At 71.4% G+C, this 55,915-nt stretch carries 51 protein-coding genes and 3 pseudogenes (1 of these 54 only partly in view); 29 read left to right on the top strand and 25 right to left on the bottom strand.

The annotated features are described in order from the left end of the window. On the top strand, nucleotides 1–2,296 hold the 3' portion of the coding sequence (locus tag ACFVGO_RS07865) for a collagenase (protein WP_380631088.1). The gene continues 236 nt to the left of window position 1, outside the view; 2,296 of the gene's 2,532 nt are visible here — the last part of the coding sequence; its start codon lies off the left edge, out of view; its stop codon occupies nucleotides 2,294–2,296. On the opposite strand, the gene ACFVGO_RS07860 is transcribed toward ACFVGO_RS07865, so the two are convergent. Beyond that, nucleotides 2,248–2,736: a hypothetical protein gene (locus tag ACFVGO_RS07860; protein ID WP_380631087.1), complete on the bottom strand. Its 489-nt coding sequence runs from the start codon at nucleotides 2,734–2,736 to the stop codon at nucleotides 2,248–2,250. The genes ACFVGO_RS07865 and ACFVGO_RS07860 overlap by 49 nt on opposite strands. An 85-nt stretch (nucleotides 2,737–2,821) precedes the next feature. Then, nucleotides 2,822–4,558 (bottom strand): amidase, encoded by a 1,737-nt coding sequence (locus tag ACFVGO_RS07855; protein WP_380631086.1) that lies wholly within the window; start codon nucleotides 4,556–4,558, stop codon nucleotides 2,822–2,824. On the opposite strand from ACFVGO_RS07855, the pseudogene ACFVGO_RS07850 reads away from it, so the two are divergent. The 4 genes and pseudogenes from ACFVGO_RS07850 to ACFVGO_RS07835 form a co-directional block, all read left to right on the top strand. Continuing rightward, a pseudogene (locus ACFVGO_RS07850) lies at nucleotides 4,547–4,732 on the top strand (hypothetical protein); the annotation flags it as partial. The gene ACFVGO_RS07855 and the pseudogene ACFVGO_RS07850 overlap by 12 nt on opposite strands. Then, nucleotides 4,705–5,334, top strand: coding sequence for a TetR/AcrR family transcriptional regulator C-terminal domain-containing protein (locus tag ACFVGO_RS07845; protein WP_359897893.1), 630 nt, complete (start codon nucleotides 4,705–4,707; stop codon nucleotides 5,332–5,334). The pseudogene ACFVGO_RS07850 and the gene ACFVGO_RS07845, both read left to right, overlap by 28 nt. A gap of 392 nt (nucleotides 5,335–5,726) precedes the next feature. Continuing rightward, entirely contained in the window at nucleotides 5,727–6,605 is an 879-nt protein-coding gene (locus tag ACFVGO_RS07840) for a DUF6924 domain-containing protein (RefSeq protein WP_380631085.1), read from the top strand. Continuing rightward, nucleotides 6,602–7,180: a DUF5994 family protein gene (locus ACFVGO_RS07835; protein ID WP_380631084.1), complete on the top strand. Its 579-nt coding sequence runs from the start codon at nucleotides 6,602–6,604 to the stop codon at nucleotides 7,178–7,180. Before ACFVGO_RS07840 ends, ACFVGO_RS07835 begins: the two co-directional genes overlap by 4 nt. Nucleotides 7,181–7,225: 45 nt before the next feature. On the opposite strand, the gene ACFVGO_RS07830 is transcribed toward ACFVGO_RS07835, so the two are convergent. Next, entirely contained in the window at nucleotides 7,226–7,477 is a 252-nt protein-coding gene (locus tag ACFVGO_RS07830; protein WP_359897889.1) for a hypothetical protein, read from the bottom strand. A gap of 120 nt (nucleotides 7,478–7,597) precedes the next feature. Further along, a pseudogene (locus ACFVGO_RS07825) lies at nucleotides 7,598–7,780 on the bottom strand (ribonuclease BN); the annotation flags it as partial. On the opposite strand from ACFVGO_RS07825, the gene ACFVGO_RS07820 reads away from it, so the two are divergent. After that, complete coding sequence (locus tag ACFVGO_RS07820; RefSeq protein WP_380631119.1) at nucleotides 7,740–8,069, top strand: hypothetical protein; 330 nt, start codon at nucleotides 7,740–7,742, stop codon at nucleotides 8,067–8,069. The pseudogene ACFVGO_RS07825 and the gene ACFVGO_RS07820 sit on opposite strands and share 41 nt — an antisense overlap. 547 nt (nucleotides 8,070–8,616) lie before the next feature. Here ACFVGO_RS07820 and ACFVGO_RS07815 read toward each other — a convergent pair. Beyond that, nucleotides 8,617–8,853: a hypothetical protein gene (locus tag ACFVGO_RS07815; RefSeq protein ID WP_380631083.1), complete on the bottom strand. Its 237-nt coding sequence runs from the start codon at nucleotides 8,851–8,853 to the stop codon at nucleotides 8,617–8,619. A 40-nt stretch (nucleotides 8,854–8,893) separates the two neighbouring features. Then, nucleotides 8,894–12,142 carry a CHAT domain-containing protein gene (locus ACFVGO_RS07810; protein WP_380631082.1) on the bottom strand — a complete coding sequence of 1,083 codons (3,249 nt, stop codon included), beginning with the start codon at nucleotides 12,140–12,142 and terminating at the stop codon, nucleotides 8,894–8,896. Nucleotides 12,143–12,479: 337 nt separating this feature from the next. Here ACFVGO_RS07810 and ACFVGO_RS07805 point away from each other — a divergent pair, with 337 nt between their 5' ends. After that, entirely contained in the window at nucleotides 12,480–12,890 is a 411-nt protein-coding gene (locus ACFVGO_RS07805) for a hypothetical protein (RefSeq protein ID WP_380631118.1), read from the top strand. Beyond that, nucleotides 12,890–15,097, top strand: a complete 2,208-nt coding sequence (locus ACFVGO_RS07800) for a caspase domain-containing protein (protein WP_380631081.1) — start codon at nucleotides 12,890–12,892, stop codon at nucleotides 15,095–15,097. The genes ACFVGO_RS07805 and ACFVGO_RS07800 overlap by 1 nt, the downstream gene beginning before the upstream one ends. Before the next feature lie 346 nt (nucleotides 15,098–15,443). Here the strand turns inward: ACFVGO_RS07800 and ACFVGO_RS07795 are convergent, their stop codons facing one another. From ACFVGO_RS07795 to ACFVGO_RS07775, 5 genes and pseudogenes are all read right to left on the bottom strand, one after another. Beyond that, nucleotides 15,444–17,408, bottom strand: a complete 1,965-nt coding sequence (locus ACFVGO_RS07795; protein WP_380631080.1) for a DUF3732 domain-containing protein — start codon at nucleotides 17,406–17,408, stop codon at nucleotides 15,444–15,446. Beyond that, entirely contained in the window at nucleotides 17,405–17,881 is a 477-nt protein-coding gene (locus ACFVGO_RS07790) for a three component ABC system middle component (RefSeq protein WP_224273519.1), read from the bottom strand. The genes ACFVGO_RS07795 and ACFVGO_RS07790 overlap by 4 nt, the downstream gene beginning before the upstream one ends. Then, the gene (locus ACFVGO_RS07785) at nucleotides 17,878–19,095 is read right to left on the bottom strand and encodes an ABC-three component system protein (protein ID WP_380631117.1); all 1,218 of its coding nucleotides are present in this window, start codon (nucleotides 19,093–19,095) and stop codon (nucleotides 17,878–17,880) included. Before ACFVGO_RS07785 ends, ACFVGO_RS07790 begins: the two co-directional genes overlap by 4 nt. A 338-nt stretch (nucleotides 19,096–19,433) precedes the next feature. Beyond that, nucleotides 19,434–19,793, bottom strand: a pseudogene (locus tag ACFVGO_RS07780) (NAD(P)-dependent oxidoreductase); the annotation flags it as partial. 22 nt (nucleotides 19,794–19,815) lie between these two features. Next, entirely contained in the window at nucleotides 19,816–20,469 is a 654-nt protein-coding gene (locus tag ACFVGO_RS07775; protein WP_359897887.1) for a TetR/AcrR family transcriptional regulator, read from the bottom strand. A 173-nt stretch (nucleotides 20,470–20,642) separates the two neighbouring features. On the opposite strand from ACFVGO_RS07775, the gene ACFVGO_RS07770 reads away from it, so the two are divergent. Then, complete coding sequence (locus ACFVGO_RS07770) at nucleotides 20,643–21,608, top strand: alpha/beta hydrolase (RefSeq protein ID WP_380631079.1); 966 nt, start codon at nucleotides 20,643–20,645, stop codon at nucleotides 21,606–21,608. A gap of 39 nt (nucleotides 21,609–21,647) precedes the next feature. On the opposite strand, the gene ACFVGO_RS07765 is transcribed toward ACFVGO_RS07770, so the two are convergent. Continuing rightward, complete coding sequence (locus tag ACFVGO_RS07765) at nucleotides 21,648–22,175, bottom strand: hypothetical protein (RefSeq protein ID WP_380631078.1); 528 nt, start codon at nucleotides 22,173–22,175, stop codon at nucleotides 21,648–21,650. Between the two features lie 555 nt (nucleotides 22,176–22,730). Beyond that, the gene (locus ACFVGO_RS07760) at nucleotides 22,731–23,471 is read right to left on the bottom strand and encodes an alpha/beta hydrolase (RefSeq protein ID WP_380354095.1); all 741 of its coding nucleotides are present in this window, start codon (nucleotides 23,469–23,471) and stop codon (nucleotides 22,731–22,733) included. Between the two features lie 244 nt (nucleotides 23,472–23,715). Here ACFVGO_RS07760 and ACFVGO_RS07755 point away from each other — a divergent pair, with 244 nt between their 5' ends. Next, the gene (locus ACFVGO_RS07755; RefSeq protein WP_380631077.1) at nucleotides 23,716–24,405 is read left to right on the top strand and encodes an adenylate kinase family protein; all 690 of its coding nucleotides are present in this window, start codon (nucleotides 23,716–23,718) and stop codon (nucleotides 24,403–24,405) included. Between the two features lie 221 nt (nucleotides 24,406–24,626). Here ACFVGO_RS07755 and ACFVGO_RS07750 read toward each other — a convergent pair whose 3' ends face one another. Continuing rightward, nucleotides 24,627–25,814 (bottom strand): hypothetical protein, encoded by a 1,188-nt coding sequence (locus tag ACFVGO_RS07750; RefSeq protein WP_380631076.1) that lies wholly within the window; start codon nucleotides 25,812–25,814, stop codon nucleotides 24,627–24,629. A gap of 170 nt (nucleotides 25,815–25,984) precedes the next feature. Here ACFVGO_RS07750 and ACFVGO_RS07745 point away from each other — a divergent pair, with 170 nt between their 5' ends. The 3 genes from ACFVGO_RS07745 to ACFVGO_RS07735 all read left to right on the top strand — a co-directional run bounded on the left by ACFVGO_RS07745 (nucleotide 25,985) and on the right by ACFVGO_RS07735 (nucleotide 29,699). After that, nucleotides 25,985–26,425, top strand: coding sequence for an MFS transporter (locus ACFVGO_RS07745; RefSeq protein ID WP_380631075.1), 441 nt, complete (start codon nucleotides 25,985–25,987; stop codon nucleotides 26,423–26,425). An 89-nt stretch (nucleotides 26,426–26,514) separates the two neighbouring features. Further along, nucleotides 26,515–27,351: an amidohydrolase family protein gene (locus ACFVGO_RS07740; RefSeq protein ID WP_359897879.1), complete on the top strand. Its 837-nt coding sequence runs from the start codon at nucleotides 26,515–26,517 to the stop codon at nucleotides 27,349–27,351. Between the two features lie 371 nt (nucleotides 27,352–27,722). After that, the gene (locus ACFVGO_RS07735; protein ID WP_380631074.1) at nucleotides 27,723–29,699 is read left to right on the top strand and encodes a hypothetical protein; all 1,977 of its coding nucleotides are present in this window, start codon (nucleotides 27,723–27,725) and stop codon (nucleotides 29,697–29,699) included. A 124-nt stretch (nucleotides 29,700–29,823) separates the two neighbouring features. Here ACFVGO_RS07735 and ACFVGO_RS07730 read toward each other — a convergent pair whose 3' ends face one another. Further along, nucleotides 29,824–31,197, bottom strand: coding sequence for a deoxyribodipyrimidine photo-lyase (locus tag ACFVGO_RS07730; RefSeq protein WP_359897877.1), 1,374 nt, complete (start codon nucleotides 31,195–31,197; stop codon nucleotides 29,824–29,826). Nucleotides 31,198–31,479: 282 nt separating this feature from the next. Here ACFVGO_RS07730 and ACFVGO_RS07725 point away from each other — a divergent pair, with 282 nt between their 5' ends. Continuing rightward, on the top strand, nucleotides 31,480–32,463 hold the full coding sequence (locus ACFVGO_RS07725) for an aldo/keto reductase (protein ID WP_359897876.1): 984 nt from the start codon (nucleotides 31,480–31,482) through the stop codon (nucleotides 32,461–32,463). Between the two features lie 30 nt (nucleotides 32,464–32,493). Here ACFVGO_RS07725 and ACFVGO_RS07720 read toward each other — a convergent pair whose 3' ends face one another. The 7 genes from ACFVGO_RS07720 to ACFVGO_RS07690 form a co-directional block, all read right to left on the bottom strand. Then, entirely contained in the window at nucleotides 32,494–32,814 is a 321-nt protein-coding gene (locus ACFVGO_RS07720; protein ID WP_380631073.1) for a hypothetical protein, read from the bottom strand. 145 nt (nucleotides 32,815–32,959) lie between these two features. Continuing rightward, nucleotides 32,960–33,361, bottom strand: a complete 402-nt coding sequence (locus ACFVGO_RS07715) for an SsgA family sporulation/cell division regulator (protein WP_380631072.1) — start codon at nucleotides 33,359–33,361, stop codon at nucleotides 32,960–32,962. Between the two features lie 292 nt (nucleotides 33,362–33,653). After that, nucleotides 33,654–33,905: a hypothetical protein gene (locus ACFVGO_RS07710; protein WP_380358950.1), complete on the bottom strand. Its 252-nt coding sequence runs from the start codon at nucleotides 33,903–33,905 to the stop codon at nucleotides 33,654–33,656. 309 nt (nucleotides 33,906–34,214) lie between these two features. Next, nucleotides 34,215–34,859, bottom strand: a complete 645-nt coding sequence (locus tag ACFVGO_RS07705) for a DedA family protein (protein ID WP_380631071.1) — start codon at nucleotides 34,857–34,859, stop codon at nucleotides 34,215–34,217. A 109-nt stretch (nucleotides 34,860–34,968) separates the two neighbouring features. Beyond that, nucleotides 34,969–35,841, bottom strand: a complete 873-nt coding sequence (locus ACFVGO_RS07700; RefSeq protein ID WP_359897870.1) for a hypothetical protein — start codon at nucleotides 35,839–35,841, stop codon at nucleotides 34,969–34,971. Between the two features lie 88 nt (nucleotides 35,842–35,929). Further along, nucleotides 35,930–36,928 carry a MerR family transcriptional regulator gene (locus tag ACFVGO_RS07695; RefSeq protein WP_380631116.1) on the bottom strand — a complete coding sequence of 333 codons (999 nt, stop codon included), beginning with the start codon at nucleotides 36,926–36,928 and terminating at the stop codon, nucleotides 35,930–35,932. A 130-nt stretch (nucleotides 36,929–37,058) separates the two neighbouring features. Further along, a complete protein-coding gene (locus tag ACFVGO_RS07690) occupies nucleotides 37,059–37,601 on the bottom strand; it encodes a sigma-70 family RNA polymerase sigma factor (protein ID WP_380631115.1) in 543 nt (180 codons plus the stop codon). A 307-nt stretch (nucleotides 37,602–37,908) separates the two neighbouring features. Here ACFVGO_RS07690 and ACFVGO_RS07685 point away from each other — a divergent pair, with 307 nt between their 5' ends. Further along, nucleotides 37,909–39,129 (top strand): GNAT family N-acetyltransferase, encoded by a 1,221-nt coding sequence (locus ACFVGO_RS07685; RefSeq protein ID WP_359897868.1) that lies wholly within the window; start codon nucleotides 37,909–37,911, stop codon nucleotides 39,127–39,129. A 299-nt stretch (nucleotides 39,130–39,428) separates the two neighbouring features. On the opposite strand, the gene ACFVGO_RS07680 is transcribed toward ACFVGO_RS07685, so the two are convergent. Further along, nucleotides 39,429–40,835 carry a hydrolytic protein gene (locus ACFVGO_RS07680; RefSeq protein WP_359897866.1) on the bottom strand — a complete coding sequence of 469 codons (1,407 nt, stop codon included), beginning with the start codon at nucleotides 40,833–40,835 and terminating at the stop codon, nucleotides 39,429–39,431. A 215-nt stretch (nucleotides 40,836–41,050) separates the two neighbouring features. On the opposite strand from ACFVGO_RS07680, the gene ACFVGO_RS07675 reads away from it, so the two are divergent. Both ACFVGO_RS07675 and ACFVGO_RS07670 read left to right on the top strand, forming a co-directional pair. Then, on the top strand, nucleotides 41,051–41,788 hold the full coding sequence (locus ACFVGO_RS07675) for a response regulator transcription factor (RefSeq protein WP_380631070.1): 738 nt from the start codon (nucleotides 41,051–41,053) through the stop codon (nucleotides 41,786–41,788). A gap of 135 nt (nucleotides 41,789–41,923) precedes the next feature. Further along, nucleotides 41,924–42,166 (top strand): hypothetical protein, encoded by a 243-nt coding sequence (locus tag ACFVGO_RS07670; RefSeq protein ID WP_380631069.1) that lies wholly within the window; start codon nucleotides 41,924–41,926, stop codon nucleotides 42,164–42,166. Between the two features lie 76 nt (nucleotides 42,167–42,242). On the opposite strand, the gene ACFVGO_RS07665 is transcribed toward ACFVGO_RS07670, so the two are convergent. Next, nucleotides 42,243–42,464: a DUF397 domain-containing protein gene (locus tag ACFVGO_RS07665; RefSeq protein ID WP_359897862.1), complete on the bottom strand. Its 222-nt coding sequence runs from the start codon at nucleotides 42,462–42,464 to the stop codon at nucleotides 42,243–42,245. Further along, on the bottom strand, nucleotides 42,461–43,309 hold the full coding sequence (locus tag ACFVGO_RS07660) for a helix-turn-helix transcriptional regulator (RefSeq protein ID WP_359897861.1): 849 nt from the start codon (nucleotides 43,307–43,309) through the stop codon (nucleotides 42,461–42,463). The genes ACFVGO_RS07665 and ACFVGO_RS07660 overlap by 4 nt, the downstream gene beginning before the upstream one ends. A gap of 288 nt (nucleotides 43,310–43,597) precedes the next feature. Here ACFVGO_RS07660 and ACFVGO_RS07655 point away from each other — a divergent pair, with 288 nt between their 5' ends. The 12 genes from ACFVGO_RS07655 to ACFVGO_RS07600 all read left to right on the top strand — a co-directional run bounded on the left by ACFVGO_RS07655 (nucleotide 43,598) and on the right by ACFVGO_RS07600 (nucleotide 55,848). Further along, nucleotides 43,598–43,966 carry an ATP-binding protein gene (locus ACFVGO_RS07655; protein WP_359897860.1) on the top strand — a complete coding sequence of 123 codons (369 nt, stop codon included), beginning with the start codon at nucleotides 43,598–43,600 and terminating at the stop codon, nucleotides 43,964–43,966. Further along, the gene (locus ACFVGO_RS07650) at nucleotides 43,963–44,223 is read left to right on the top strand and encodes a hypothetical protein (RefSeq protein WP_380357261.1); all 261 of its coding nucleotides are present in this window, start codon (nucleotides 43,963–43,965) and stop codon (nucleotides 44,221–44,223) included. The genes ACFVGO_RS07655 and ACFVGO_RS07650 overlap by 4 nt, the downstream gene beginning before the upstream one ends. Beyond that, complete coding sequence (locus ACFVGO_RS07645) at nucleotides 44,211–44,393, top strand: hypothetical protein (protein WP_359897858.1); 183 nt, start codon at nucleotides 44,211–44,213, stop codon at nucleotides 44,391–44,393. The genes ACFVGO_RS07650 and ACFVGO_RS07645 overlap by 13 nt, the downstream gene beginning before the upstream one ends. A gap of 708 nt (nucleotides 44,394–45,101) precedes the next feature. After that, nucleotides 45,102–45,863 carry a hypothetical protein gene (locus tag ACFVGO_RS07640; protein ID WP_359897857.1) on the top strand — a complete coding sequence of 254 codons (762 nt, stop codon included), beginning with the start codon at nucleotides 45,102–45,104 and terminating at the stop codon, nucleotides 45,861–45,863. A 54-nt stretch (nucleotides 45,864–45,917) separates the two neighbouring features. Beyond that, entirely contained in the window at nucleotides 45,918–46,550 is a 633-nt protein-coding gene (locus ACFVGO_RS07635) for an AAA family ATPase (protein ID WP_359897856.1), read from the top strand. Between the two features lie 169 nt (nucleotides 46,551–46,719). Beyond that, on the top strand, nucleotides 46,720–49,992 hold the full coding sequence (locus ACFVGO_RS07630; RefSeq protein WP_380631068.1) for a hypothetical protein: 3,273 nt from the start codon (nucleotides 46,720–46,722) through the stop codon (nucleotides 49,990–49,992). Beyond that, a complete protein-coding gene (locus ACFVGO_RS07625) occupies nucleotides 49,989–50,756 on the top strand; it encodes a DUF4255 domain-containing protein (protein ID WP_380631067.1) in 768 nt (255 codons plus the stop codon). The genes ACFVGO_RS07630 and ACFVGO_RS07625 overlap by 4 nt, the downstream gene beginning before the upstream one ends. Further along, nucleotides 50,753–52,957, top strand: coding sequence for an ATP-binding protein (locus ACFVGO_RS07620; protein ID WP_380631066.1), 2,205 nt, complete (start codon nucleotides 50,753–50,755; stop codon nucleotides 52,955–52,957). The genes ACFVGO_RS07625 and ACFVGO_RS07620 overlap by 4 nt, the downstream gene beginning before the upstream one ends. Nucleotides 52,958–53,168: 211 nt before the next feature. Next, nucleotides 53,169–54,701 carry a phage tail sheath family protein gene (locus ACFVGO_RS07615; protein WP_359897851.1) on the top strand — a complete coding sequence of 511 codons (1,533 nt, stop codon included), beginning with the start codon at nucleotides 53,169–53,171 and terminating at the stop codon, nucleotides 54,699–54,701. Between the two features lie 72 nt (nucleotides 54,702–54,773). Then, nucleotides 54,774–55,214, top strand: a complete 441-nt coding sequence (locus ACFVGO_RS07610; RefSeq protein WP_030290301.1) for a phage tail protein — start codon at nucleotides 54,774–54,776, stop codon at nucleotides 55,212–55,214. Continuing rightward, entirely contained in the window at nucleotides 55,211–55,693 is a 483-nt protein-coding gene (locus tag ACFVGO_RS07605; protein WP_359897850.1) for a hypothetical protein, read from the top strand. The genes ACFVGO_RS07610 and ACFVGO_RS07605 overlap by 4 nt, the downstream gene beginning before the upstream one ends. Next, complete coding sequence (locus tag ACFVGO_RS07600) at nucleotides 55,690–55,848, top strand: DUF6760 family protein (protein ID WP_359897849.1); 159 nt, start codon at nucleotides 55,690–55,692, stop codon at nucleotides 55,846–55,848. The genes ACFVGO_RS07605 and ACFVGO_RS07600 overlap by 4 nt, the downstream gene beginning before the upstream one ends. The last annotated feature ends 67 nt before the right edge of the window (nucleotides 55,849–55,915 follow it).

Raw genomic sequence — 55,915 nt, 5'->3', positions numbered from 1 at the left:
GTCCGCTTCCTCCGCAACCGCCTCGGCGAAGGCCTCACCGCAGGCGCTGTCCGCGGCCCCGCCGGTCGCCCAGTCGTGCACCCCGGCCGACTTCAGCGCCCGCTCCGGTGCCGCGCTCGTCTCCTTCGTCAAGGCTTCGGCGCCCAAGTGCATCGGCTCCCTGTTCTACACCTCCGGCTCGGAGGCCTCGGCGGTGTTCCGCCAGAGCCAGATGGCGACGATCGCCGACGCCTTCCGGGACGCCGCCGCCACCTACCCCGGGGACAACTCGACGAGCGCGTGGCAGCTCGTCCTGTTCCTGCGCGCCGGCTACTACGTGCAGTCCAACGACCCCCAGCGCATCCCGGGCTTCGACAAGTCGCTCACCGACGCGGTGGCCCGCGGCATCGACGCGTTCGTCGCCGGCCCGCACTTCACCGACGTCACCGACGCGAACGGCGAGGTCGCGAACGACGTCGTCATCCTCACCGACAGCGCCAAGCTGCAGGCCCGCTACCTCAGCACCTACAGGCAGGTGCTGAACGGCTACAACAGCTCGTACGACGGCTCCAGGAGCATGGTCACCCTCGTCAACAGCGTCTTCACCCCGCTGGACCGAGGCCACGACAACAACCCGGACTTCCTCGCCGCCGTCTCCGCGGACCCGAGCATCATCGACACCCTGAACGATTTCACCCTCAAGCACCGGGCCCTGCTCGGCACCGACAACGCGGTCCTGGACGCCAACGCCGCCCGCGTGCTCACCCGCTTCGTCAAGTACCCGGCCTTCCAGGGCAAGGTGCGGCCGCTGGTCAAGGCACTCCTCGACGGATCGTCGATCACCGGCCCGACCGCCCCGCTGTGGGTCTCCACCGCGAGCATGGCCGACTACCTCGACCCGGACCAGTGCTCCACCTACGGCATCTGCGACCTGAACAAGCGGCTGATCGCGGCGTCGCTGCCGGTCCGCCACACCTGTGATGCCACCCGGACCATCCTGGCCCAGGACCTCACCCCGGCAGACCTCGCCGCCGTCTGCGCCGACCTCAAGGGCGAGGACGCCTTCTTCCACAACCTCGTCCGCGACAACGGCCCCATACCCGGCCAGTACGAGTCGTCCGTGCAGATCGCCGTGTTCGCCGACAAGGCGAACTACCAGACCTACGCCGGAGCGATCTACGGCGCCAACACCAACAACGGCGGCATCACCCTCACCGGGACACCGACCGACCCGGCCAACCAGCCCGTCACCATCATGTACCGGCACCCCACCGACAACGGCTTCACCGCCCGGATCTGGAACCTCAACCACGAGTACGCCCACGTCCTGGACGCCCGTTACAACCTCAAGGGCGGCTTCACCCAGCAGACCAGCGTCCCCGACCTGTGGTGGATCGAGGGCGTCGCCGAGTACGTCTCCTACACCTACCGCGGCGTCACCGACACCAACGCGGTGATCCAGGCCCCCAAGCACACCTACCCGCTCAGCACCCTGCTCCAGAGCACCTACCTCAACAGCGACTCCACCCGCGTCTACCACTGGGGCTACCTCGCCGCCCGCCACATGATCGAGCGGTACCCGAGCGTCGTCCAGGGCATGCTCCACTACTTCCGCACCGGCGACTACGCCCAGGGCTACGCGTACTACAACGCCATCGGCACCCGCTACGACGCCGGCTTCAACACCTGGCTCGACACCTGCGCCACCGACACGTGCCTGAGCGCGGGCACGCCGACCGCCGCCTTCGACAGCACCGTCACCGGCCTGACCGCGCAGCTGACCGACCGCTCCACGGTGACCGGCGGCAAGGGCACCATCACCTCCCGCACCTGGAACTTCGGCGACGGCACCACCTCCACGGAAACCGCTCCGTGGAAGACGTACGCCACGCCCGGCACTTACACCGTCACCGTGACCGTCACCGACAGCAACGGGAAGACCGCCACCGCGGCCAAGTCCGTCACGGTCGCGGCCCCCGCCGCTCCCACCGCCTGCACCGGGGCCGACTCGCGGGCCATGGACCGCAACTGCTTCCGGACCGACCGGTCCGCCGCCGCGGGCGAGCAGGACAAGCTGTACATCTACATGCCCGCCGGCACCGTGACCCTCAACGTCACCACCACCGGCGGCACCGGCACGGCCTACCTGTACTACAGCGCCGACACCTGGGCCTCGAACACCGCCTACACCGCCTCCTCCACCAAGAGCACCGGCGCTCAGAGCATCACCGTCACCAACACCACCGCCGGCTACCGCTACATCACCCTCTACGGCAAGACCGCGTTCAACGGCGTCACCGTCACCACCCAGTACTGACCCCCGGCACACCGGCGCGAACATCCCCGCCGCAACACCGGACGGGGGCGTTCGCGGCCGCGTTCGGCCAGGTCGACGGGGTGCGGTGTCAGGTCTTCGATCTCGCCGCGGGCCAGGGTGAGCGGGGCCGCGCTGATCCGCCGGGCTGTCGCCGTGCCCTGGCCGAGGCGCTGCAGTGACCGTCGGCCGATCCGCCAGGCGAGCAGCGCGGCGACGACGGTGAAGGCGGCGAGCAGCAGCGAGCGCGTGAGCAGGTCGCCGAGGACGGTGTGCTGGAAGTCCTCGAGGCGCCGGGCGGGGCTGGTGACCGCGGCGGGGGTCTCGAAGCGGGTCCGTCGGTGCGGAGGTGGGCGCCGACGGCGCCACCACCACCTGCGGCTCGGCTCAAGGTTCCGAACCGACCCGCCGATGGAGCGAAGAGCCGGAGAGGCCGCCTCCACCTGCTGGTGGAAACGGCCTCTTCGGTCTGTGAAATCGCGGTCGGGTGGGCGTGAACCCGCGAACCCTCGGCTCCCGGGCGGTCCGTCAGCCGGCCGGAAGGCGCGGGGTGCGCGGCGGTTCCGTGCGGCGGCGCCCGGTCGTCTCGAAGGCGGCGGCGAGCTGGAGCAGCAGGTTGTCGTCGTAGGCGCGGCCCGCGAAGGTCAGCCCCACCGGCATGCCGATGTCGGTCATGGTGCCCATCGGCACGGTCACGGTCGGGATGCCGAGGTGGCGCGGGACGAGATTGCCGTTCGCGACCCACACGCCGTTGCGCCAGCCGAGGTCGGCGGAGGCCTCGTTCACGTCCATGTCGGCCGGGCCGACGTCGGCGACGGCGGGGAAGACCACGGCGTCCAGGCCGAGCCCGTCCATCCACTGCTCCAGGTCGATCCTGCGGGTCTCCTCCAGGCCGCGCAGGCCCTCTTCGAGGTGCGGCATGTCGGTGAAGGACGCGTACGGGCGCTCGCGAACGAAGCGCGGGTAGTCGCCGATCGTGTCGTCGAAGCCGGCGTAGCGGTCGGGGAGTTCGCCCTGGTGCTTGGGGAAGATGCGGTCGCCGTCGACCTCGGTCAGGGTGGCGAGCCGCGGGTCGCCGTTGGCGCGCAGGAAGTCGTCCCATGCCCAGGCGGACAGGTCCTCGATCTCGACGGCGAGGAAGTCGCGGCCGACCAGGCCGCGGGTGGGCAGCGAGGGCGCGCCGGGGCGGTCGGACTCGTAGTTGGTCACCACGGGGAAGTCGACCTCGACGACCTCGGCGCCCGCGGCCTCCAGGTCGCGGCGGGCGGCCTGCCACAGGGCGATGACCGAGGCGCGGGTGTCGATCCGCTGCCCGGTCTGGCCGCCGATGCCGCCGTCGGGGTTGGTCCCGGCGTCGGGGTCGGCGTTGATGTACATCCCGGGCACGCCGACGCGCTTGCCGGCGAGCGTCGCGCGCGCCGCCGCCGCGTCCGCCGGGGCCAGCGCCGGGTAGGAGGCCGGACGGACCCGGGACGGTGCGGGGAGTCGCACCCAGGGCTGGGACCGCCACAGGTCGCCGCGGGTGTCCGGGTCGTCGGCGACGACGACGTCGAGCAGTTCGAGGAGGTCGGCCATGGTGCGGGTGTGCGGGACCACGACGTCCATCGTCGGCACGAGTGGCCAGTTGCCGCGCACCGAGATCACGCCGCGGCTGGGGGTGTAGGCGCACAGGGCGTTGTACGAGGCGGGCGCCCGGCCCGAGGACCAGGTCTCCTCGCCGAGGCCGAACGCGCCGAACGAGGCCGCCGTGGCGGTGCCCGAGCCGTTCGACGAGCCGGAGCCGTACGCGCTGGTCAGCCAGTCGGCGCTGTAGGGGCTCTCGGCGCGGCCGTAGACGCCGCGCTGCATGCCGCCGTTCGCCATCGGGGGCATGTTGGTCAGGCCGATGAGCACGGCACCGGCGGCGCGCAGCCGCTCGATGGCGAAGGCGTCGCGCTGGGCGACGAGGTGCTCGAACGCGGGTGAGCCGGCGGCGGCGGTCAGGCCCTTGGCGAGGTAGCTGTCCTTCGCGGTGTAGGGGATGCCGTCGAGGGGGCCGAGCGTCTCGCCGCGGGCGCGGCGGGCGTCGGAGGCCTCGGCGTCGGCGCGGGCGTCCGGATTCATCACGACGAGTGAGTTGAGCGCCGTGGTGGTGCCGGGCCGGTCGTAGGCCTCGATCCGGGCGAGGTAGGCGTCGAGCAGGGCGACCGCGGTGGTCTCGCCCTTCTCCAACGCTGCGCGCAGGTCGGCGATACCTGTCTCGACGACGTCGAATGCGCGGGTCATGCGGGTGCCTCCGTGGTCATGGTCGGCGCCGGCCGGGGTGTTCTCGGCCACGGGCTGCGCCCTCCTGATAAAACTAACTTTGTTAGCAACTGCTGTCGGTCTGGCACGATAGCTCCCGGACGCGGAGAGCGGAAGAGGGGATTTCGGTGGGCCGACCGAGCAGGGCAGTGCTGACCCGCGAGCGGATCGCGCGCGCCGCGCTCCAGGTCGTGGACGAGGACGGCGCCGACGGCCTGACCATGCGAGCACTGGCGGAGCGGCTCGGGGTCAAGGCGGCGTCGCTCTACAACCACATCCGGGGCAAGGACGAACTGGTCGACACGGTCTCCGAGCTGGTCAACGACGAGATCGACCACGCGCCGCTGGGCGATCCCGACTGGCGGGCCGGCCTCGCGGCGTACGCGCGCGGCTACCGCGCGGTCTTCCGGCGGCACCCGAACGCCGTCGCCCTGCTCGCCCGCCGCCGCGTCGAAGCGGCCAGCGCGCTGCGCGGCTACGACGCGCTGCTCGCCCTCCTCGGCCGGGCCGGCCTCGGCCCCGCGGACGCGGCGGAGGTCGCCGCGGCACTGGACTACCTGGTACTCGGCTCCGCGATGGAGACCTTCGCCGCCAGCTTCACCCGCGCACCGGCCGCGTACCGACCGCAGTACCCGGCGCTCGCGGACGCCCTGGACGGCTCCTTCGCCCGCGGCGGCGGCGCGACCGGCCTCGACGACCGCGGGTTCGAGCTGGGGCTCGGCCTGCTGCTCGACGGCGTGGAACGCCGTACACCGTAGGGCCGAGGAGGGTGTCGCGCCCGGGAGGGGCCGGAGGCTCCTGCCCTCGCCCGAGCGGAGGCCGGTGATGCTCTCGGGCCGGGTCTGCCGGGCGACGACGGGCGCGATCCTGCTCCGGACAACCCACGAGGCGCGGTGACGGCCAACGGATCGCAGGTTCGAATCCGGTCGTCCCGACCTGCAAAACTGCAGGTAGCAGGCCGTTTCCGGTTCTGGCGGGAGCGGCCTTGGCGCCAGCCCGTTGCCATCGTTGTCATGGGTGCCGTCCTCGCATCGTGCACCGCCTGCATCGCCGGGCCCCAGGGAACCGGTGGCGCCGTGATCGGGATGGTTCGCCGGCTTCGCGGTACGGTCGTGGGATGACTCAAGTGCCCAATTGATAGGGCGCGTTGGTGGTGCGTACCGACTTCTCCGGACCCACGTCGCGGGAGCGTCCGCGTGAGGCCTTGGCGGCCCCGAACGAGGACGGGTTCCTGCCCCACGTCGAACTTGTCGACGATCCCCGCTTCGCGGGCATGACCTGCGCCGAGGCGAGGAATCTGCTGCCGGGCGACCACCAGCACCGGTTCCTCGTCCTGGCGGACACGGTGACGCTGAGCTCGATCGGGCTGCCGGTCGCCGTCGTGGACCTGCGGGACGAGCCGGGGCGCTTCATCCGGGTCGTTGCCGCGGAGCTTCGGGGGATCGAGAACAACGTGTCGATCGCGAACATGGGCTTCGGCGAGTTCGCCGACGCCGTCGACGAGGACGGGGTGTCGTGGACCGTGCCCGGTGTCCCGCTGCTGCCGCGCCTGGAGCTGGAGCCGACGATGGCGCGGGCGGGCGTCCTCGACGGGGCCCGGTGGCCCTGCTCGAACCACGTCCTCGCCGACTTCCGGGCCTGGTCACCGCGCTCGGCGCCCACCTCGGGCGCATCGCCCGGGTCGGCCTCGACACCTCGGCCATGGCCGCGCCTCGACGACCGGGAACCGCACCCCGGCCGCGGAACTCCTGCTCGGCTGAACGGTCCGGGCAGACGCGGGCAGACGCGGGCAGACGCGGGCAGCGCCGCGTGCCCGGACCGCTCCCGCTCCGGCCGCTCCGGGCCGACGCGAGCCCGGCATCGGACCCGACCACCGCGGCCCTGTCGGGTCCGGGCCGAACCCGGAGTAGCCTGGGCATCACCGAAGGCACTTCGCATGCCGGCACCGGATACTGGCGTCGTCTCCGGCGAACGGCAAGGCCGGACCCGGCCTCTCGGCCCGGGTCCGGGGACAGGTCCCGGATCATGACCACGACCCTCGATCGTGCGACGACGCCCACCGCCCGGGATTCCACTGCACGGCTCTCCCTCACGCCCGGTGGCGTGCGGCCCGGCCGCCTGGACGGAGCCTGGTGGCCCCGCTCGCGTGATCTTCTTCTCGAACTCCCCGTCCTGGCCGCCGAAATCGACGAGCGGTGGGGCCGGATCACCCGGATCACCGTGAACCCCGCGCAGTGGCCCGTCATCCCCCGGCGCATCCCGGTCGCCGGGCACACCGTCCACGCGGGGTGGTTCACCACCGAGCAGGACCAGCACACGGTCGCGGTGTTCTCGTACGCCCCGCGCCGGCTGAACCTGCTGATCGTCCCGCCGGAGACGGATGCCGTCGATGCCGCCCGGCTGATGGCCGAAGCCGCCGACCCCGCGAACACCATGGCCGCGAGCGGTCTCCTCGCCGTGGAGACGCGAGGCGGCGCACAGCGGCCGAGGTCCGGTTCCGACTTCCTGCCGTCGGCCGTCACTCCCTCCGACGCCGTCGGCGAGGCGGACCGACGGGCGGATGTCGCCCGCAGCCGGGCCGCCTCCTGGCCGGTACCCGCGTAGCCGGCGGGACGGCAGCCGCCCGCTCCGGCCGCGGGGCCGCGTGTGTCACTCGCGGGACCACTCGGCCTCGGCGTGCGGCGGGCCGGCGACACCGGCGCCCTCCCAGAGGCGGATCCTGATCGCTCGGGGGCCGGGCGCGGGCCGGGAGAGCGTACGCACGAACACCTCCCGCAGGTGGTTGGCCGCCCGCTGGGGCGGCCCGTTGTACTCCAGTGGATCCTGCACCGGAGCGCCGCGCTGCCGGGACCAGCGGCCGTCGTCGTCCTGCGTCTCCAGAACCCACCGGTACTGCCGCATCCTGACCTCCGTGCCGACGATCCCTGGCCCCGGACACGACGGTATGGGCCGGGCGGATCAACCGCGACCGGTGGACCGCGCCGCGGCCCGGTCTGCCGTCGGCCGCCGGCGGAGCGGGCCTCAGTCGTGTCGTTTCGGCGCGCGTGTCACGCGGAGGAGTTCCTCGTGGAGCAGCCGGCCGACCAGTGCGCCGCCGAAGACGACGATTCCCACGCCGACCAGCCACGACTGGATGACCAGGACGGTCCCGAACGAGCCATAGGTGACCGCGTTGGACGCGATCAGCGGCGAGAAGACGAGCCGGGGGCAGGCGGTAGGCTCCAGGCCTTCCTGGTTCCAGCACGCCCTCGCGCGCACCGGAGCGGCGGGCCTGACGGCCTTCGCCGGCGACGCGGCAGCAACCGTCCCGCATCTGACCGGCAGGCAGGGCCGCAAGCGGTACGAGGGCATCTCGCACGCCGCGATCGGCAGCGTCCAGGACGCGGACCACGAACTCCTCGGCGTCCCGTTCGTCGGCACCGACCACGTCCTGCGTCTCAACCGCACCCGGGCCAAAGCTGAAGGGTCTGCAGGTCTCGATCACAGGCAGTAGCTGTGGCGGGGCGGTCGACCCGGGGACCACTTTGGGACCACACCTGATGAGCGCCTATGGGTGCCGATGGTCCGAAACGGACACTTGTGCACGAAGTGAACATTGAGCAACTGTCAGCTCCACGTGTGGCGGCGATTCCGTCGAGAAGTCCCAACTCACTTGTTCCCCAGGATGGTTGGGCAGCAAAAAAGCTGAGGCCTTGAGAGCTCGGCTGTCGACAGTAGTTGAACCCCTTGACTGGGGGTCAAGGGGTCGCAGGTTCAAATCCTGTCGTCCCGACTGGGGTTCGCCCCATTGTCGCAGGTCAGAGGCCGTTTTCTCGTTCGCGAGGAAGCGGCCTCTGGCGTGCTCTGGGGCCTGCCTCTCACATTCGTCTCACGGTTTTCACGGTTCGACTCCGTGGGTGGAGGCTACTAGGCGCCGGGGGCTGGTGACTATTTGCGCTGTTCCTGCACGTATGTCCGATCTGTCGATCACTGCTATGGGCTCGCTGGTTGCTCGCCGTGATCGCATATTCTGGCTGAGACGTGCGCACTTGACGCTTCTGTCATCGATCAGGTGCGCGCCGATAGGTCCAGAGGCTGCCCAAGTGCCGGATGAGTCGGTGGATGATGAGGCGGCCGCAGCTAAGTTCGTCTCGCGACACGAGGTGCAGCCGCTCCTGGCGTGGCGTCAGGTGCCTGGGGTGGCGAAAATCCAGGGTCGGGCGGATGGCCTCGCCGTAGAGGGTGGCGGTGCTGATGACCGAAATGGTCTCGTCGCCGGTCGGGGCGCTGGTGACCATTAACCGCTGACGGGCTGCTGCGAGGCCACGGCGGTTGTTCCTACTCTGGGCCCAGATGTAGGTACGGAGCCCAGCGGGTCGGATCGTCAGGGGTCCTGCGGCGCGCCTCGAGTGCGGCGCTACGCAAGGCTGCGGCCGAGTCCTTCAGACGGAGGCCGCCGGAGCCCCGAGTCTCGAGCAGATGGTCATAGACGGCGCGGGTTAGGTCGACGGTGCTGGTGTCGTACACGGGCCACAGAGTGGCGATGACGTGCCGGTAGCCGGCGAGTTGCAGGGCGGATCCGACGCTGAGGCACTCGTCGAAGCCGTCGCCCGTGGAGCTGTAGGTGGCGCAGGCGGAAACGAACGCGAGTGCGCCGTCTGGGACGTCCGCAGCGGCGATCTGGCGGGCGGTCAACGGGCCGTCGTGGAGCAGGAGGCGCCCCCCGTCGTGGGTGTGCGGTGCGCGTTCGCCGTGGCAGGAGAAGTGGGTCCAGGCGTGGTCTTGCATGGCGGCGGTGACGGCATCGATAGTGGCGGCCTGTTCGGCGAGCAGATGGTGCTCGGGGCATCGGCGGGTGAGGTCGCCGATCTCCGCTTGGGCGCCCGGCAGGTCTCGCTGGTCGGGGGTGCTGGGCATCGCAACGATCAGCGGGCGCGGATCGGGCAGTACACCGATTCCGGGGCGGCTGCGCTGGTGTTGCAGCGCCCGCAGGGTCGGGGTGTAGGAGGAGGTGACACGGTCGAGGGCGCCGTCGTGGTGGTCCGCGTTCGGCGGATGGCCGGCTGCATGGAGGGGGAGGGCTGCCGCGGAGCCGGTCGGGCACCACCACAAGCGCGGAGCGCTAGCTGTGGGGTCGGCCGGCGAGGTGATCGCGAGGGCACGGAGGATCGGTGCGGTGACGGTCTCCCAGATCCGCGTGAAGGTCTTGGTGATGATGACGTGCGCCGGGCCGCGTGCCTGGGCTGCGGCTTGCGCGGTTCTGACGGCTTCCCGAAGGGTCTTGGCGTATCCGTCGACGTCGTCGCGGGTTAGTCCGGGCAGGGGGATCAGACCGAGGCCACGTGGGGTGATGGCGATCGCGTCGCACCGGTAGGAGCTGATGTTGACGATGACCACTGGGCCGAGTGCGCCTGCGTCCTGCAGGTCGACGAAACGTGGCGGGCGGAAGGCGTCCTCCAGGCCGGGGATCTGCCTGAGCTGGGCGACCAGCGCGTCGCGCTGCGCGGCAAGGGTGGTGCGGGTATCCATGGGCGACCGGTGGCTCGGGAGCGCGTAGTCCCGTTCGTCGGGCTGGCTTGAGACCGGCTGGGGCACGCGGGCGAGTGCGGTGCTGATTTCCCTCAGACGTTCGGCGTGCTCGGGCGCGCGGGCGTGGATGCGCTGGTAGGAGGTGTCGTCGTCGAGGGTCTGGGCGAGCAGGATTCCTCGGCCTTCTTCGAGGAGTTCCACCGCGTGCTCCAGGTCGCCGGACTCGATCGCCAGCGCAGCCGCGTCCTGTGGGAGGTGGGCCAGGCGCTGGAGGATCTCGGCTTGGGCTTCGTGATCCAGCCGGCTCCACGCTGCCTGGTCGATGAGCGAGACCGCCTGGGAGAAGGCTCTCAGCGCAGCGGGGGTGTCCCCAGACTCAGCTGTGGTGTAGCCGAGTTGCTCCGCGGCCTGGATGCGCATCAGTGTGGGGGCTTGGTCGTCGTCGGCTGCCTCCTGGTAGGCGGCCAGGGCCCCCGCACGGTCACCTGGGTTGCCGGTGAGGCCTGCGCGCAGGGTCAATGCCTCGGAGAGGACTTGAAGGCACTGGGCTCGCTGGGGATTCGGGGAGGGCAGGGCTTCCAGAGCCTCGGTACACACGGTGACCGCGCGATCGGCGTCGCCCACGTCCTTGGTCTGGTGGGCCCGGAGGGTGAGGCTGAGCGCCCAGTTGGCGATCCGCTTGCCGCGCTCGACATGACCAGCGGGGGTGGTTGCGACGGCTTCCTCGTGCAGCATGAGGGCTTCGGCTAGTGCCGTGTCATCGCCGCTGCGCTCGTAGTGGGTGTTGAGGTAGGCCCCGAGGTTCGACAGGTAGAAGCCGCGCTGGCCATGGGTGGCGGGGACCAGTGCAATCGCTTCGCGTACCGGGGCGGTGATCTGCCCGTACATGGACGGGTTGTCCCGGAAGGCGTGGTAGCGGGCGACGGATTGGGAGGAGAGCCTGGTCGGCCGGTTAGGATGACCGACCGGGGTGGCGGCGATGCCTTCGTCGAACCTCCACAGCGCCTCGTGCAGGCTGTCGGAGTCCCCGATGTGCTGGTACCGCAGCACCAAAGCCCCTGCCAACCCGCACAGGCTCCGCGCATATTGGGGATGCTCCGCGGCGCCGTCGACGGTCGCGATGGCCTGCCGGAAGACGTCGATGGCCTCGTTCAACCACGCCAGCTCTCCGGTCGCCTCGAAACGCGTCTGCAGAGCCGTGGCCAGGCTCATCAGGCTGCGCGGACGGTCGAAATGCCCCGACTGAGCTGCTTCCAACGCCGCGCGGTGGCAGGCGATGGTTTCCTCGAGGACGGTGAGGTCTCCGGTGCGGTCGTAGCAGATGCCCAGGGCGACGCCCAGGTTGGAACGGAAGATGGACAGCGGCTCACTGGAGGACACCTCAGCCAATGCCTTGCGGTGGTAGGCCACTCCAGCTTCCAGTGCTGCCGCGTCCCCCGTCCACTCGAACAGGCTCACGCTCGCGGTTCCCAGCCCGGCCCAGCGCGTCGCCCGCTCTTCGTCAGCGTTCGTCGTGCGCCGTACGGCGCCCTTGTGGACGCCGACTGCTTCCCGCAGGTCCGCTACGCTTCCCGTCAGCGCGGCCCGGGCAGCCAGAGCACTCCCAAGATCGGTCAGGTGCTGTGCGTACTCGGCGTCCCGTCGGTCCGTGCACGAGCATGCGCCACGACGGGCTGCCACGGCTTCATCGGCCAGGGCCAGATCGCCGCAGTGCTCGGCCTTGCGCAACAGAGCCCAGCCGAGCGTTCCCAGTGTTCGCGCCTTCTCCAGTCGCCGCTCAGGCTCAAGTACCCGCAGCTCCGCGCGCAACAGGTAGATCGCCTCATCGAGTGACTCTTCGCCGCCCTGGACCTCGAAGGAACGCACCAAAGCGCAGCAATAGTTGATCACCGCCGCCGCGCGCCGTGGATGTCCGGGCTGTAGCTCCATGGCTAGCTTCGCCCAGGCAGCTACCGCCTGGCCCAGCGCTGGCAGGCTTCCCTGGAGCCCGCGCTGAAGAAGCCTCCCGGCCACCTGCTCCTCGGCCGCCAGGAAGCGACCGACTCCCGGGTACGACATGGCACAGAGCCTATCCCTCCGCAGGCGACCGGTCGGCGGTGTGGCAGGGGCAAGACCACGAGCAGACGCGCTCCGCGCGCCCCACATGCAACGCCGGGTCCGTCGCTGCCCAACCGCGGTGCGCTGCATGCCCTGGCGTACCGTGCTCGCCGTGTCGGTAACGGCTGAATCTTCACCCGTTGACGAGAGTGGAGTACGGGCCAACGTGGCCCACTGCTGGCGAGTTGGGGCGTATCCTTCTGTCTAGGTTGAGAGCTGTGACGGGAGGGACGGGCTCGTATCCGCTCCTTGCTATGAGTAGTGGGCAGCAGAGGTGCTAGGGGGAGACAGCGTGGAGATGCAGATCACGGTCGATACGCAGGGCGACGACGCAGCGGCACACGATCTGTACTACTGGCTCCGGCAGGATCGGGAACTCCGGCGTTGCGCGGAGGTCGAATTGGCACAAGCCCCTGACGTTTCTGACCGCATGAATGCGGGCGAGATCATTAACATGTTCGTCAGCAATGGTATCGCCGCCGCGAGCTTGTTGGTGAACATCGTGGTCGCCTGGCGAGCAGCTCGCCCTTCGCCGCCTGGGGCCATTACTTTCGAACGTGACGGTATGACAGTAACCGTGCACGACGGGTCGGACGAAACCCTGCGCCGAGTCGCAGAACTGTTGGCTTCCGAGCCCTATGGCGGAGCCCCAGAGGCCACTGGCTCGGGGCAGTCGTCGACGTCGACGCCGTCGGTGTCAGGAAATTGATGATGGGGCTGGCCGGCCCCGGCGGAACCCGTGTGGTGTTGATCGGTGCGGACGAATATCGAAACTTCCCGGACTTACCAGCGGTGCACAACAATATCGGCAGGCTTGCGGAGCTCTTCAGATCCCCGCACATCGGGGGTCTACCTGCCGGACATTGCGTGACGGTACGTAATCCTGCCGGCGTCAAGGAAGTGCTCGATGCCGTCCATCAGGCAGCGAGTGAGGCGACGGACACGCTTGTGGTGTACTTCGCTGGCCACGGTATGCGGTCGCCCGATGGCTCTCTCTATCTCGCATTGGGGCATTCCGAGCAAGGCCGGAAGCTCTACGAGTCAGTGGCTTTCAACTACCTCCGTACCGAAGTGTTAGAAAGCGTGGCGTTCAGAAAGGTCGTGATCCTCGACTGTTGCTACAGCGGCGCCGCGCTGGAGGGGAACATGGGTGCGCTGGATGAGTTCGCGGATCAGACTGCCATCGAGGGCACCTACGTCATGACTGCCTCAGCTGCGACGCAGGCCGCCCGGGCTCCTGTGGGTGCGCATCTCACCGCGTTCACTGGTGAGCTCGTAACAGCCATTTCCGATGGCGTTCCAGATGCGCCCGACCCAATCGACATGAACTCCCTCTACCGGTACATCCGCGGCCGGCTGGAATCACGGGGCATGCCGGTACCCCAGCAACGGGCCGGCGACCAGGGGCACGCCATCGCGCTGTTCCGTAACAAGTGGAAGCCGCGTAGCCAGAATCCGACGATCGCAGCACTGCGTGAAGAGTGGTTCCACGAGATCCAAGTAGGGCTGCTTTGGCACGTAAGGGATGTCCCGGCGCTTGGCAAGGGCCGACTCCGCAACGACTTTGGCGAGCTCGGGCTCATCGGCTCCCTGCTGATCGCGAGGATCGCTGTCCAGCTTGCCCGGGGCGAGAGCACGGCCAACATCCGGGACATGCTCGTCTCCAGTCCAGTTTTCACCGCGCCAGGCCCCGATATTGATGAACTCACCGAGCTCATCGCTGCAGTCCAGTTCAGGTTCGAGCGCGACGGGCTGGCCAATACGGTTGTGGCTCTTGACGGCCTGGGACTGCTCCCCTGGAGTCCGGAGAGCACGTACATGCTGCTGCTTGAATACTGGGCTGCCCAGCGAGGTCGTACGGTGCCTCGTACACGTGTGGAACGTGAACTTCACGAGCTGTGGGACACCGCGGACTCACGTGTCCTCGCAGCACACTCCTCGCTGCCAGCCTTCCCGCTGGAGGCGTACCCCGACCTGTGGGAGAGGTTGAAGGACGAGCCGGACTTCCGTGTCGGCAACGTCGGTGCCTTGGCGCTCACCAAGCGTGGTGGCGGCGACCGTGCCTGGGAGCGGTGGATGTCCACCCGCCCCTGGAGCACTCTCAAGGCTCGCCACTTGGTTAGCCTCGGTGGAGATCTCGTCCGCTGCCAGGCTGCGCGGAGCGCCCTCAGCCGTCTCCTCGATCAGGCTCCTCCTGGCGATGAGTTCTGCGGGGTTCTCGAACGGGCCGAAAAGATCATCCAGGAGCAGTTGGAACACATCGGCCTGGCTGTGGAGGGCATGAGCGCCATCGAGTACGAGCTGCTACGCGAGCGCAGCCGGGACGAACACTTTCAAGATGGCTGCCTCGCCACGTTCGAGCAGCATCTCCTGAAGCAGTACCAGATCTTTTCCCTCCCTGATCACATAACAACACACGGCACCTGGGGACCTCTTCCTTGGTGGTCGATCGCCCTTCACGACGAACACGAACGACTGGCAGCGCAGGAGCTGCTCGTCCATGGCAGCATGCAGCTGAGCATCACGGTCAAGAGCCACGACGCTGACGAGCTTGTCATCACCTGCCAGGAGCCCGGGCCTGGATCCCCGCGAATCACAGCCCGATTCCGATTCGATCTCCGCGATGCTGTGCACGCCTGCGAGTTGCTACTTCTTGCCCGTCGGCAGTCCGTGGTGGTGGACTTCCTCACCGAACACATCGATGAGTTGGGCGATTGCAAGGTTAACCTCATCGGCACGTTGCCTATCGATATAGGCGGCGACATCGGAGCTACACTCGCCGACATCGCAACCCGCGCCCTGCGCCGACTCATGCCAGGCGCATCAGGGCCTGCCCTCTACGATGATGTGGTCCCGTCGCTCGAAAGACTTCTGAAGTCAGCGCGACTCCCCCAGATCTGCCGGCATCCGAGGTAGCGACCGAGCCTGCTGAGGCCACGCGCGTCATGGCCGTCGGCTTGCTCGCGGCTCTCGAGAGACGAACACGCTCAAGCCCGGCCTCCAGGGATGAGACAGGAGGAAGCGCGCAGTTCCGGCGGACATTCATGCAACGGTGTCCCTCTGCCACCAGAGTCCCAAGCGTCACCGAATGCCAGCAGCCTGAGCGCCGCGGGAATCGTGACCAACCAGCCCATTAATGGGCGAAATGCCCAGTTAGTGTTGCGATCCCGCGAGCTTTCAAGGAGCGCCATCACCCGCGCATAGCGGCCTGGCAGGGCCCCACGGACAGACCTCCTGGGGTGGGGATCCGCCCGGCCACTCATTAGCTGCCTGAGGGCGTGGACTCCATCCAGGTCGAGGGTACGAGTCCTGAATCGTTGCCGTAGCGCCAGCGTTCGACGACATGCTGGCTGAAGACTGGGTCGTCAAGGTCGGCGTGTTCCATGACGATGACCTGCATCTTGCCTTCGAGCTGCTGCAGCGTTCGGTGTATAGCCTCGTAAACCTTCAGTAGATGCGTGCGGTCGTTGGTCTGCAGGACTTCCTCGCCGGTCGGTTCCGCTGGGAAGTACACCTGCGACGGCTGGTCGAGGACCAAGACGTTGGGAACGGGGCTCTGGTGCCTGGTGAACCACTCATGGAGGCTGAGATGGGTGGATACGTGGTAGCCCAGGTGGTTCTCGGCACTCCCCATGTCCTTGAGCTGGACTGGTCCGTCGGTGGTGTCGGCGACCACAGTGAGCCGGTTGAGGTCGAGTCGGATGGGCGAGGTCGCGAAGTCCAGGTCTAGGCTCACGGCTTTCTCCCTGATGCCCTGGTTGATCAGGGACAAGAAGCTGGCGAGGCGCTCGTCCTGGGTGCTCCCGCTGAGCTGTTCCTCCAGCGCAGCGATCTGCTCGCGCAGCTCGTCACGGCGGTCGAGGACACGAGGCGCCGCGGCCTGCTGGGCGATCGTGTCGACGTAGAAGCTGATACGTCCCAGGACGATGGCGGCCCTGCGCAGGTCATCGGGTTCCTGTTGGGTCGTGCGCAGGCTCGAGGTGAGTTCTTGAACCTGTTCCTGGTTGCGGGCAAGTTCTGAGCGGAGCGTTTGCAGGCGGTCTTCCTGGTCAGCGATGAGCCGTCGGATAGCGGGGGTGTCGTTTCGGATGACCCCGAGATCGCGGTCGAGGAGGGCGAGGTCCCGTGTGAGGCCGGAGATAGTGTCGTTCGCCGAGGGGATGGTGCTGTCGCAGACGGGGCAGTGATGGACATCCCTGGCTTCTGTGTCCTGGCGAAGGAGGCCGAGGGACGTGAGGCGGGCACGCTGTTCGATGGCCTGGTTGCTGAATTCGTCGTTCTCGGCGAGGGCGCCCTTGAGGTCGGCGATCCGAGCCCGAGCCAGCGCGAAGTCCCGACGCAGATCCGCTCGGCGGTCGTGGAGGGACGCAAGGGGGTCGTCATCGGTCGTGTGGGGCCGCAGTGTGCCGCCGTGGGCCAGTTCATTGCGGAGACGACGGAGGATCTGAAGGACATCGTCTGCCGATTGCGTGCCGATCTGCTGGGGCAGCAAGCCGGATTCGATGGCTTCGATCAGGAGTGCCTGAGCCTGGCCGCTGGCGGGGGTTCGGCCTGCGGATACGGCGAGCTTGGCCTCGTTGTCGGCCAGGTCCCGGCGAAGGCTACGGAGCTTGTTGTGAACCAGGGCCTGCTCGGGATCGACCGCGCCGAGGAAGTACGGGACGACTCCCCGGATCGTGTTCGGCCTCCACTCCTCGCCCTGCGAGTGGAAGAGAACATCGGGGTTAGCGACTTCGTTCTGAGCCTGGAGGCAGAAGAAGAGGGCATGGCGGATGGACGGGGCTATGAGTGTGTTCTTGCCGACGGCCGGGACGCGGACGGTGTTGTCGATGCCGCAGAAGTCGCTCAAGTAGGCCTTGGCGGTGTCATCGGGCGTCGTGAAGCGAAGATCTTCCAAGGCTGGTGGCAGGCTGCCGGGGGCCTGGGTGAGCACACTCATCGTGGTGCTGGTCTTGGCGTTGTCCTTGGGCGCCTGACGGGCAACGAAGAGCTGCTCACCGGGCTTGGTGAGGGTGATGCCATAGGTGCTGACGTAGGTGCGGACCTTGCCCGCTTTGACGGGGTAGTCGGAGCTGGCGAGGCAGTAGTCGATGATCGTCAGCAGTGCGCTCTTTCCACGTCGGGAGTCACCCGTCACGATGTTTAGGGCGCCGAGTTGAAAGAAGACGGTACGCATCTGGCCAGGCTTCTTGCCGTAGATGGTGACCGATTGAATTTGGAACGTCACGGTTTGACTCCGAGAAGGGTCAGGACTGTGCTGAGGCTGCCCGTGCTGGGCAGCCAGCGCCCGAGGAACTGGGCGGCCTGCTGGATCGCGATGGTCTGATCGGTGGCTCCCTTGACCCCCTTGGTGGTGGGGCCCAGGGCCAGGGTGAGTCCCTCTGTTGTGGCCAGCAGGGTCCTGGTCTGGAGGGCAAACAGGACGCCGGGGCGAACCACGGCGGCGAGGGGGGCCGCGTTCCGGGTCATGGCGATGCGTACGCCGTCATTCGCCTCGAGCCACTTCATAAGTCCGCTGTTCAGGGTGCCCGGGAGGGCTGCCCTGACCGCGGGCTGAAGGGCCATGATCCCTGCCACGACGGCCACGGGCAGCGGGCAGGGGGAGTTGTACTGCTGTTCGTGCCCTTGGACGGCGCGGGTACAAAGGAGCGCAGTGAAGGCGGGGTTGTACAGGGCGCGCTCTTCGCGGCTGAGTTTCACCCAGGCACCTCGACGGGCTCAAGGAGCTGCATCAGGCGGGCGGCGAAGTCGGGGTGCCAACCGACTCGGCACTCGTCGGCGAGCATCTGGTAGGAGCCCTTGGTCACGAAGACCTCGTCGCATCCGGCGCGGATCTGGAAGCGGGCTTCTTGGTCGACCCATCGGTAGATGAGCTTGGCCTCGGCCTTCTTCTGCTCCTCGGTGGCCTCGGCGCCGAGTTCTTCCTCCATCACAGCGAAGCGGGCTTCCCACTCTTCCACCAGCCGACGCTCGTACTCGCCGATCTCACCCGGTCGCAGCAGGTTCTCGTTGGTCCATCGCGAGCGCTGCGCGAAGGCGCGCACGTAGTCTCGAACTGCGAAGCGGATGCGTGTGGAGCCCACGCCGATGAGCCCCAGTTGCCGGACGAAGATCTTCTCTGCCTGTTCCGTGGGGTCGCCGGTCATGAGGGTGATGTCGCCGTCGATCGGCAGATTGTCGTGCTGAAACTGTCGTTGGAGGCTACTGAATACCTCGTCGAACTCGACACCAGTGATAGGGCTGCCACCTGGCGTGCGCATCTGCTCGATCACGCGGTCGTAGAACCACCCCTCCAGCCGGTTCAAGAAGGCTCTGGCGGCGTCGTGGCCGGCGGCTACGGCGGCGAGGCGAAGCATCGCGGTCCGGACGTCGGCGATGTCCTCTGTGTCCCCGACGATCTGGACTCGCGCAAGCAGGGCGCTCTGCAGTGACTTGGCTATGCCGGTCAGCGCAGCGAATGACTTCAGGAGGTCTTGGCTCTTGGTCTTTGAGGCTCCGGCTGCAGCGCAGAGCTGTTTCAAGGCCCGCTCTTCGTCGCGGTGTCCCGTGTCGCGATGCTGGAGGAGATAGCCGACGCTGCCTACAGGCAACTCAGCTGTGGTGAGCAGGTAGAGGTTCGTCTCGTCCAGGTCGATGCGCCCTGCCGTGGCTGCCTCTGCCCAAATCCGGAGGGTCTTCCACAGATCCTTCGACGTATCGGTCAAACGCACGCCCTCGGCACGCTGTTTGAGCTGTAGAAGGTCGGTCACGGAGCCCACGTGCTGTTCGATGTCGTCGGCGGCCTCAACCGCGATGCTCCAGTCAGGGCCGGCGCTCATCCACTGCTCGAAGCACATGTGCAGAGCCTTGGCGAACTGGAACAAATAGCCCAAAGCTGACGCTGACGCTTCGTACTGCTCTCCGCCGTCTGCCATCACACCCCCAAAGCCAGACCGGTCCCGCGATCATTCCATGAGGTCGATGATCCGCGTAAGGGTGGGTGCAAACCGCGAAGCGTGCCGTACCAGGCAGACACGCCGCCGCAGGTGTGCCGGCGGGACTGATTGCTCCGATCAGCGACCAGGGTGGTCGCGATGTGGCTTGCCCTCTGCGGTGCGAGCGCCGTCCATCGGGCAGCAATGATCGTCGGCTGCGAGGCGTTCAAAAGGGCGAGTGAGTCCTAGATTGAGGCTGTGAGGCAAGTCACTCTCGAACCCCCAGTCGCCCAGTGCCTCTCACGTGCCTCTCACGGATTGGGCGTCACGAGGTGCTGTCAGGTGTCATGTGGCCTGGACGTGACAGGCCCTGACCTGCGACTTCTGGACTGAACGGACGGACCGTCACCCCCTTTCAGTCGCTGGGGGTCAAGGGGTCTCTGGCAAGTGGTGGGCGTCCGACTCTCCCGGCGCTTCGCTGTCTCGTGATGACCGGTCCGCTGAGTCCAGGGGCTGACGGCGGCGCGGGCGAAGCATTCGCCGATCTTGCCGGTGGCGATGACGCCGACGGTCATGCCGTGGATGTCGCGGCCGAGGAGGCCGTCGAGGCGGAAGCCGAACTCGCGGGTGCGGTCGGCGGCGCGGGTGAGGCGGCGGTTGGCGGCGGGGGCAAGGGTCCAGGCGTAGTCGGCGACCGCACGGCACCCACGGTCCGGCACGTCAGGGGAGCAGGGCCTCGATCCGGGCGAGGTGGGCGGCGAGGATCTCCTCGAATGCGGCGCGGCGGTCCGCTCCGAGGGGGCGGATGTCGCGGGCGAAGTGGGCCAGGGCGGGGAAGCGTTCGGGGTCGGCGCCGAGGACGGCGACACGGAACTGCTCCATGCCCTGCTCGTACTCCTCGGGGGTGACGGTGCTGATGCCGGCCTCGGAGGAGATCAGCGCGGCGAGGAGGATGACGATGCGGTGGTACCGCACCGCGACCTCCTCGTCGGGCAGGCCGGACGCGCGCAGGGCCTGCAGCAGTTCCTCCATGACCATGCGGGATCCGGTGCCGCCGGACCCGTAGCGTCCCCACACCGCGGCGAGTTGGAGTTGCTCGCCGAAGGCCTCGCGCAGGCGCAGGGCCAGGGCGGTGATGCGCTGCTTCCAGTCGCCCTCGGGGCGGTAGCCGTCCATGGAGGCCAGCAGGATCCGGTCGGCCACCGCGCGCAGCAGTTCGGTCTTGTTCCGGAAGTGCCGGTAGAGGCTGGAGGAGTCGGTTCCGAGGGCCGCGGCGAGTTTGCGCACGCTGAACGACTCGGCGTCGCTCGTGCGCAGCAGTTCCGCCGCCGTGTCCAGGATCTCCTCGGTCGACCATCGCCTTCGGCCGGTCATCCCGCCCTCCCGTCGCTCGTCCGGAGTCAGCCTAGCTCATGCACTTTCTCTTGTACTTGCTCATGCGCTTGCTTGTGCACTTGCTGTTGCACGCACTGCGTGCATAATCGGTGCAACGCACAGTCCGACCACAACGAGACCCCGGCACCCGGCCGGGAGGGGGAGAAGGACGCATGAGTGGGAGCGCTTTCGCGACACGGCCGTCGGAGCCGGATTACTCGGTGATCACGACCGAGGAACTGCTCGCCCACCGCGACACGGAGAACCGCTGGCGGGCGTCGGGCGCGGCTCGGGCCGTCCTCGGGAAACCCGATCCCGGCGCCGCGATCGCCTGGCAGCAGGTGGCGCTGCCCGGCCGTGACCTCCCGGTCCGGGTGTACCGGCCGCAGTCGACGGGGGAGGGCGAGGCCGGCACCCGAACCGACCTGCCACTCGTGGTCCATGTCCACGGCGGCGGCTTCGTGGGCACGGCGACCCAGTGCGACTGGGCCAACAGCCACCTCGCCGCGGCACTGCCCGCCCTCGTCGTCTCGGTCGAGCACCGCCTCCTCGCCCCCGGCAGCCCGCTCGCGGACGCCGCCGACGACGGCTGGGGCGTGCTGGAGCACGTGGTGCGGCATGCCGCGCAGTGGGGTGTCGACCCGGCGCGCACGGCCGTCTTCGGTGAGAGCTGCGGCGCGCTGATCAGCGCCTTGACGGCGATCAGGGCCAGGGAGGCCGGCGTGGAGCTCAAGGCGCAGGTGCTGGTCAATCCGGTGGCCGACGTGACCGGGACGGGGATGTTCGACCACCCCTCGATCGCCGAGTACGCGGACGACCCGACCCCGGCCCTGCCGCTGCTGCGGCTCTTCCAGCGGCTCGCCGTTCCGCCGGGAGCCGACGCTGGTGCGGTCTCACCGCTGCACGCGAACGACCTGAGCGGGCTCGCCCCGGCGCTGGTGGTGGTGCCCACCCGGGACGCGGTCGCCGACCACGGCCGCAGCTACGCCGAGCGGCTGCGCGAAGCAGGGACCCCCGTGCGGCTCTCCGAATACCCGGGAGCCAAGCACGCGTTCCTCACCCTGCCCGGCCTGGAACCGCAGGCCGAGGCCGCCCGGGCCGAGATCCTCGCGTTCCTCCGCGCGGCCCTGGCCGAGTGACGGAGGAACGACCGCCGACACCCGCAGAACGCCCTCGTATCACTCCTGGTAGCAGCACCCGCCGTACTCGTCGCAGTCGTATTCGAAGCCGTCGTCGGCGCCGTGGGTACGGATCAGCTTTTGGTCGTCCACGGGGCAGATCGGGGTGAACGACGGATTGACCTGGAGGAACGTCGAATCCTTCAGGGAGAATACGGAATTGACGACGTCGAGGCCGTGTTCGCGAATCCCTTGCTGAATGAAGTCGAATGCGTCGTAGACGTGGCCGCAGGCGCACGTGATCGGGGCGCATCTGAAGTTCGCGACCCTGACGCCCAGCTCCACTCGAATCCTTTCGGTCTCCTCAGGGGATATCGGGCGGAGCCCCGTGCGGCGAATCCGCTCCGGAGTCCAGAACCGCTCCTTGATGGCAGCGGACTGGGTGCGGGTCAGGTAGAACGAAGCCGAGATGCCACTCGTGATCGTGGCGATGACGATGTCCGCGACGGCTTCGTCGTCCGCCGCAGCCACCACCTTTCCGGTGGCGACTACCTTGTCGATTTCCGCTAGCAGCTTCATGGTGCCCACTTCTTGAATTCCTGCGATTCACCTGCGGTGTCCGCGAACTCTCGGTGATGCGCATCATTTCACTGTCTCGTCCGCCGGAGACCGGGTGCGGGTGAGGTTTCAGAGTCGGAGGGGGCCATCAGGCCTGTGGAGGTGCCTATTGTCAGTGTGCGACGTCCCGCGACCGCTCAGCAACCGGACCGGAGAGCCACCGTGACCGGCAGGATTTCCGGTTAATGGGTTGCAGATCTCCGGGACGGGGCGTCGGATCCCGGCCATTACAGCCCGGGCCCTCGGCCCCCAGGGTCCGCCGAGCGGAGCTGCCAGCAGGTTCATACGGGCTGGAGCCGGGTCCGGTTCGGCTGGTGGCCGGGCGCTGCTCCGATCGGGCGCTGCTCCGATCGGGCGCCGCTCCGATCGGGCCGGTACCGCTGATGGCTGGTTACCGGCCCGGTCGGGGCGGTTGTGCGCCTGCTGGCCGGCGCCGTCACGGAGAGCCCAGGCCGTCCTTGACGAGTGGTGTGCCGGCCGGCACCGCCTCCTGCCTACTGGTCCGGCCGCTGGTCCGGCCCGTGATCAGCGCAGGTGCCGGGCGAAGAACCCGGCCGCGTCCTCCCCGGCGAACTGCGGGACGCCCGTGTGCCCGCCCATGTTGGCGTGCAGCGTCTTCTCCTGGGAGCCGAAGGCGTCGAACAGGTCCAGGGACGCCTGCCGGTCGTTCCCTTCGTCGTCCCACTGCAGCAGGACGTGCAGCGGAACGGTGACCCGGCGGGCCTCCTCGAACATGGCGCGGGGCACGAAGCTCCCGGCGAAGAGGCCGGCGGCCACGATGCGCGGCTCGACCACCGCCAGCCGGATGCCGATGGAGATGATTCCCCCCGAGTACCCGACCGGGCCGCCGATCCCGGGTAGTGCGAGGAGGGAGTCCAGGGCGGACTGCCATTCCGGGACGGCCCGGTCGACGAGCGGGAGGATGAGGGCGTCGACGATCTCGTCACCGACCGGCTCACCGGCGGCCATGGCCTGCCGCAGGTCGGCGCGGGCCTGTTCGGCCGCGGCCCAGCGGGGCCGGTCACCGCTCCCGGGGAGTTCGATGGTGGCCGCGGCGAAGCCGTCCGCCGCGCAGCGTCGAGCCCGGGCGACCAGCCGGGGGTACATCTTGTGCAGGCCGAGCGGGGGGTGGCCGAGCAGGATCAGCGGGACCGGCTCGGACGCGGAGGCGGATGCGGGCGTCCACAGGATGCCGGGGATCTCGCCGAGGGTGAACTCGCGCTCGAGGATGTCGTCGTCGAGGCGCTGTTCGGAAGTGAAGTTCATGGTCGTGCCTTTCGGGAATGCGCTGGAACGGCGCTCCCGGACGACGACCTATCGCCCGACCGTGACCCCGGAGGAGAGCACCCACGTCGATACGTTCACGGGTACCACCTCCTTGTTCTCTCGCACGGCCTCCGGAAGGCTAGCAGATCGGCGGAAGCAACGGTCGACGAAGCGAACGCGCGTCCGTCAAGGTTCGACGGCATGCGGTCAGAGCCCGGTGGCACCGGACGGGCATCATGGGCTGATGCGCGTCGTTCTCTTCCAGCCTCCGGTGTTCAGACGGGAAGCCCCCGCCACTGCGCTGGCCAAGGCCCTGGCCGTGCCGCGGATCCACGCCGGCGATCTCATACGTGCTCATATCTCCCGGAGCACCGAGCTGGGGGTCCGAGCCGCCGAGGCCATCGACTCCGGCGCACTGTTTCCGGACGAGATCATCACCGAGATCGTCCGCGACCGCCTGCACCAGTGGGCCCACGCGGGATTCCTCCTCGTCGGACACCCGCTCAGCGCCGCCCGGGCGCTCGCTCTGGACGAGTTGCTCGGCGAGCTCGGCAAGCCCCTCGACAGCGTGCTGCACCTGCGTCTTCCCGAGGAGGAGATGGAGCGTCATGTCCGTCGCCTGGCGGGCCGTCGCTTTTGCCGCGAGGACCAGAGCCACATCTTCGAGCTGTCGGTGGATCATCTCCTCATCGATGGCTTCTGCAACGTCTGCGGTGGTGAGCTCCATCAACGCGGGGAGGACAACGAGAACAGCATCCGCAGTCGGGTCAGGTCCCACGAGGCGATGCTGGAGCCCATCACCCAGCACTATGCCAGGCAGGACCTCCTCGTCACGGTCGACGCCGTCGGCGCGCCCGACGAGATCGCCGGGCGCGCGCTCACTGCCCTCCGGGATCGTGGCCCCCGGCCCTGTTCGGGGCGCCTGCGAGCGTGAGGCCGCCCTGTAGTTCCGGCGATGTCGGAGGTCCGCGCTCGGGCTGCATGTGGTGGCGCAACCTGCTGTTGGTGAGCGACAGTTGGGCCACCATCCTGCATCTCGGGATCGGTGACTGACCGGCCACGTCTCCGTCGGCGCTCCGGGACGGCTTGGCCGAGGGCCGCCGATGTCACGCTCGACGCCATCACCGTGCCCGGCGTGCGGGTCTCGCGCATCGCTCAGTCAACGTCCGCGTCGCCGGTGTCCGCGTGCTCGCCCAAGCCGAGACCGGAGAGTATGTGGTCGACGTCCTGGTCGTCGGCTCCCTCGATGTCGATGTCGCCCTCCACATGCAGGTCGAGGTGGGCGAACCGGGGGGCCAGTTCGGTCAGAACGGTCAGCGGGTCCCGGTCGTCGTTCGTGTCCTCGATCACCAGGTCCCTGATGCCCAGGTGCGTGAGCTGGGGGAGCAGCGAGCTCTCCGCGAGGACGACGAAGTCGCCGGCCTCGTCAGGGTCGAAGTGCGCCTCGCTCAGGTCGAGGCTTCTCAGTCGGGGATACCTGGACGCCTCCAGCGCTTCCAGCTGGGCGTTGGTACCCACGGTGCCGTGGACGTCATGGCCGATCTCCACCTCCAGCGAGGTGAGACCGGGTGCCGAGAACGCGAACAGGGAACCGTCCGAGAAGACGGCCCCCCGGGTCCGCAGATGGGTCAGGGTGTCGTGTTCCACGTCGTCGAACAGGAAAGCGCCTTCGAGTTCCAGGGTGCGCAGTGCGGGCAGGGACGTCCACAGGGCGCGCTCCACCTCCTTGGGCACCACCGCATCGTGCAGGTACTTCTCGGGGTCGACCCGGTTTCCCGTCGAGGTCTCGTGGAGCTCGAAGAGCGTGTCGAAGTCGTGGCCGAAATACAGGGCCTGCAGTCGGGGCCACGGTCGACGGGAGAGGGCGGCCGCGGCGCGTTCGGCGGAGTGGTGGTAGTCGGTGAGGTGCAGTTCCAGGTCGGCCAGCAGGCGGGTTGCCGGGTGGGACAGCAGGACATCGATCAGCGCCGCCTCCCACTGCTCGGGATCGGTCGGATCGGAGGCCCTGGCGTGGGGCAGGTCCGCGAGGAGCCGCTCCAGCATCGCCCGGCGCTGCGGCGCGGTCTCCGCCGCCAGCCGGAAGACGGCCTTGTCGATGAAGCCGCGGGACCAGGTGAACTGCCAGGAGCCGTCAGCGCGCAGAGGATCGAGCCCGAGCGCACGCTCCACCTCGGCGTACGCGGCGGCCGGCTCCGGCACGTCCTCGCCGCCGTTCCGGTGGAGGTGCTCCAGCCGGATCGCCTCGCCTCGTGGGTCACCTGCCGTGGTGAGCGCGTCCGCGTAGGCGAGCCATGCCTCCCACCCGCCCGACACCGGTGCAGCCACGTCGTCGACAAAGGGCATGTCCTTCTCCTGGTCTCGGGTACGAGGCACCCTAGGCGTCTCCACTGACACCGCCGCCCCACCACCGATTTCCGCTCTCGCGGGCCGACTCGGCGCTGCGAAGCGGCCTGCCGCAGCGCGCTGTGGGTGGGGGAGTCCTCGGCCGCGGTCAGGACGACGAGTTCGAGGGTGTGGGTTCCGGGGACGACGGAGGCGGTGCAGTCGAGGTCGAGGCGGCCGGCGGCTGCCTGTGGTGGCGTCGCGGGCGCACCCGCGACGGGGACGCGGTCCTGCTGGACCGGGATCTGCTGCGCACGCCCGGCGTGCGGACCGCGGCAATGCTGGCGGGCACGTTCTACCTCTGCGTCACCGGGTCGCTGTTCCTGCTGCCGCCCTACCTCCAGCAGGTGCGCGGGATGTCCCCGGCCGCCTCGGGCCTCGCGGTCCTTCCCGTCAGCCTGGCCGTCGCCGCGGCCGCGCTGGTCTCCGGGCGGCTGATGAGGACCCCCGGACCACGCCCGTTCCTGGCCACGGGTCTTCTGTCGCCGGGTCGCCGCCGGGACATGATCAGGACTCATGATCCGTTTCCCGAAGTGTCGTTGTCGTCCCAGCCTCGTTGTTCCCTACGGTGAGGCTGCGAGGACGTCCGGCGCGGACACCGGCACCGTGGCGCCGCACCTCGCCCCCGGGCCCGGGCCGGGTTCGCGAAAGGCACGTACCCATGCCGATGGACATCGTCGACGCTCAGATCCACCTCCACCTCACCATGAGCGCCGAGGAGACCCTCGCCGCCATGAACGCCCTGGGTATCCAGGCGGCGGTGATCGACGAGTTCTGGGGGTTCGAGGCCCGGACCGGCCACGGCGAGCCGGGCATCGCGCTACCGGGGGCCCGCGCGTTCCGTGCCGTCGCGCCCGGGGCCGAGATGGCGTCGATCCGGTACCCCGAGCGCTTCTGCTACCTGCTGCGCATCCACCACCGGGATCCCGAACTCGCGGCCGGTATCAGGGCGGTGGCCGACGCGCCGTATGCCCGGGCGGTGCGGATCGTGGCACGCGAGGACGAGGACGTCAGGGAACTGGCCCGGGGCGACTACGGGCCGGTGTTCGACGCCTCCGCCGACCACGGCCTGCCCGTCTTCGCGATGACGGCGCGCAACGGGCACCTGCTGCGCCCCTACGCGAAAGCCCATCCCGACACCCCGATCGTCCTCGACCACGTTGGAATGCCGGTGAACGACGAGGAGTTCGAGGACGTCCTGCGGCTGTCCGACCAGCCGAACATCATGATCAAGTGGGGGCACGGCCCGGAGCTGTTCCACGCCGGTGACTACCCGTTCACGCCCGCGCTCGACAAACTGCTGCGCGTGCTGGACGCCTTCGGCCGCGAGCGCGTCATGTGGGCCAGCGACCACACCATGATCAGCGGCGACCACTGCTGGGCCGACGAGCTCTTCGCCCTGCGGGAGACCGACCGGCTCGGCGCCGAGGACAAGGAGTGGCTCCTCGCGGGGACGGTGCGTTCCGTCCTGGACTGGCCGCGCCCGGCGAAGCCGTGAGCGGGAGGCCTGAGCGGGAGACCGTGAGCAGGAGGCCTGAGCGGGAGGCCGTGAGCGGGCGGCCGTTCGGCGGAGGTGATGGCCGGTCGGCACGGTCGGCACGGTCGGAACCGCCCCGGATCCGCTCCGTCGGCCCGTCCCGGCCCCGACCCCGGCCGCCGGGTGCCGCGTGAACCAGAGGGGAAGGCCCCGCTCCAGGGCGGTGAAGTCTCGGTGGCCGCGACCCGGGATTCGCCCGAACCAGTCAACAACGCTGTCGGTCAGTGCTATGTTACCCGGCGGTTCGAGAGTCGGTGCGACGGCTCCGAGCTGTGCGTCCCGCCACAAGTCACCACTGCCTCAGCACCGTTGACCCCGAAGGGACCCTCCACGTGACCGTGCGCAAGCTGACGCTGTCAGCCGCGGCGACAACCACCGTGCTCCTCCTCTGCGGCGCCGTCCTGACCGGAGCGGCGGCCTCACCGGCCGCCGCGAACACCACCGTAGCCACCGCAACCACCGCAACCACGGCAGCGGCGTCGTCCGACCCCTCCGCCGCCCCGGGCGCGTCGGCGACGCTGGCGCCCCCGACGTCCGGCACGGCCGCGGCCACGGTGGCGGCCCCGGCGCAGGGCAGCGCGCCGGCGACCGCCACCACCGCCCCCGTCCTCGCGCTCTCCTCCTACGACCCGACCACCGGCGCCGCCGTGCTCGCGCCGGCCACCACCGGTCCGCAGGCACCGTCCGCCCTGGCCGCGAGCCCGGACGCCGCCGCGGCCGCCGTCCGGCCCGGGCAGCTGATCGACAGCCCGCCCACCCCGGCGGCCCCGCACGGCGCGCTGGTCGCCGTCACCGATGTGCAGTCGACGGCCGACGGGAAGGTGGCCGTCTCCACCCGCCCGGCCACCCTCCCCGAACTGCTCGGCGGCACCAGCACCAGCCTGCGCAGCGCCGTCAGCCCGAGCACCTTCGACGTCCAGCCCCAGATCGGCGGCGTCCAGGTCGTCACCGACTTCGGAGCGACCTCCGGTCAGGGCTCGGTGTCCGGCAGCCTGGGGCTGAGCGCGAACGTCACCGTCCCGCTGCCCGACGGCAGTTCGGCGAAGATGTCCGGCTCGGTCTCGCTCCGTCCGGCCATCGACTTCTCCTACCAGGGCGGCCTCGGCGTCATCGACCCCCAGCAGGCCCGGGTCGGCTTCACCCTGGGCGCGCACGCGGACTGGCACGTCAGCGCGAACCTCACCGCGAGCACCGGGCCGATCCGGATACCCCTGGCCAAGTACAGCGCCAGCCCCGTGGTGATGGTCGGCCCGCTGCCCGTCGTGATCAACCTGGCCTTCACCCTCTCGGCCGACATCAGCGCCGACGGCACCGTCAGCCTCGACGCCGAGCAGGCCTACGACGGCCAGTGGGGCGTCCACTCGGACTACGTCAAGGGCCCGGGCTGGACCACCACCACCGACCCCGGGAACTCCACCGTCTCCCCGCTGCGCCTCAACCTCAGGGGCTCCGCCTCGGCGAAGGCCGGCCTGCTCGCCGAGGGTTCGATCGCCCTGTACGACACGATCGGCGTGAAGGCGTCCATCGAGCCGTACCTGCGGGCCGTGGTCAACGGCTCCGTCGTCCTCGACGGCGCGAGCACCACGCCGGACGTCAACGGTGCGGCGGCCCTCTACGGCGGACTCGACATCAACGGGGCGCTGATGGCCCGGCTCGTCATCCTCGGCACCCCGATCCTGGAGGCGGACCTGCCCTTCCTGGCCTTCCACCGCGAATGGCCGATCGCCTCGGTGAGTGTCGGGCAGCCCCCGGTACGGCTGGTGGACTGGACGTCGCTCAACGCCAGCCTGTTCGACGACAACCACTCCGCCTACCTGAAGTCCCGGCCGGACTGGGACCCGTACGCCCTCAAGGCCGCCTGCCCGGACGGCAGCCGGCTGATCGGGCTGAGCTACGGCGGCGACAACGGCCTCTGCACGGACGTCACGAAGGCGGACCTGTGGGACGCCGGCCGCGCGTTCGTCGTCGACCACGGCGGCACCTATGTGACCAGCGAATGGGCGTCGGGCTACGCCAAGGCCCAGTGCCCGGCCGGCTCGGTCATGACCGGGTACAGCCGCAACGGCCGGACGATGGGCGCGCTGTGCGCCAAGTCCGCCGCCCCGCTGGGTACTTCGACCCGCACGCTCTGGTTCGAGAAGGGCGACAACCGCCCGGCCGCGGCCGGTGGCGGTGACTTCTCGTACGGCTTCGCCAAGGGCCAGTGCGCGGACGACGAGGTCGTCGCGGGCATGGCCTACAGCGCGCCCTGGTGGCAGCTGTGGGCGGCGCGGCCGTCCGCGCTGCTCTGCCAGAAGCTCGCCGTCTGACAGCCGCAGGGGCAACCACCGTTGAACGCGGCCGACCCATGGCCGACCACGGCTGATCACCGCTGACCGCCGAGCAGGTCGCGCGGCCGGGCGCCACCCTCCACCGGGTGGCGCCCGGCCGTGCTCAGTCCAGGCCCCGGGCCTCGCGGAAGCGGACCGTGAGGGCGTCCGGGGCGATGAGCGGGGCCGGGTAGTCGGGGGCGGGGTCGAGCAGCCAGGGGCGGTGGACGGCGGCCCCCGGCAGGTGGGCGAGTTCGGGCACCCAGCGCCGCACGTACGTCCCGTCCGGGTCGTACCGGTCGGCCTGGCGCAGCGGGTTGAGCACCCGGTTGGGGCGGGTGTCGGTGCCGGTGCCCGCGACCCACTGCCAGTTGAGCTGGTTGTCGGCCACGTCGCCGTCGACCAGCAGCGACAGGAAGTGGGCGGCGCCGATCCGCCAGTCCAGGTACAGGCACTTGGCGAGGAAGCCCGCCGTCAGCAGACGGGCCCGGTTGTGCATCCAGCCCTCCTCGGCGAGCTGGCGCATTCCGGCGTCGACGATCGGGTAGCCGGTGCGGCCCTGCCGCCAGGCCTCGGCCTCGCGCTCGTCCCGGTGCCAGCGGTCGTCCCTGGTGCGGTAGTCCCGGTGCGCGGCGTCGGGGCGGGCGGCGAGGACCTGGTGGTGGAAGTCGCGCCAGGCGAGCTGCCGGACGAAGGCCTGCGCCCCCTCGCCGTCGTGCCGCAGGGCGCGTTCGACGAGTTCGGTCGGGGACAGGCAGCCGAAGTGCAGGTACGGGGAGAGCCGGGAGGTGGCGTCGGCGGCGAGGTCGTCGTGCACCCGGGCGTAGGCGTCGACGTCCCAGCGCCGCCACCGCTCCCTGGCCGCGCTCTCGCCCCCGGGTGGCAGGGCGGGCGAGAGCGGTCCGGTGAGCAGCAGGTTCTCGCTGCCGATGCCGCCCGGGGTGTCGAGCGCCCGGGGCGCGCCGAGCACCGTGCGGCGGGGCGCCTGCTGCCAGGCGCGGTGGTACGGGGTGAAGACCGCGTAGTGGTCCCGGCCGGCCGGGGTGATCCGGCCCGCGGGGACGACCGTCACCGAGGCGTCGTGGACGTGCAGGCGGTCGCCGAACACCTCGCGCAGCCGGGCCTCCCGTCGGTGCGCGAAGGCGCTGACGCCCGCGGCGATGTGCACGGTGACGGGAGCGGGAACGCCACCGGCATCACCCTTGGCCGCACCTTCGGCCTCGGCTTCGGCCTCGACGGCGACCCGGGCGGTCTGCTCGGCGGGTTCGCCGCGGCGCACGATCAGCCGGGAGCCGATCCGGCGCAGCGAGGCGTCCAGGTCGGCGAGGCAGTCGGCCAGGAACGCCTGCCGGTTGGGCGCGGCGAAGCCGGCGTCCTCGACGGCCGGGTCCAGGACGAACAGCGGGACGACCCGGTCGGCCGCGGACCGGGCGGCGTGCAGCACGGGGTTGTCGTGCAGCCGCAGGTCCTGGGTGAACAGGGCGATCGATACGGTCACGGGCGGGGCCTCACAGGTGGTGCCGTCGGGTGTTCTGATTGCTTCTACCGCTTCAGCTGCTTCTCCCCGGATGTTCGGAGCCGCCCGCGGCGCGGATTGGTCCCAACGGCCCCGCGGGTCCGGTCGGCGGGCCCGTGTTCCGCCGGTGGCGCCTCGACGGCGGGTCGTGAGCCGGCAGCGGTGCGGGGTGCGTGGTGCGGCAGCGGTGCGTGGTGCGGCAGTGGTGCGTGGTGCGGCAGCGGTGCGTGGTGCGGCCGGGGCGTCGCGTGAGAGGCTCGCTCCATGGAACAGCGTGTACTCGGCCGTACCGGCCGCCCCGTCTCGATCGTCGGACTCGGTACCTGGCAGCTCGGCGCGGACTGGGGGGACGTCCGCGAGGAGGACGCCCTGGCCGTGCTGGAGGCCTCGGTGGAGGCCGGCGTCACCCTCTTCGACACCGCCGACGTCTACGGCGACGGCCGCAGCGAGCGGCTGATCGGCCGCTTCCTGAAGGACCGCCCGGACGCCGAGGTGTTCGTCGCCACCAAGTTCGGCCGCCGGGTCGAGCAGCGGCCCGAGCACTACAACCTCGCCAACTTCCGTGCCTGGGCCGACCGTTCGCGGGACAACCTGGGGGTCGAGCGGCTGGATCTGGTGCAGCTGCACTGCCCGCCGACGCCGGTCTACTCCTCGGACGAGGTCTTCGACGCCCTGGACACCCTGGTGGAGGAGGGCCGGATCGCCGCCTACGGGGTGAGCGTGGAGACCTGCGCCGAGGCGCTGACGGCCATCGCCCGCCCGAACGTCGCGAGCGTCCAGATCATCCTGAACGCGTTCCGGCTCAAGCCGCTGGAGCAGGTGCTGCCCGCCGCCGAGGCGGCCGGCGTGGGAATCCTCGCCCGGGTGCCGCTGGCCTCGGGCCTGCTGTCGGGCCGGTACGACGAACACACCGTCTTCGGCGCGGACGACCACCGCACCTACAACCGCCACGGCGAGTCCTTCGACCAGGGGGAGACCTTCTCCGGGGTGGACTTCGCGACGGGCGTCGAGGCGGCGGTGGAGTTCGCCGCACTCGCACCCGAGGGCGCGAGCGCGGCGCAGACGGCGCTGCGGTGGGTCACCCAGCAGCCGGGGGTGACGACGGTGATCCCCGGTGCCCGCAACGTGGCGCAGGCCCGGGCCAACGCGGCCGCCGCCGGACTGCCCCCGCTGCCGTCGGCCACCCTGGCCGCCGTGCGCGAGCTGTACGACCGGCGGATCCGGGCGCAGGTCCACGCCCGCTGGTGACGGCGGGCGGCCGGTAACGGCCCGTGGCCCTCACGACGAGCGTCCGGGCGGGGCCGCGCCGTGGGCCCGCCGGTGCGAGCGCCGACCGGCCTCGCGGCCCGCGGGCTTCCGGTGGCAGGCGTGCGGACCGTCCGGCCCGGGAGCGTGCCGAGCGTGCCGGGAGCCCGCACGGGTCGCGGGGGACGCGGGGGACGCGGGGGTGTCGCGGGCCGGCTTCGGCCGTCGGCGGTTCAGGTGGTGGCTGCCCCAGGCGAACGCGCCGATGAGCAGCGCGGCGAGGGCCAGGGCGGGCACGGCGACGGCGTACAGGGCGGGGCCGTCGGGTGTGGCCGGGAACGGTGGGCTGGTCATGGTCCTCTCCTCTCCTCGCGTTCCGGCGGCGGGCCCGGACCCGAGGGGGAGGTGACCGGCGGGCCGGGTCCGTCGCGTGACGCCCGCCTACCCCGTGCGCCGGGAGGCATGCCCGGTCCGATGGCGGCCCTGGTGATGGGGCGGGTCAGGAGAGCAGGCGGGCGAGGGCGGCGTCGAGGTCCAGGTGCTCGGCCTCGGCGCCGGCCGGCACCAGGCGGAAGGAGTCGAGGAGGAACGCCGTCACGACGGCCGCCGGAACACTGATGACGGCCCGCGCGGCCGGAGAGCGCAGGGTGATCAGCACGCGGTCCTCCGGCCCGGGCGCGACGGTCACGTCCCCGGGGCCGGCCGGGCCGTGCCGGCCCCTGTCCAGCAACTCGCGCGCGAAGGTCCACTGCGCCGCGTCGTCGTCGCCGAGCGGCGGGAACGCCAGGCACACCGCGTACGGCGACGCCGTGTCGAACCGCAGCTGCGCCTCCACGGCCACGTCGGGAAACGGGCCCTCGGGCAGGGTGACGGCGGTGGACCAGGAGGTGGCGACAGTCATGCGACGAACTCCCATTCTGGCGATGGCACCCGGTTTCCCCCGGCCGTGACGGCCGGTGGTGGCAGCGCTCGGTTACCCGCGCGCCCGGGGTGCATTCCTCGTCTCTCAACGCAACCGCGTCGCCCGGCGTGATCCCCCACCCGGGTGGTTTCCCGGTCGGGGGAACGGGCAGCCGCCCACCGCTCCGGGCCCATACAGCGAAGCCCCGCCCCGGCGCACGGTCGCGGGGGCGGGGCGGGGCGGGGCGGGGTTCGCGGGTCACCGGGTGATCACCGCGTGATCGTGCGGAGCCTCACGGCGCCACGGTGTCCGCCGCGGGCGGCTCCGGCTCCTCTTCCTCGTCCGGCTTCGCCTTCCGCCGCACGTCGGCCGGGGTGGGCGCACTGATGGATCGCTCCTCGGCGGAGCGCTCCCGGGCTCCGGTCCGGCCCTCGGCCTTCGCCCGGACGTCCGCCGGGGTCGGGGACGTGATCGCGCGTTCCTCGGCGGACCGTTCCTGCGTCGCCTCGTCCGGATGCGTTCCGTGGTCGTCGCGTGTGGTCATGGGCTCGTTCCCCTTTCCGGGTCCTGGGCTTCGACGGATGGGATACCGGGCGGCTGCCCGGATGTCCGGGTCCGAACCGGATTCCGGACCGCGAGTACGGGGCCGGGTGGTCCGGTCCGGCTCGGCGCCGGTTCCGTCAGCCCTCGGTCGTCGGCTCTCCGACCGTAACCCCGGGCCGGAGCCCGCGCTGCCGGACGCAGGGGGGGCGATGCCACACGATGCGGTCACGGTCCGCACCGGTGGCGAGGACCTCTCGCCGGCTGTCGATTCCTCGGTCGACGAGGGCACGAGTCGGCGGTGGGGGCAGGACTACTCGTCCCGGTCGCTCCGGTCGCCGCGGTCCGGGGCGCGGGTTCCGCGCCGGTGCCGGCGCAGGTACCAGACGGCGAGGGCGATGACGACGCCCGCGGCGATCGCGAGGGCGAGGACCCGGCCGACGGTGCTCTCGACCCGGGTGTAGGCGGCTCCGGCGAAGTAGCCGAGCAGGGTGAACCCGACGCCCCAGAGGACGCCGCCGAGGGCGTTGTACAGGAGGAAGCGGCGGTAGGGCATGCGGGACATGCCGGCCAGCGTGGGCACCATGGCGCGGAAGAAGGCGACGAAGCGGCCGAAGAAGACGGCGGCCGGCCCGCGGTGGCGGATCAGCTCCTGGGCCCGGTCGACCCGGGTCGCATGGCGCCGCATCGGGCGGGTGTCGAGGATCCTCGGGCCGATGTGGCGGCCGATCTCGTAGCCGGCGGTGTCGCCGAGGACGGCCGCGCAGACCACGAACAGGACGAGCCAGCCGAGCGAGAGCCGGCCCTGGTGGGCGAGGAACCCGCCGAGGACGGCCGCCGTCTCGCCGGGGACGACGAAGCTGAAGAAGAGGGCGTCCTCGACGAGCACGAGGCCCGCGACCACCGCGTACCCGACCGGACCGGACAGTCCGCTCAGCCAGGCGGTGATCGAGTGCATCAGCCACCCCGTTCCGGACCGGCGCCCCTCTCCGCCTCAATGTAACGCTCGGCGCCCCCGGCGACCCGGCGGTCCGGAAGGCGACGGACCCCGGCCCCAGGCCCTCGGGTCAGGTCAGGACCAGCGAGCGCAGCAGGTCGAGCTCGTCGAAGCCGAACCCGGCGAGGACGGCGGCGAGTTCGCAGGCGCCGGGGGCGAGCAGATCGACGATGGCCAGGACGTCCCGGCCGCCGGCGCGGTCGAGTTCCTCCAGCGCGCGGGGCAGGTTGCGGCGCCACAGCACGGCCGGCGCGGGCGGGCCGACGGTGCCGCGGTCGCGGTGGAGGGTGCCCTCCGGGGACACCCACAGGGGCGGGGCGTCGGCCGTGCGCGGGCCGAGTGCGGTGCGGTCGATGGTGGACGTGGCGGGGCGGTGCAGCAGGAGGCGGTGGTCCATCGGGCGGAACCCGTGGGCGAGGAACGCCCGGGTGGTGACCGGTCGGCGGTGGAGCGGCAGGCCGGGCAGGTGGGGCGGCCAGGGCGAAGGGTCGGTGAAGGCGGTGACGGCGGTCAGGCCGCCGCTCCGCGCCAGGACGGTCCGGACGAGGACCTCGGCCGCGTCCGCGGCCTCGCGGCAGTGCAGCCAGGCCACCCCGCCGGTGAGTCGGCCGGCCGTCGTCCGGCGGTGCACGGCCATCGCGCCCTGGAGCCGGCCGTCCCTGTCGTGGAGGACGAGGACCGTCCGGTCGGGCCGGCGGTCCCAGGCGACGGGTGCCGCCGCCGGGAAGGGCACGGCGGGCCGGTCGGCCGCGATCAGCCGGACCACCTGGGCCTGGTCCTCGTGGGTCGCGGGCCGGACCCGCAGCGCCCGTCCCGCCCTGTCGGACACCCTCGTCGGGCCCCTGTCCACGTCCACGTCCATGTACCCGTCCATGTCCTCGTCCCGGCCGACCGCCGGCACGGTGGGTTCGGTGCCGACCGGGCCCCGGATGGGCCAGGGCACTCGGAGTCACCCGAACGGGTGACATTCGGCGGCAGAGGGACATCCGGCGGTCGAGGGACATTCGGCGGCCGGGGGACGGTCGCGCGGATCACCCGGTGACGGTCCGCTCCAGGAGGTCGAGGGCGCTCGCCAGGCTCTGCGGGCCCGCGGTGCCGCCCGGGGCGCCGGAGCGGCCCCAGCCGGGGCCGGTGGCCAGCACCAGGGCCCGGCCGCGGGAGCCGCGTGCGCCCCACGTGGAGTCGGCCACCCGCCGGACCAGCTCGTGGTCGGCGGTGGGCGGGAGCTGCGACCAGAGCATCACGGCGCCGGGGCCGATCCGGTGCACCGCGTCCAGCAGCGCCCTGGGCGGGACGGCCGCACCCAGCATCCGGAACGGCAGCGCACGCTCGCCCAGGCCCGCCGCGGCCGCCTCCAGCGCCAGGCTGTGCTGCTCGTCGGGCATCGCGGCCAGCAGGACGGGCGGCGCGGGCCGCGGCCTGGCGGGCCGTACGGCGGCAGCACGCAGGACGGTGGACACATGCCAGGAGAGCAGGTGCTCGACCTCGACGTACTGCTCGCCGGAGGAGGCCCACTTGCGTCCGGTAGCGCGCAGCGCGGGCATCATCACCTCGGTCCAGGCGTCGACGACCCCGAGCGAATCCACCACCTCCCGCAGGATCCGGGCGACCTCCGGGGAGTCCAGACGGACGGCGGCCCGGGCCAGGCCCCGGCACTCGGCGCGGACCGCTCCCATCCGCAGCGCACGGCCGCCGGCCGGGCCGCGACCGGCCTCCGGCCCGGGCCGCGCGGCCTGCCCGGGCCCCGGTGCGACGGCGGACGGAGCCCCGGCCTCGGAAGCGGCCGCGGCCGCGTGGTGGGAGGCCAGCGCCGCCCGGGCCGCTTCGGCCGGGCGCACACCGCGGGCCGCCAGGCGGCACATCGCTTCGAGCAGCGCGATGTCCTCGGGGCTCCAGCGGCGGTGGTGGCCGGGGTCGCGCAGCGAGGGGCCGATGCCGTAGCGGCGCTCCCAGGAGCGGATCGTGGTGGGGGACACCCCGAGGAGCCGGGCCACGCCGCCGGTCGGCAGGCCCGCCTGGTCGGTACCCATCGTTCTCCTCTCGCGGATGTTTCGGATGTCCCGGGCGTCCCGGATGTTCCGGATGTTCCGGGCGTCCCGGATGCCCTGGGCGTCCCGGGCGTCCTGCGCCACTGCCATGATCCCCTGTCGGGCCCGGGCGTCAGGAGCCGTCGAAGGCCGTCCGCAGCCGCAGCAGCCCGTCCCGCATGCGGGTCTTCACCGTGCCCAGCGGCACCCCCAGGACCCGGGCGATCTCGCGCTGCGAGTACCCGCCGTAGTACGCCAGGACCAGCGACTCCCGCTGGACGCCGCTCAGCCGGGCGAGCGCGGACCGCACCCGGTGCGCGTCGAAGACCCGCTCGACCTGCTCGGCGACCGGTTCGGCGCCAGGCTCGCGGACCGGCTGCTCGCGCAGGGCCGCCCGCAGTTCGCGGTCGGCGGCGGCCTGCGCCGCCCGGACCCGGTCGACGGCGCGGCGGTGGGCGATGGTGAGCACCCAGGCCAGCACCGTGCCGCGGGCCGGCCGGTAGCCGGCGGCGGCGCGCCAGACCTCCAGCAGCACCTCCTGCGCGACCTCCTCTGCCTGCGAGGGGCTGCGCAGCGTCCGCAGCGCCGTCCCGTACACCGGTGCGGCCACGGCCCGGTACAGCCGTGCGTACGCCGCCTGGTCGCCCCGGGCCACCGCGGCGACCAGGCGCTCCAGCTCCGCGGCCGGAGCCGGGACGACAGGGACGGCCGGGACGACGGGGACGGCGGGGACGGCTGGGGAGAGGGACGGGGACGGGCAGGCGTGCGTGGTCACCCCGGCACTGTGCAGCGTTTCGATTTCCCGGCACCACCCGCAGCCTTTGTGCAGCGTTTCCCCGCCACTCGCTGCCACCGCCCGCCGCCGACGTCCCGACGCCGCCCCGACCGCCGGTAATTCGGTTGACCGGGCCGCGCGGTCGCGCTGCACTTCGGGGGGCGCCGCACGCGGTGGCGCCGGCAGTACGGGGAGGCAGCAGCACCGCATGGAGATCCGTTCCACGACCGACCAGGACCTCGACGTCTTCGTCGACACGCTTCACGCCGCGTTCGGGCGGTTCCCGGAAACCCCGAACGCGGACGGCGGCGGGGTCTGGTGGGCGGCGACCGAGATGGACCGCAACCTGCTCGCCGTGACGGCGGACGGGCGGCCGGTCGGCACCGCCGGGGCGTGCTCCTTCGAGCTGACCCTGCCCGGGGAGGTGGTCGTCCCGACCGCCGGGGTGACGTCCGTCGGAGTCCTGCCCACCCACCGGCGCCGGGGCGTGCTCACCGCGCTGATGCGCCGTCAGCTCGACGACGTGCGGGCGCGAGGGGAGTTCCTCTCCGTCCTGCTGGCCTCCGAGGCCGGGATCTACGGCAGGTTCGGCTACGGTCCGGCGACGTACACCCAGCGGCTGACGGTGCCGAGCGGGCAGGCCGCCTTCGCCGCACCCCGGGCGCGGCGGGCGGCCGAGGCCCCGGCGGCCGGCTCGGTCGAACTGCTGCGGCGGGCCGACTGCGGGCAGATCGTGGAGGAGGTCTACGACCGTTACCGCCGCCGTCAGCCCGGTGCGCTGTCCCGGCCGCGCCGCTGGTGGGAGCTGGGCGCGGGGCAGGTCCCGATCGCCCCGACGCCGCGCTACGTCGCCGTCCACCGGGACGCCGACGGCACCCCGGACGGGTACGCCAGCTACTCGCTCGGCGACGACACCCTGACGGTGGACGAGACCATCGCCGTCGACGACGCCGCCCACACCGACCTGGCCCGGTTCGTGCTCGGCCACGACCTGGTCTCCCAGGTCGTGTTCCGGCACTGCCCGCCGGAGCACCCGCTGCGCTGGCAGCTCGCGGACTTCCGCGCCGTCCAGCCGGGCGGCGAGACCGACTGGCTCTGGGTGCGGCTGCTGGACGTCCCGCGCGCGCTGACCGCGCGCGGCTGGTTCACCGACGGAGAGCTGGTCCTGGACGTCGACGACCCGTTCCTCGGCGAGCACCACCGGTACCTGCTGACCGTCCGGAACGGGAAGGCCGAGTGCGTCCCGACGGACCGGGAGCCCGATCTGTCCCTGGACGTCCGCGACCTGGGCGCGGTCTACCTCGGTGGCACCGCCCCGAGCGCCCTCGTCCGGGCCGGGCACATCCGGGCCCACCGCCCCGGCGCGGCCGTCCTCGCCGACGCCCTGTTCCGCGCCGAGCGCGCGCCGCACTGCCTGCACTGGTTCTGATCCGGCAGCCGCCACCCGCGATCAACACCGAACGCCGGTCCCCGCCCTGGTTGGGCGGGGACCGGCGTTCGGCTTTTCCCGGGCCGGGGCACCCCGAACCGCCCGTAGGGGAGGCCCGGTTGCCCTCAGGGGCCAGGCCGGTTGCCCTCAAGGGACAGATCAGAGCCGGTTACCGGCGGGTCGGTTTGGTTCGGACGGGTGCACGATGCAACAGTGTCCGTCGGGTATTGACATGGTCACGGGATGTGAGGGGAGATGCGGGGGGAGCGGGAACTCGGAGACGAACGGACCGGAAACGTTCAGTTTCCTTGCCGGATGTCGCTCAGGGTCCCGCTGACGTTGAGGAGTTCGTGGCACGTGGGTGCCTGCTTGCCCGAGGCCGGGGTGCCCGGCACCTCGCAGGTCACGCTCGCGGTCACGGCCTGGTCCTCGGGGACCTGGAGGGGAGTCACCCAGTGGTAGTCCTGGTTGCGGAAGGTCTCCAAGGCGATCGTGGTGATGGTCTTGTTGCCGGCCGTGATGGTCACCAGTCCCTGGTCGCCCTGGAAGTTGGCGACCACGAGGTCGGTGATGTCGAAGACCTTGCCGTGCGGCACCTGGTAACTGCCGGTCGTGGCCGCGCCGTTCTCGGTCACGACGTCGATCGTGGCGGAGCTCTGCTGGCCGGTCCCCGGCACCGCCAGGCCGCCCGGACCCGGACCGCCCTGGCTGCCGGGGCCGGTGGTCGGCTTTCCGGCGCCCGGCTTGGTCTGGCCGCCCGGGGTGCTCCCGTTGGCGGGGCTGCCCGGTGTGTCACCGGCCGGGACGCCGGCGGGCGGGGCCGGAGTGGCGTTCTGCTGGGCGACGGCCTTCTCGGCCGCCTGCTTCGCGGAGCTGCGCACCGCCGGGCGGACCAGGGCGAACCAGGCCAGCAGCAGCGCGATCAGCGCCGCCAGGAGCGCGAGCAGCCACTTCGGGAAGATCGGCAACTGGAGGAACTCGCCGTCCAGGACCGGCTTCTGGACGGGCGCCGGCGCGGTCTCCGGTGCGGCTTCCGGCGCCTTGGCCCCGTCCTTGCCGTCCTTCGCGTCCTTCCCTCCCTTGTCGTCCTTGCCGTCCGCCCGCTCCTCCGGGCCCACCGTCACCTCGAACGGCCAGGTCGCCTGCTTGCCGAACCAGATCAGCTTGCGGGTGCGCGCCTGCACCCGCACCTCCCCGGACTCGCCGGGCTCCAGCCGCAGCTTCTCCGGCGTGACCCGGAACCGCAGGTCCTCACCGGCCTGTCCCGGAGTGAACGTCACACCGGTGGGAGCGTTGCCGAGGTTGCGCACCGAGGCCCGGTAGCGCCCGCGCAGCCAGCCGCGGCGACGGCGCGGGGCCAGCGCGGCCTGCAGCTCCTGGAACGGCGTCACGGTGACCGTGGCCTCCGGCACCGTCACCAGGTCGGGGCGCTCGACCGGCAGCACCCGGATGCCGAGCGGGAACTCGCCGGCCCGGGTGGCGGGGGAGCGCGGCGGAGCCAGCCGGACCGTCACCGTCTCGGAGGTCCCCGGGTACAGCGACACCCGGGCCGGCTCCACCTTCGTCCAGCCGGCGCAGTCGCCGACCACCTCGAACGTGTAAGCCTCAACGATGTCAAGATCGTTGCGTACCGTCAGGGTCGTGGTGGCCACGCCACCGGGGGCCACCGTCAATGCTGGCAGGCCGAGTTCGGCGGATGTGGTCATAGCGTGACGGTAGGGCCGTACCGCTCCGGAGAAGAGGGCCGTACGGGCAAGCTGGGGGCCACACCCCTTGCCCGTACGGACCGACCGGAGACCCCGCCCGGTCCCGTCGCGGGCCCGGCCCGGCTCCGCGTGACCCGCACCCAAGCCCCCGGCCGTCACCGCCTCGCGGTGCCCGGCCGTCACCCTCGCAGGCACTTGCAGAATGGAGCAGTTCGATGACGTCGACCGATACAACCCGTGAGGAAGTCGTCACAGCCCGCCGGACCACGGTGGCATCGAAGCCCGCCGGCGCCACCGTCCCGCGCGTACCCGCCCAACTGCGCGGCAGGCCGGCCCAGGTGCGGGTGGCGGTCTACGCGGAGGACCTCATCCTGCAGACCGGCGTGGTCCAACAGCTGCGCCAGCGGCCCGAGGTGGAGCTGCTGAGCGAGAGCGAGGCCGGGCAGGCCGAGGTCTCCCTGCTGGTGGTGGACTCGTTGACGGAGACGGTGACCGAGCACCTGCGGCGGCTGCGGCTCGCCACCACCGGCCGGATAGGCCTGGTGGTGGGGCACTTCGAGGCCGGCGGGCTGCAGACCATCGTGGAGAACGGGGTCGCCGCCGTGCTGCGCCGCTCCGAGGCCGACCAGGACCGGCTGGTGCACCTGATCACGGCCCTCGCCAACGGCGAAGGCGTGATGCCCGGCGACCTGCTGGGAGAGCTGCTCGACCGGATCGGGATCCTCCAGCGCACCATGCTGGACGGGCGGGGCCTGACCCTCTCGACCTTAACCGCGCGGGAGGCGGAGATGCTGAAGCTGGTGGCGGAGGGCTTCGACACCAGCGAGATCGCCGCCAAGACCTCGTACTCCGAGCGGACGGTGAAGAACGTGCTGCACGAGATCATCACCCGCCTGGGCCTGCGCAACCGGGCCCACGCCGTCGGGTACGCGATGCGGCGCGGCCTGATCTGAGGGGAGGCGGTGATTCGCCCGGCCGGGCGCCCGGCCGGGCGAACCCCCACGTGGAGCGGGGCCCCCCCCAAAGGAAACAACCCCCCCAAAGTTTCCCGCGTCCCCCCCCAAACACAGGCCGCGAGGGCACAACGGGTGGTCGATCCGACCATTGCCGGGCTCGCGGGGGTCGTTGCCGTAGGGCACGCCGGCCTCGCGGAGCCGGGCGAGGATCCCGTCGAAGGAGGACGGGTCCACGTCGAAGGCCAGGTGATGGCCGGCCGGGTTCTCGACGGTCATGAAGTCCAGGGTGAGGGAGTCGTTGACCCGCACCGGCGCGAAGTGCCGGTCGGCGCCCTGGTAGTCGAGGCCCATGACGGAGGCGAAGAATCGTGCTGACGCCTCGTTGTCGACGGCCGGAACGATGGTGTGGTTCAGGGATATGGGCATGTGAGCTTGTCTCTCTCTTCGGTGATCAGAGCAGCCCGAAGTCGAACTTCCCGGTGGCGAGGCCGGCGAGGAAGGCGGTGTGGGCCGCGCGGTCGAAGGCCAGGGCGGGGCCGGAAGGGTCCTTGCTGTCTCGGACTACTACGGCCCCGGGGAGGAGTGCGTATTCGACACAGTTCTCGTTGCCGCCGCTGTAACTCGACTTCCGGAAGGCGAAGCCGGTCGCCTCGGCGTCGGGATAGTGGGTCACTTGATCAGTTCTCTCTGTGCGGTGATGAACTCGAGCGAGGAGTCGACGGACAGGGCTTCTGCCGTGATCTCCTGGAACTTCGCCCGGTACAGCTCGACGTCGGTCGGGTCCTCGATCCAGAATCCGGCGAGCATGCCTTCGACGAAGACGACGTCGAGGTCCTTCCGCTGAGGGAATCCGAGCAATGCGAACGAGCCGCTCATGCCCGGGTGGATCGCCGCACCTGCCGGCATCACCTGAATGTTCACGTTCGCCAACCGGCTCAACGTCAGCAGCTTGTCGAGTTGCGGGCCCATGATGTCGGGGCGATTCGCGATGGTTCGGAGTGCGGTTTCATGGATGACAGCCCAGACCTCGACGGGATTCGGGCGGGTCAGGATGGACTGGCGTGCCATGCGGACCTGCACCAGGTCGTCGACTGTGCCGGTCTTCGTGGTCCGGAGTCGGCCGATGACCAGTCGAGCGTATTCGGCCGTTTGGAAGAGCCCCGGAATGAAGGCGGGTTCGTAGGTCTTGAAGGTCGAAGCCTCGGTTTCGAGCATGATCAGATCCGTGGCGGACACGTTGATCACGTCGCGGTAGCTCAGCCACCAGCCGCGCTTGCTGCCGTCCTTCGTGATGGCGATCAAGCCGGCACGGAAGTCTTCGTCGTCGCAACCGTAGTGGTCGAGGAGCTTGTTGACATCCTCGATCTTGGCCGCCGTGCGGGCGTTCTCGATCCGGTTCAGTTTGGCCAGGCTCATGCCGGTGGCATCGGCCGCCGCGTCCGCGGAGATCATCGCTTGCTCACGGAGCCTTCGCAGCTCCTCGCCCAGCCGACGACGGCGAACGGTTGATACCGCCATGCGATGCCCCTCCTGATCTCTCGGTGGACCAGTCTGCCCTTGCTGATTGCACAGGCGCTACCGACAACTGGCAGAGAGTGGCACCGAATTCGGGTTCGATATGAGATTTTGCAGATTAGTTGAGCCAGCTTGCATGTGTGATGGCCCTCACGTCATGCTGAGTGTAGCTGGCCGCATGCTCTGCGTGACCATGGCTGTGATGCGGCTGCGTTTTTCCGTCATTCCATCGCTTCGATCGCGCGTTTGATCGATTGATGGTCATATCTGAAGCCCCGCGGAGGTTTCATCGTGTTCCCCCACGAAATCCCCCCTGACTGGTCGGCCGCGCGCGAGGAGTTGCGCGAGGCCACGGCGCGCGCCGGGTGGAAGCCCGACCTGGTCGCCGATGCCGAACTCGCGCTCCTCGAACTGTTCGTCAATGCCTGGCGCCACGGCGGCAGTGCGGCGCCGCTCGTCGTCATCGCGGTGCTCGACCACGTCCTCCGGGTCTCTGTCAGTGACGGGAGCCCCATCGTCCCGATCCAGCACGACGGCTCCGACCTGCTCGGGGTCTCCGGCCGGGGCCTGCGCCTCGTCCGCTCCCTCACCGACCGCTTCGGTATGGAGCCCCGGAAGTCCGGGAAGTCCTGCTGGTTCGAGCTGGACGCCGCCGCGTGACCGCCGACCACCGCCGCCCGACCGGGCCGGCCGACGCGATCATGCGGACCTACACCGAGCCCGAGGTCGCCTCGTTGCTCGACGAACTCCACTCCCGCGGCCGCAAGTTCGGTCTGATCTGGCCCGCCCTGGCCACGGACCGGGTGGTCGACGGCCGCGTCCTGGTCCGCTTCGGCGCCGCTCCGGCCAGCACCGTCCTCAACCTCCTCGCGATCCTCCGCCACTACGACAAGGCCGAGGCCCCGTGCGACTCCTGATCGACCTCGTCCTTCCTCTCCTCCTGCTCCTCGCCATCGCCGTCGTGGGCCTCGGCGCGGTCGCGGTCCTGCGGATGCCTCACCGCCCGGACCTCATCGCGATCCCCGACCCCGACCCCGCGCCTGCCCCCGACCGGGACCGCAACGAGGACCGCCAACCCGTGGCCTGAAGCCCCACCCCGCCCACGCCGCCCGGCCGGACCCGCCGGGCGGCGGAGGCCTGCGCGGGAAGTCGACCCCGCCGACTTCCTGCGCAGCAGACTTCTCAATGCTCTTGCCAAGGCCGTCAGACGCACCTGGGCCTTCAGCCGGCGGGTGGCCGGGCCGGGTCGGAGGCCGAGATCGGCACCGGGTTCCCCGAGGACTGCGAGGCAGTCGTCGACGCCTACGCCCCGACGCAGATCAACGGGCACTTCTGTCTCTCGCATCCGGCCACCGAGCGCTGGAACCTCGGGAGGAAGATCCGCGAGACCTCCAGTTTTGGGCGGATCCGGAGGAGGAGATCCGCGTCGTGCTCGACCTGCCCGAGGTCCGGTTCGGGACGAAGGACGGCCGATGTCACCCGATGACCGCCCCGCGCCGATCTGCGGCCCGGACCGCGGCAGGTGAGCGACGCGAGCGCTTCGCCTGTTCGAGACCGCCGCCGCGTTCACCGATTTCCTGCTGCGCCGCTTCGAGCGGGTGGACCGCCCGCCGTTCATCGACCACTGCCGGGCCGGGGAAGGCCGCCCGGTACCACCGGAGCGCGGTGGGCAACCGGCCCGGATCGGAAGCGGGGTGGGAGGAGGCATTCCTGGGCTGGTCAGGCCGACCGGCGGACCGGTAACGTAGTGATCTTCGCCATGGGCAGGTCGGCGGAGTCCTGAAGGTGAACGCCGATGACCGACGTGTACGTCCGACGTGCGGAGCTGCGCCTCGACGCGGCCCTGGAGGGCCTCGCTCTCGTCCTCCGCGGGGCGACCGCGCGCCCGGAGGAGCACAACTGCGAGTGCCATTGGGGCAGTGCCGAAGAGCTCGCCCTCCTCAAGGTGCCGGGCGTGCGACTCGATCCCGACCTCCTCCGGCGGACCTGGCAGGCCCCCGACTGGAGCGACCACGGCTCGGTGCTCCGCCGTGTCCTGCCTCAGCTCGCGCGCGCCGTCGTCGACAGCCGGTCCGAGTCGTCCCGGTACCAGGACGAGATCGGTCTCTCGCTGGCCCGCGGGCGCTGGCAGGAGTGGCCCCGGGAGCAGGCCGCGGCAGTGCGGGAGTTCCTGCACGCGTTCTGGGCCCACAGCCTCGTCACTCCCGACCCCCTCGCGTACGCGCGCGGGACCCTCGTCCTGTGCGTCGAGGCGTCCGGCGAACTGAGCCCCTGGCTCGACGTCTGGGAGGCGCTGGAGCATCCGACGGCCGACCGGAACCTCGCGGAGGCCGTCGACGCGTGGGACTACGACCTGCTCGTCGACCAGCTCCCCTGGAGCACCTGGCACGACAAGGACGCCATGGTGGCCGTGCTCACCGCCTGGCTCACCCGGCACGCCCCCGCCCGGCTGAGGGCGCACAACGCACCGGAGGACCTGCTTCACCGTCTGAGACTGATCGGCCTCACCGGTCCCGACCGCTGGGACGATCCGCATTGGCCCCACTACAGCTACTGACCACGGGCCGGCTCTTCCGGGCGGAGCGCTCCCGGGCGGAGCTAGGGTCTCCGCATGCTCCTGTGGATCAACGGCCCGTTCGGCGCCGGCAAGACTCAGACCGCGCACGAGATCCGGTGGCGCCTTCCCGGCAGTGTCGTCTGCGACCCCGAGCACGTGGGTTTCGGCCTGCACCGGATGATGCCGCCGTCGATGCGCGGGGACTTCCAGGACCTTCCCGCCTGGCGGCAAGGTGTCGTCGACGTGCTGGACCGAGTCCTCACCGATCACGACGGTGTGGTGATCGCACCGATGACGGTCGTGGAGCCGGTGTACTTCCGGGAGACCGTCGGCCGGTTGCGGGAACGCGGCCATGACGTCCGCCACTTCACCTTGCTGGCCGAGCGCGCCACGGTGCTGCGACGGCTGCGCGAGCGCGGTTTCGGGCACGTGGTGCAGTTCGTCGCCGGGAAGGACGCCCCGCTGCGCCGGGAGAGTTTCGCCGTGTCGAAGCTGGACCTGTGCCTGGAGCGTTTGCGCGAGGAGGAGTTCGCCCAGCACGTGTGGACCGACCGGCTGACGGTCGCCCAGGTGGCCGACCGCATCGCCGCCGCTTCGGGGCTGACGCTCGCTCCGAACACCGAGGGCGTTCTCCGGGGGCGCGTCCGCCGGGCCTGGACAGGGGTCCGGCACATCCGGTTCGACTGAACTGTGGCGGCGGAGGGGCGCACGGGAAGTCGGCCCGGCCGACTTCTCACGCGAGGTGCGGGCCGGCTGCCCTTCGGGGACACCGGTTGTTTCCCCCGCCGAGGGTGCCCGGGCTCTCCCGCGGCGCGCCCTCGGCGGGGAGACTGCGGGCAGACCGCCCCTGCAACCTGTGAGGTCGAGCGTGATCGGCGCCACCGCCACCCCCCGCTCCGTCCGGCGGCCGGCCCGGGCCGCCGTCGCGGTGCTGCTCGCGCTCGCGGCGGCCCTGGCGACCCTGGCCGGCGCCGCCCCCGGGGGGAAGGTCACCGCCGCCCCGGTGGCCGCGGTCGACCCGGCGGCCGGGCGGATCGTCTTCGCCGGCACCAACCACCGCGGCCTCGGCAAGGTGACCGGCGCGGAGTCCAGCACCCCGCTGTTCGGGCCCGGACCGGTCCACTTCGACCAGGACCCGTCGGCCCGCGGCGACGAACTGGTCTTCACCAGCCTGCGGGACGGCCCGCTGCCCCAGGTGTACCTGCGCGACGCGTCCGGCGCGGTGCGCCGGCTCACCACCGGCATGGACACCGCGCAACCCGCGCTGGCCCCGGACGGCAAGGGCGTCGTCTTCGAGTCGCTGGAGCCCCGCGCCGGAGGCGGCAGTCCCCAGAAGGTCCTGTGGGCGGTCGGCCGGGACGGCAGCGGACTGCGCCGGATCACCGACGGCGCGGCCGACGAGACCCACCCGACGGTCTCGCCGGACGGCAAGTGGATCGCGTACTCCTGCGCCGGCGAACCGGATCACCGGCAGATCTACCTGCGGCCGTTCGAGGGCGGCGCCCCGGTCAAGGTCACCAACGTGACCAGCGGGGACGCGGTCGACCCGACCTGGAACCCGCTGAACGACGACGCCCACCGCAACGAGATCGTCTACACCTGGGACCAGGGCGCCCAGGGCCGGACCCTGATGCTCACCTCGCCCACCGGCGGCGACAAGGCCTTCTTCCCCGGCACCGGCTCCACCTGGAAGACCGGCTCCGCCGCCTGGATGGCCGACGGCACCGGTGTGCTCTTCCTCAGCGCCGACCTGCTCGACCCCAACAACCCCAGCCCGCAGCCCGACCCGTCCCAGCCGCCGGTGGTGAACCTCTACCGCGCGCTCACCTGCAACTGCGACGCGCCCCGACTGCTCTACCGCGCCAACCGGCTGATCGCCGCACCGGCCTGGCTGGGCACCCAGAACGAGGGCGGCCCCGTCGTCGAGCAGACCAGCGCCGCCGGCGCCAACGTCGCCGACGTCCAGGACGTCCGCCCCGACGGGGGCGACCCGCGCGACCTCGGCATCAGCGTGCTCCGGGAGGACCCGGCCGCCGGCAGCAACACCAGCACCGACCCCGGCGCCGACCCGCTGTTCCACCCCCGTCCCGGCTTCGACCCGTGGTTCGAGCGCCAGACCTACACGCCCGACGGCCGGCAGATCGTGGTGACCCGCTACGAGGACGGCCCCGCCGGACGGATCCAGCGGATCTGGCTCGCCGACGCCGACGGGGCGAACCCGCAGCCGATGAACCTCGCCGGGCGCGGCCCGAACGACCGGGACACCGACCCGTCGATCTCCCCGGACGGCAGGCTGATCGTGTTCAGCCGCAGCGCCCCGGCCAGCGGCGACCAGCCGGCCCGGCCCGGGCGGGTCCTGATCGCCGAGATGGCCACGGGGCGGATCGTCGGCACCGTGCAGCCGCCGGCCGGTCAGCGCGGCGCCTCCGACGGCCAGCCGTTCTGGTCCCCCGACGGCAAGCTGATCGCCTTCTCCCGGACGGCGGTGGTCAACGAGAACGCCGGCAACCTGCACGTCTGGACCGTCGCCGCCGACGACCTCACCCGGCAGACCGACCTCAGCCGGACGGCCTGCCCGGGCAACTGCAACGTCATCGACGACAGTCCCGCCTTCGCCCCCGACGGCCGCCGCATCGCCTTCAACCGCAAGGCCGGTGACGGCGGGAACAACCAGCAGGACGGGGTGGTGGTCACCACGCCGACCGGCGAGGGCTGCACGGTGGTCGTGCCCACCGGGCTCGGCCAGGGCGCCTGCACCCGGCCGCTGCCCGACCGCCCCACCACCGGGCCCTTCCAGCCCCGCGACGTCGCCTGGACGGCGAACAGCGCCCAGCTGGTGCTGACCTCCCGCCGCGCCGCGCCGCCGAGCTCACCGGAGGGGCTCAAGGTCTACGACTTCGCGACCGCCCAGCTCACCGAGCTCGACTGGCGGCTGCCGGGGCGCCAGAAGGAGCCGGCCGTCCAGCAGTCCGTCGACCTGGCGGTCAGCGTGCCCGAGCGGACCCCGGCCGTCCCCGTCGACGGCAGCACCGAGGTGACCGTCACCGTCACCAACAAGGGCCCCGCGCCCTCGCCCGGCACCGCCCTCACCGTCTCGGTGCCGACCGGCGCCCGGCTCGACAGGCTGACCACCCCGACCGGATCGTGCGACGCCGCCGCGCTGCGCTGCGAACTCGGCACCCTGACCCCGCGCCAGGTGGTCCGGATCAAGGCCACCCTGACCGGCACCCGGCCCGGCGTCCCGGACTTCGGCTGGAGCGTCACCGGGACGGTCGTCGACCCGAACCCCGACGACGACTTCGCCCGGACCTTCCTTCCGGTGCTGGAGCCGCCGACCCCGTCACCGACCCCCACCCCGTCGCCGACCGCCTCGCCGAGCCCGACCCCGACACCCACGCCCAGCCCGACCGCCACGCCCAGCCCGACACCCACACCCACCTCCACCCCCGCACCGCCGCCGCCCCCGGCACCCGCCCCGCCGCCCCAGGCCGGCCCCGCGGTCGCGGTCGACGCCCAGCCGAACCCCGGCTACGTCGGCGGCCACGTGACCGTCAGCTACACGGTGCGCAACACCGGCCAGGCCCTCGCCACCGGCCTGCGCCTGACCCTCGGCCTGCCCGCCGGAGTGCCCACCGAGGCCCTGCCCCCCGGCTGCCGGAACGGCACCTGCACGGTGAGCGACCTGGCCCCGGGCCGCAGCGCGGTGGTCCGGGTGGTGCTCTCGCCCGTGGCGGCGCTGGACACCACCATCACCGCGGAACTGACCACCACCGGCACCGACGCCACCCCGGGACCGCACCGGGCGAGCACCCCGCTGCGCATCCTCCAGCCCCGCATCGTCGCGGTGCCGCCGATCGGCAAGCCCGGCTTCGTGACCTCGGTGCGCGGCGTGGACTTCCCGCCCGGCGCGCCGGTCCGGTTCACCTGGAAACCCGGCCTCACCGCCGCGGCCGCGCCCACCCGCCCGAAGGGCGACGGGACCTTCGCCGGCCAGCTGCTCATCCTCCCCAAGGACGAGACCGGCCCGCGCACCATCACCGCCGAGGGCCCCGGATTCTCCCCGGTGACCTGCCCCTTCCTGGTGGTGGAGGGCAGCATCGGCCCGCCCGGGGAGGTGGAGCGGCGGTGATCCACGAGGTCGACGAGGCGCTGCGACAGCTGCTCGCCGAGACCGGTCTGCCCGAGCGCGGGATCGACGTGGTCTTCGACGCGCCCACCCGGGACTTCGCTGCCCGGCGCAACGCGCCCACGGTCAGCGTCTACCTGTACGGGCTGCGCGAGGACACCGGCCGCCGGCAGGCCGGCGCCGTCGCGGAGTACGACGCGGACGGCCTGGTGACCGGCCACCGCCCCGCGCCCCGCTGGTTCGAGCTGGCCTACCTGGTCACCGCCTGGACCAACCGGCCGCAGGACGAACACCGGCTGCTGGCCGAGGTGCTGCAGTGCCTGACGGCCACCGACACGCTGCCCGCCCGGCTGCTCACCGGCACGCTCGCCGAGCTCGGACTGACCGTCGGGCTGGACATCGCGGGGCGCGACACCGGACTGCCGTCGGTGTCCGACGTCTGGTCCTCGCTCGGCGGGGAACTGCGGCCCTCGGTCGACCTCCGGGTGCTCGCCCCGCTGCCCGGCGGGCGCAGCCCGGCAGGGCCGCCGGTCACCGAGGGGCTGGTGCTGCACGCCGGAGACATCACCAATGCCGGTGGCACCACCACCGTCGGCGACACCGCCAACGCCGGCGACACCACCGCCCCGGCCGGCCCGCCGCCCGCCGACGGCCCGGGCCGCCGGCTGCGCTACCAGGGCGCCGGGGACCCCGGGCCGGACGGCTTCGCAGCGCCCCGGGAACGCGGGCTGCCGCCCGGCCGCCGGGCCCGGGGCAGGGCGCGATGAGCCTCGACCTCGACCGGGCCCCGGAGACCGCCTCGGCGGCCGACGGCGCAGTGCCCGGTCCGACCCACGACGGGCCGTCAGGACCGGACGACGGCGCACCGTTCGGTCCGGCCCCCGACCAGCTCTGGGAGCGGCTGCACCGGGTCGAACGGCGGGTCCGCGCCGCGGTGCGCGAGCGCCGGGCCGACGACCCGGACCCGGACGACCCGTACCGCGGCCAGTACCTCGGCCCGGAGGCGGTGGAGCGCATCCTGGCGGCCTCCGCCGCGGTGCACCGGAGCGCCCCGGACCCCGGCGACGGCCCGGCGCCGCCGCCCGGCTCCCGGCTCGGGCGGCTCAGCGCCGCCTTCGGGCTGCTCCCGGTGGACCTCGACCTGCTGCTGGTGGCGCTCGCCCCGGACCTCGACTCCCGCTTCGAGCAGCTCTACGGCTACCTCAACGACGACCTGACCCGCCGCCGGGCGACCATCGGCCTGGCCCTCGACCTGTGCGGACTGCCCGGGGCGGGCGCCGGCCGCTTCCGGTTCTCGGTCCGGGCCCCGCTGATCGCCGGCGGCCTGCTGGAGATCACCGAGCCGGACCGCCCGCTGCTCTCCCGCACCCTGCGCGTCCCGGACCGGGTGACGGCCCATCTGCTCGGCGACGACGAGCCGGACGGCACCCTCGCCGGGCTGGCCCGCCGGGCCGGGCCCGGGCGCCGCTCCCACCGGCCCCTCGAACAGCTGCGCGTCCTGGCCGCGGACGGCGGCCTGGTGCACCTGCTGGACCGGGGCGGGCACGCCGGCCCGCTCGCGGTGGCCGCCCTCGCGGCCGACGGCCCGCCGCCCCTGGTGGTCGACGCCGCCGCGCTCGCCGCCCGCCCGCCGGAGGCCACCGTACGGGTGCTCGCCCGTGAGGCGCGGCTGGGCGGGGGAGGCGTGGTGCTCGGACCGCTGGACCGGTTCGAACCCGAACGGCCCGAGCGGGCCGCGCTGCTGCGCGAGCTGTGCGCGGAACTCGCCGGTGTCCCGCTGGTGGTGCACGGCCCGCAGGTCTGGGACCCGGTCTGGGCGGCGCGGAGCCCGGTGGTGCTCACCGTCCCGCCGCCGGACGCGCGCGACCGGGCCGGGCAGTGGGCCCGCGCGCTGGGTGCGGAGCCGGGTGCTTCGGAGCCGCGTGGGGAGTCGGGCGAGGAACCGGGCCAGGAACCGGGCGAGGAGTTGCCGGAGGAGCTGGCCGAGGCGGTGGCCGCCTACCGGCTGGACCAGGAGCAGCTGGCCCGCGCCGCCTCGGTCGCGGCCCGGACGGCGGCCGCCGAGCGGCGCCCGGTCCGGGCCGAGGACCTGCGCACGGCGGTACGGGCGCAGAACGCCGCCGGACTGGCCCGGCTCGCCCGCCGGATCGAGCCCGCGGTCGGCTGGTCCGACCTCGTCCTGCCCGCCCCCACCGCGGGCCGGCTGCGCGAGCTCGTGCTGCGCGCCCGGCACCGCGACCAGGTGCTCGGGCAGTGGCGGATGCGCCCGGGCGGCGGCCGGGGCAACGGCGTGATCGCCCTGTTCGCCGGGGAGTCCGGCACCGGCAAGACGATGTCGGCCGAGGTGGTCGCCGCCGAACTCGGCATGGAGCTGTACGTGGTGGACCTCTCCACCGTGGTGGACAAGTACATCGGCGAGACCGAGAAGAACCTGGAACGGATCTTCACCGAGGCCGCGCAGGTGAACGGCGTCCTGCTGTTCGACGAGGCGGACGCGCTGTTCGGCAAGCGCTCGGAGGTCAAGGACTCCCGGGACCGCCACGCCAACGTGGAGACGGCCTACCTGCTCCAGCGGATGGAGTCCTTCGACGGGATCGCCGTGCTGACGTCCAATCTGCGGGCCAACCTCGACGAGGCGTTCACCCGGCGGCTGGACGTCATCGCCGAGTTCCCGCTGCCGGACGTGGCGCAGCGTCGCCTGCTCTGGGACCGCTGCCTGGGGCCGCTGGTGCCCCGTGACGACGATCTCGACCTGGACTTCTGCGCCCGGAACTTCGAGCTCACCGGCGGCTCCATCCGGGCCTGCGCGGTCTCCGCGGCGTATCTGGCCGCCGGGACGGGCGCTCCGCTGGGGATGGCGCAGCTGGTCTCCGCGGTGGTCGGCGAGTACCGCAAGCTCGGCCGGCTGGTGCTGGCGAGCGAGTTCGGGCCGTGGCTGGGCGCGCTCGGGGACACCGGGCACGGCTGACCGCCCCCGGGGCGGCGGGGGCGGCGCGGACGGTCGGCGGGGGCAGCCCGGGACGTCCGGGGCGCCTGCGCGGACGTCCGGCGGTGTCCGCCGGGGGCAGCGGTTCCTGCCCCCGGTCCGGGACCCGCGGACATGTTTCCGGGTGACGTCCGGGCAGCAGACTCGGGGGCGAATGACCGGCGCAAATGCTTGACCAGCCGAAGGAGCGCGTATGCCGTCGTACCTCACCCCGGGCGTGTACGTGGAGGAGGTCCAGTCCGGTGCCCGGCCGATCGAGGGCGTCGGCACGGCCGTCGCCGCGTTCGTCGGCTTCGCCGAGACCGGGCCCTTCCACGAGCCCACACTGGTGACCAACTGGGACCAGTACGTCCAGCGGTTCGGCGGCTTCACCGAGGGCACCTACCTGGCGCACTCGGTGTACGGCTTCTTCGCCAACGGCGGCGGCTCCGCCTACGTGGTGCGGGTCGGCGACCCGGCCCGGCAGGCGCCCGGCGCCGCCCCCGCCGTCACCGCGGCCCCGCCCGTCGAGATCGCCGGGTTCCTCTTCTCCGCCCGGCCGGGCGCGGGCGCCGAGGTGTCCGTCGAGGTCGCCGACCCGGAGGGGGAGAACGTCCCCGAGGACCGCTTCCGGCTGCTGGTGCGCCGGGGCACGGAGGTCGCCGAGACCTACGACGTCTCGACCCGCAAGAGCACCAAGGGCTACGTCGTCACCCAGCTGCGCGAGTCGAAGCTGGTCGCCGTCGCCGAACAGCCCGGCACTGCGCCGAGCCGCCCCGAGCGCCGCACCCACGCCCTGGCCGCCGCGCCCGCGCCGGCCGCGGCCCCGGTGGGCCGGCTCGACCCCGCCGAGTACGTCGGCGACGCCGCCGCCCGGACCGGCTTCGGCGGCCTGGAGGCGATCGACGAGATCACCATGGTCGCGGTGCCCGACCTGATGAGCGCCTACCAGCGCGGCGACCTCGACGACGAGGGCCTGCGCACCGTCCAGCTGGCGGTGATGTCGCACTGCGAGCAGATGGGCGACCGGATCGCCGTCCTGGACCCGCCGCCCGGCCTCAACGCCCAGCGGATGCGCACCTGGCGCAACGACGAGGCGGGCTTCGACTCCCGCTACGCCGCGCTCTACTACCCGTGGATCAAGGTGTTCGACCCGGCGAGCGGCCGCAACGTGCTGGTCCCGCCGAGCGGGCACGTCGCCGGGGTGTGGGCGCGCAGCGACGCCGAGCGCGGTGTGCACAAGGCGCCCGCCAACGAGGTCATCCGCGGCGCGGTGGACCTGGAGCTGCGCCTGAGCAAGGGCGAGCAGGACCTGCTGAACCCGATCGGCGTCAACTGCGTCCGGGCCTTCCCCGGGCGCGGCATCCGGATCTGGGGCGCGCGCACCCTCTCCTCCGACCCGGCGTGGCGCTACCTGAACGTGCGCCGGCTCTTCAACTACCTGGAGGAGTCGATCCTCCTGGGGACCCAGTGGGTGGTCTTCGAACCCAACGACGACCGGCTGTGGTCCAGCATCCGCCGGAACATCACCGCGTTCCTCACCGAGGAGTGGCGGCGCGGGGCCCTGTTCGGGCAGACCGCGGCCGAGGCCTTCTACGTCAAGTGCGACCGCGACAACAACCCGCCGGAGTCCATCGACCTCGGCCAGGTGATCTGCGAGATCGGCGTCTCCCCGGTGAAGCCGGCCGAGTTCGTGGTGTTCCGGCTGTCCCAGTTCTCCGACAGCACGAGCCTCGTCAACGAGTGACCGGCCCGGTCGGCACCACACCCCTCGGCGCCACTCCTCGGCACCCCTCGCATCGGAAGGTGACACAAACCCATGGCTGAAGGCGATCCGCTCTCCACACATATCTTCGGCGTCCAACTCGGCGGCTACAACGTCGAGTCCGTCAAGGAGATCAGCAACCTGACGGTCGAACAGGACGTCGTCGAGTACAAGCAGGTGACCCAAGAGGGCAAACTGATCGTCCGCAAGCAGCCCGGCGCCCGGCTCCCCGGCGAGGTGACCATCACCCGCGGCCTGGACAAGAGCGGCGCGTTCACGGACTGGATCAAGGAGACCCTCAACAACGGGGCGATCAACACCGCGCGGCAGAACCTCACCATCGAGGTCAAGGACACCACCGGTGCCACCCTGCGGCGCATCCAGCTGACCAACGCCTGGGCGAGCCGCTGGGAGGGCCCCACCCTCAGCGCCGGCGAGTCCAGCGCCGCCACCGAGACCGTGACCATCGTGTTCGAGGAGATCTCGGTCGAGTGAGGCGGAAGATCGGCCTGGAGGAGCTGCTGGAACGGGCTCCGGCCCCGCAGAACACCGCGCCGCCGCAGCAGGCCCCGGCGGCAGCGGCGGCGCAGCCCCGGGCGCGGGCGCCGCACACCGAGTTCGAGTTCGAGCTGCCGCTCGGCTACGTCGACGACGAGGGCACCGTGCACCGGCACGGTGCCATGCGCCTGGCCACCGCCCGCGACGAGCTCATGCCGCAGATCGACCTGCGGGTCAAGGAGAACCCGGCGTACCTCAGCGTGGTGCTGCTCAGCCACGTGATCACCAGGCTGGGCGACATCACCGATGTGCACGCCGGGGTCGTCGAGCGGATGTACGCCACCGACGTGGCCTTCCTCCAGGACCTCTACCAGCGGATCAACAGCGAAGGCCACACGCGCGCCGCGGTGACCTGCCCGCACTGCGACGGCGCCTTCGAGGTCGACCTCGCCGGTGGGCGCCTGGGGGAATCGTGACGTACGCGCCTGCTCGGCTGTACGAGGAGATCGCGTACATCGCCTTCCACTTCCACTGGCAGCGGGAGGACATCCTCGACCTGACCCACCGTGAACGCGGGCAGTGGGTCAGGGAGATCGCGCGGCTCAACACCCGCATCAGCGAAGGCGGGTGAGCCGGGTGGGGCTTCGGGACTGGATCGGCCGCCGCAGGGGCGGCGAGGGCGTTGCTAACGGTGCCGC

The sequence above is a fragment of the Kitasatospora sp. NPDC057738 genome, from assembly GCF_042798815.1.
In the GTDB taxonomy this organism is placed as follows: Bacteria; Actinomycetota; Actinomycetes; order Streptomycetales; family Streptomycetaceae; genus Kitasatospora; species Kitasatospora lactacystinica.
The sequence above is the reverse complement of the archived record's forward strand: the minus strand, read 5'-3'. Positions and strand labels throughout refer to the sequence as shown.

Excerpts from the sequence above, each read along its gene's own strand:
- ACFVGO_RS07855 (WP_380631086.1), bottom strand. The coding sequence starts at position 4,558 with ATGACCCGCGCATTCGACGTCGTCGAGACAGGTATCGCCGACCTGCGC.
- ACFVGO_RS07835 (WP_380631084.1), top strand. The coding sequence starts at position 6,602 with ATGACCACGACCCTCGATCGTGCGACGACGCCCACCGCCCGGGATTCC.
- ACFVGO_RS07830 (WP_359897889.1), bottom strand. The coding sequence starts at position 7,477 with ATGCGGCAGTACCGGTGGGTTCTGGAGACGCAGGACGACGACGGCCGC.
- ACFVGO_RS07815 (WP_380631083.1), bottom strand. The coding sequence starts at position 8,853 with ATGGTCACCAGCGCCCCGACCGGCGACGAGACCATTTCGGTCATCAGC.
- ACFVGO_RS07810 (WP_380631082.1), bottom strand. The coding sequence starts at position 12,142 with ATGTCGTACCCGGGAGTCGGTCGCTTCCTGGCGGCCGAGGAGCAGGTG.
- ACFVGO_RS07805 (WP_380631118.1), top strand. The coding sequence starts at position 12,480 with ATGCAGATCACGGTCGATACGCAGGGCGACGACGCAGCGGCACACGAT.
- ACFVGO_RS07800 (WP_380631081.1), top strand. The coding sequence starts at position 12,890 with ATGATGGGGCTGGCCGGCCCCGGCGGAACCCGTGTGGTGTTGATCGGT.
- ACFVGO_RS07785 (WP_380631117.1), bottom strand. The coding sequence starts at position 19,095 with ATGGCAGACGGCGGAGAGCAGTACGAAGCGTCAGCGTCAGCTTTGGGC.
- ACFVGO_RS07775 (WP_359897887.1), bottom strand. The coding sequence starts at position 20,469 with ATGACCGGCCGAAGGCGATGGTCGACCGAGGAGATCCTGGACACGGCG.
- ACFVGO_RS07770 (WP_380631079.1), top strand. The coding sequence starts at position 20,643 with ATGAGTGGGAGCGCTTTCGCGACACGGCCGTCGGAGCCGGATTACTCG.
- ACFVGO_RS07760 (WP_380354095.1), bottom strand. The coding sequence starts at position 23,471 with ATGAACTTCACTTCCGAACAGCGCCTCGACGACGACATCCTCGAGCGC.
- ACFVGO_RS07755 (WP_380631077.1), top strand. The coding sequence starts at position 23,716 with ATGCGCGTCGTTCTCTTCCAGCCTCCGGTGTTCAGACGGGAAGCCCCC.
- ACFVGO_RS07750 (WP_380631076.1), bottom strand. The coding sequence starts at position 25,814 with ATGCCCTTTGTCGACGACGTGGCTGCACCGGTGTCGGGCGGGTGGGAG.
- ACFVGO_RS07740 (WP_359897879.1), top strand. The coding sequence starts at position 26,515 with ATGCCGATGGACATCGTCGACGCTCAGATCCACCTCCACCTCACCATG.
- ACFVGO_RS07725 (WP_359897876.1), top strand. The coding sequence starts at position 31,480 with ATGGAACAGCGTGTACTCGGCCGTACCGGCCGCCCCGTCTCGATCGTC.
- ACFVGO_RS07720 (WP_380631073.1), bottom strand. The coding sequence starts at position 32,814 with ATGACCAGCCCACCGTTCCCGGCCACACCCGACGGCCCCGCCCTGTAC.
- ACFVGO_RS07715 (WP_380631072.1), bottom strand. The coding sequence starts at position 33,361 with ATGACTGTCGCCACCTCCTGGTCCACCGCCGTCACCCTGCCCGAGGGC.
- ACFVGO_RS07710 (WP_380358950.1), bottom strand. The coding sequence starts at position 33,905 with ATGACCACACGCGACGACCACGGAACGCATCCGGACGAGGCGACGCAG.
- ACFVGO_RS07705 (WP_380631071.1), bottom strand. The coding sequence starts at position 34,859 with ATGCACTCGATCACCGCCTGGCTGAGCGGACTGTCCGGTCCGGTCGGG.
- ACFVGO_RS07695 (WP_380631116.1), bottom strand. The coding sequence starts at position 36,928 with ATGGGTACCGACCAGGCGGGCCTGCCGACCGGCGGCGTGGCCCGGCTC.
- ACFVGO_RS07685 (WP_359897868.1), top strand. The coding sequence starts at position 37,909 with ATGGAGATCCGTTCCACGACCGACCAGGACCTCGACGTCTTCGTCGAC.
- ACFVGO_RS07680 (WP_359897866.1), bottom strand. The coding sequence starts at position 40,835 with ATGACCACATCCGCCGAACTCGGCCTGCCAGCATTGACGGTGGCCCCC.
- ACFVGO_RS07675 (WP_380631070.1), top strand. The coding sequence starts at position 41,051 with ATGACGTCGACCGATACAACCCGTGAGGAAGTCGTCACAGCCCGCCGG.
- ACFVGO_RS07660 (WP_359897861.1), bottom strand. The coding sequence starts at position 43,309 with ATGGCGGTATCAACCGTTCGCCGTCGTCGGCTGGGCGAGGAGCTGCGA.
- ACFVGO_RS07640 (WP_359897857.1), top strand. The coding sequence starts at position 45,102 with ATGACCGACGTGTACGTCCGACGTGCGGAGCTGCGCCTCGACGCGGCC.
- ACFVGO_RS07635 (WP_359897856.1), top strand. The coding sequence starts at position 45,918 with ATGCTCCTGTGGATCAACGGCCCGTTCGGCGCCGGCAAGACTCAGACC.
- ACFVGO_RS07620 (WP_380631066.1), top strand. The coding sequence starts at position 50,753 with ATGAGCCTCGACCTCGACCGGGCCCCGGAGACCGCCTCGGCGGCCGAC.
- ACFVGO_RS07615 (WP_359897851.1), top strand. The coding sequence starts at position 53,169 with ATGCCGTCGTACCTCACCCCGGGCGTGTACGTGGAGGAGGTCCAGTCC.
- ACFVGO_RS07610 (WP_030290301.1), top strand. The coding sequence starts at position 54,774 with ATGGCTGAAGGCGATCCGCTCTCCACACATATCTTCGGCGTCCAACTC.